Here is a 55,690-nt window from a genome sequence, read left to right as displayed (position 1 = left end):
CGCCAGTCCACCAAGGCGTTCGAGAACTACGATTACGCCCGGGCCCTGCAGATCACCGAGAGCTTCTTCTGGCAGTTCACGGACGATTACGTGGAGCTCATCAAGGACCGCGCCTACGGTGCCGCCGGCGACGCTGAGCAGGCCTCCGTGCTGGCAGCTCTCGCCACCAGCCTGGACACGCTGCTGCGCCTGTTCGCCCCGTTCCTGCCCTTCGCCACCGAAGAGGTCTGGGGCTGGTGGCGCAACGAATCCGTACACCGTGCACAGTGGCCCACCGCAGTGGACGTGGACGGCGACACCACCCTGCTTGCCACCGTTGGCACGGCCCTGAGCGGTGTCCGCAAGGCCAAGTCCGAGGCCAAGGTCAAGCAGCGCACCGAGGTCCTCTCCGCCACCATCACGGCGTCGGAATTCCTGACCACGCAGCTGAAGGCCGGACTTGGCGACCTGAAGGCAGCCTCGAACGCCCGCGAACTGACCCTGGTGGCAGGCGACGGCGAACTGACCGTCAGCGATGTCGTGCTGGCCGCTCCGGAGGAACAGCCCAAGGCCTGACCTGTTTTTGGGCAAAGGGGAAGCCCCATCAGCGTTTTGCCGTTGGTGGGGCTTCGACTTTTCGGCCATCCTGGTGACGTCTTTGATGGTCTGGCAGGATCCTTGGATCTTCAGGTCTTCCTACCTCGTCACTGGTAGCTTGTATCTGACTTTGCCGATGGCTGCGTCGGATACATATCACTGAATCTTTGGTTCCTGCGTCCCGCTTCTTTCGAAGTGGGTAAGATCCATTGTTGTCCCGACGGTTGGGATGCGCAAGAGCCCCGGAAGAACTACATCAGAGTAGTTCGTCCGGGGCTCTTTGCTGTCTGCGTCAGTTGAATTCGGGACGTTCGCTGCGACTGCGCTTAATCTCGAAGAAGTGCGGGTACGAGGCCAGTGTGACGGTGGCATCCCACAGCAGGCCCGCCTGCTCGCCGCGCGGGATGCGGGTCAGCACGGGGCCAAAGAAAGCGGCTCCGTTGAAGGCAACAACCGGCGTGCCGACGTCGTGCCCCACCAGCGAGATGCCCTCCTCATGGCTGGCCCGCAGCTGGGTGTCAAAGGCGTCCGTGGTGGCAACGTCTGACAGACTGGCCGGGAGTCCGCACTCAGCCAGTGCCTTGCTGATGACAACGCCGAAGTCCTTCTCCCCGCCCTGATGAATCAGTATGCCCATGGCGTCGTAGAGCGGCTTCACCACGTGGTCGCCGTGCTGCTCCTGGGCCGCGATGACGACCCGGACCGGACCCCACGCCTTGTCCATGGCCTCGCGGTACGCGGGTTCCAGGTCCCGGCCCTCGTTCAGGACAGACAGGCTCATCACATGCCAGACCGTTTTGATGTCGCGGACAGCCTCGACCTCGCCGATCCAGCGTGACGTGATCCAGGCGAACGGGCACAGCGGATCAAACCAGAAATCGGCCTGGTTGATGGTTGTTTCAGTCATGCATGAGTCCTCTGTTCCTGGGCGTGCGGGAGGGAAGGCGGAAGTGTCGGGCGGGGTGGTGGACGTGTCAGGCGGACTTGCGTCGCTTGGTCACGTGCGGAATGAGGGTGGGCTCGGCCTTGCTGAGGACAACGTCAGCGGTGATGACCACGCTGGCCACGTCTTCGCGGCTGGGGAGGTCGAACATGACCGGGAGCAGCACTTCTTCCATGATGGCGCGCAGGCCGCGGGCACCGGTGCCACGCTCAAGGGCCTGGTCGGCGATGGCGTTGAGGGCGTCGTCATCAAAAACGAGTTCCACGCCGTCGATCTGGAACATCTTCTGGTACTGCTTGACCAGCGCGTTCTTCGGCGTGGAGAGGATCTGGATGAGGGCGTCGCGGTCCAGGCTGGAGACTGTGGTGATCACGGGCAGGCGGCCGATAAATTCCGGGATGAGACCGAATTTCAGGAGGTCCTCGGGCATCACTTCGCCGTAGGAGTCCACCTTATTGCTGGCGTCGTTGAGGGGGGCGCCGAAGCCGATGCCCTTGCGTCCGGAACGCGAACCAATGATCTCTTCCAGCCCGGCAAAGGCGCCCGCCACGATAAACAGCACGTTGGTGGTGTCGATCTGGATGAATTCCTGGTGGGGGTGCTTGCGTCCGCCCTGGGGCGGAACGGAGGCCACGGTTCCTTCGAGGATCTTCAGGAGGGCCTGCTGCACGCCCTCGCCGGAGACGTCCCGTGTGATGGAGGGGTTCTCGCTTTTGCGCGAAATCTTGTCGATTTCGTCAATGTAGATGATGCCCTGTTCGGCCTTTTTGACGTCGTAATCGGCCGACTGGATGAGCTTGAGGAGGATGTTCTCCACGTCCTCACCCACATAGCCGGCTTCGGTGAGTGCCGTGGCGTCGGCAACAGCAAACGGAACATTCAACCGCCGCGCCAGGGTCTGGGCAAGGTAGGTTTTGCCGCAGCCTGTGGGGCCGATCAGGAGGATGTTGGACTTGGCAATTTCGACGTCGTCGTGGTGGCCGCCCTCAGCGAGGCTGCCGCTCTTGGGGGCGTGGCCGGCCTGGATCCGCTTGTAGTGGTTGTAGACGGCGACGGCGAGGGAACGCTTGGCAGGTTCCTGGCCGATGACGTATTCCTGCAGGAAGTCGAAGATCTCGCGGGGCTTTGGCAGCTCGAAGCTTCCCAGATCGGCGACTTCCGCGAGCTCTTCTTCAATGATCTCGTTGCAGAGCTCAATGCATTCGTCGCAGATGTAGACACCGGGCCCGGCAATGAGCTTGCGCACCTGCTTCTGGCTCTTTCCGCAGAAAGAACACTTCAGCAGATCCGTGCTCTCGCCAATCCGAGCCATATGTGAACCCCTTTAGTATCTTGCTGCCAGGCAGCTGTGCACCGTTGCTGGAATCGTGGCGGGCCTGGGAGGACCGGCCGTGACATCTTCCACTCTAGGTCACAATTGCGTCCAAGGGTGGAAAGCGAAGGCCGGTGCGGCCCAAATTACTGGACCGCACCGGCCGTCGAAGAGGCTGGCTACCTGGTGATTGCCTGCGGCTTCATCTTGCGGGAATCAAGCACCTGGTCAATGAGGCCATAATCCAGGGCCTCGGCGGCGGTCAGGATCTTGTCACGCTCAATGTCGTTGTTGACCTGCTCCGGGGTGCGGCCCGAGTGGTGCGCCAGCGTGTCCTCAAGCCAAGCGCGCATGCGCATAACTTCCGCGGCCTGGATCTCCAGGTCCGAGGCCTGTCCACCTTGGCCGCCGGAGAGGGCCGGCTGGTGGATCAGGACACGGGCGTTGGGCAGGGCCAGGCGCTTGCCCGGGGTGCCGGCTGCGAGGATCACGGCGGCGGCGCTGGCGGCCTGGCCGAGGCAGACGGTCTGGATCTCCGGCCGGATGTACGTCATGGTGTCGTAGATCGCGGTCATGGCCGTGAAGGAACCGCCCGGGGAGTTGATGTAGAGAGTGATGTCGCGGTCCGGGTCGGTGGACTCGAGCACCAGCAGCTGGGCCATGACGTCATCAGCGGAGGCGTCATCGATCTGGACGCCGAGGAAGATGATGCGGTCCTCGAACAGCTTCGTGTAGGGGTCCTGGCGCTTGAAGCCGTAAGGCGTGCGCTCTTCGAACTGGGGAAGGACGTAGCGGCTGGTCGGAAGATTACCGGCAGTCGATCCGAAGTTGTAAGTCATTTTGTTGCTCCTGATCTAAGTGTTCTAAGTGCCGGGTTACTTCTCGGAGGCTGACTCGCCGGAGGTAGCGTTGGCGGTTCCGCCGCCGCCTGAGACGGAACCGGCGTGGGCCGCGATCTTGTCGAAGAAGCCGTATTCGAGGGCTTCAGGCGCGGTGAACCACTTGTCACGGTCGTTGTCCTTGAGGATGGTATCCACGGACTGGCCGGTCTGGTCCGCGGTCAGTTCGGCCATGACCTTCTTCATGTGCAGGATCAGTTCGGCCTGGATCTTAATGTCCGAGGCCGTGCCGCCGATGCCGCCGGAGGGCTGGTGCATCAGGACCCGGGCGTTGGGGGTGGCGTAGCGCTTGCCCTTGGTGCCTGAGGAGAGCAGGAACTGGCCCATGGAGGCTGCCAGGCCGGTGGCGACGGTGACGACGTCGTTCGGGATGAACTGCATGGTGTCATAGATGGCCATGCCCGCGGTCACGGAGCCGCCGGGAGAGTTGATGTAGAGGTAGATGTCCTTTTCCGGGTTCTCGGCGGACAGGAGCAGCAGCTGCGAGCAGATGGCGTTGGCGTTGTCGTCACGCACCTCGGAGCCCAGCCAGATGATGCGCTCCTTCAGGAGGCGGTTGTAGATGTAGTTGTCCTGGCTGGCCGGATCTACAGTCGCCATCCGGGGGGCCTCTGCGTGCTGTGACATGTGTACTTACCTCTCGCTGGTGACGGTGACATCACTGAACTTCACTACTTGGACACTAACCGGTTTGGTGGCCGATTTGTTCGCGGGAATCGCGCTGTTCGCTGACGGCGCACGATCCCTGCGAGAGCCCGTTAACCAAGGCAGCCCCCGGACCAATAGGTCCGGGGGCTGCCTTCAGTCGCACTGCCAGGGGCGTGCTAGAACTTCACGGCTGCCGGGTCGTCACTCGGGGTGGCCTCGGTCTCGGCGTTGGTGTCTTCAGCAGCCTCAGCGGCGGGAGCCTCTTCTTCGCCGCCGGGGCGGACGAAGTCGCTGAGGTCAACGGTCTTGCCCTCGGTGTCGGTCACGGTGGCCTGGCCCAGGACAACGGCCAGTGCCTTCCGGCGGCGGACCTCAGAAACCATCATGGGAACCTGGCCGCTCTGATCGATGATCTGGGCGAACTGGTTCGGGTCCATGCCGTACTGGCTGGCGGCGCTGACGATGTAGTCGATCAGCTCAGCCTGGCTGACGTTGACTTCTTCCTTTTCGGCAATGGCGTCAAGGATGACTTCGTTCTGGAAGGCGCGGGCGGTGTTGGCCTTGACCTCTTCGCGGTGCTCCTCGGTGTCGTGTTCGCCTTCACCGTGGCCGTTGCCCTCCTTGAAGTGCGCGTCGACCTGCTCGTCGACCACAGAGTCCGGAACCGGAACCGCAATGAGCTCAACGAGCTTGTCCAGGACCTTGTCCCGGGCCTCTACGCCCTGCTCAACAACCTTGGAGTCGGCGGCCTGCTTGGCCAGGTCCTCGCGGAGTTCGGCAAGGGTGTCGAACTCGGAGGCCAACTCGGCGAAGTCGTCGTCGGCCTCGGGAAGCTCGCGCTCCTTGACGGCCTTGACAACAACCTTCACCTGGGCGGACTCACCGGCGTGGTCACCGCCCACCAGGGTGGTTTCGAAGATGGCGTCCTCGTCAACGCTGAGGCCGGTCACGGCCTCGTCCAGGCCCTCGAGCATGGTTTCGGTGCCCACCTGGTAGGACAGGCCGGACGCGGAATCAACGTCGGCGCCGTCAATGGTGGCGGTGATGTCGATGGTCAGGAAGTCGCCATCGGCGGCCGGGCGGTCCACGGACTTCAGCGTGCCGAAGCGGCCGCGCAGTTCATCCAGGGCCTTGTCAACGTCTTCGTCGGAGGACTCCGCTGCGGCTACCTCGACCTTGATGCCGGCGTAGTCCGGGAGTTCGATCTCCGGACGGATATCAACCTCGGCGTGGAACTTCAGTTCCCCGTCCGTGGAAGTGGGGTCCGGAACTTCGGTGATTTCAACCTCGGGACGGCTCAGGGGGCGGATGCCGGATTCCTGGACTGCAGCCTGGTACCAGCCGTTGAGGCCTTCATTGATGGCCGTCTCCAGGACGTAGCCGCGGCCAACGCGCTGATCAATCAGCTTGGACGGGACCTTGCCCTTACGGAAGCCAGGGACCTGGATCTGCGAAGCAACAGTCTTGTATGCCTCGTCGATGCTGGGCTTCAATTCCTCAAAAGGGACCTCAACATTGAGCTTGACCCGCGTGGGGGTGAGGTTCTCGACAGCGCTCTTCACGGTCTAAGTACTCCTGGGTTTGTGGGATGGGTTTCTGCAAACGCATTTTTCTGCCCGGGCCGCTTGCACGGCCCGAGCCGCAGAGTCGGGGTGACAGGATTTGAACCTGCGACTTCCTGCTCCCAAAGCAGGTGCTCTAGCCAAGCTGAGCTACACCCCGTAAGTGCACAGGCAAGTCTACGGTCATCCGGGCGTTCTTTGCACATTTGACACGTGGGGCATGAATTAGGTTTAGTTGTATCCGGCTTCAACAGCCAGCCCGAAGAAACGCAGAGCAGCCCGACGCAACAGCTGAGCTGTATTTTTCCGGGGACGTAGCTTAATGGTAAAGCCTCAGTCTTCCAAACTGATTACGCGGGTTCGATTCCCGTCGTCCCCTCCATATAAGCAGGGCCCCTCAGCTGAGGGGCCCTGCTTTTTTGTTTGGCCGGCTGGGGTTGGCTACTGCTGGCAGCCGGGGCACCAGTAGAGCTTGCGGCCCACCATTTCGGCGATGGCCACCGGCACGGCGCAGACCCGGCAGGGCTGCCCTTCGCGCTTGTACACAAAGTGGGCGTCGCCGCCCGTGGGCAGGAGCGCCCCCGGTTCCCGGTTATCCGGCTCCCAATACACCGGCGGTGTGGTGATGATCCGCCCGTCGCGGACGCCGTCGGCCATTACTGCGGCTGTGTCGTCCCACAACAGACCGGCGGCGCTGCTGGAGAGTCCAGTACCCGGCAGCCACGGATCCAGCCGCTGCCGGAACAGCACTTCGGCCCGGTAGACATTCCCGACGCCGGCAATCACCTTCTGGTCCATCAGCAGCGCTGCGATGGACGTCTTGCGGGACAAAAGGCCCGTCACAAAGCGGGTCCTGTCCGCGGGATGGTTGTGCAGCGGATCCGGCCCCAGCCGGGCCAGGACGGCCCGGGCTTCTGCCTCGGTGATAGCCGCGCAAGTGGTGGCACCGCGGAGGTCCGCCCAGCCATGCTTGCTGACCAGCCGGACACGCACGGCGCCGCGGGGCTCGGGAGGTCCCGCGTACTCAACCATCCCGGCGTCGTCGGTAATTTCGGGGTCCTCGAAAACCTCGCGCTCCCCGATCTTCCGCGGGGCACCGATGCTGGAGGCCCCGCTGAAGGTCGCGTCGCCGCCGAAGTCCCAGGCCCCGTAAAGCCCCAGGTGGACGTGCAGCACCACAGCGTGGTCAAAATGCAGGAAGAGATGCTTGCCGTGGGCGCGCGAATCCGTCAGGACCTGGCCGTCCAGCAGGGCTGCGCCGGCAACGAACCGGCCCTGCGGGCTGCTCACGGATAGCGATTCCCCGGTAAAGACGTCCCCGAACTGTTGCGCCAGGCGGCGGACTGAATGCCCTTCGGGCACTACTCGATGACCTCGCCGGTGGTTTCGTAAGCCGCGATCTTGCCGATGCGGCGGACGTGCCTTTCGTCATTGCTGAAGGGCTCAGCCAGGAACGCCTCGATCAGTTCGGTTGCTTCCTCGACAGTGTGCTGGCGGCCGCCAACGGCCACCACGTTGGCGTCGTTGTGTTCGCGTGCCAAAGTTGCGGTGGAGTGGTTCCAGGCGAGGGCTGCGCGGACCCCCTTGACCTTGTTGGCGGCGATCTGCTCACCGTTGCCCGAGCCGCCCAGGACGATGCCCAGGGCGTGGATTCCTGCCTGCTGGTCAGCGACGACGGCGAGCGCTGCGTTAATGCAGAAGGACGGGTAGTCGTCCAGGGCGTCGTATTCCTTGGGGCCGTGGTCCACCACGTCGTAGCCCTTGGCCGTGAGGTGGCTGACCAGGTGGGCGCTGAGTTCCATGCCTGCGTGGTCGGTGGCGATGTGTACCCGCGGGAAGGCAGGGGAAGAAGTCACAGCAATATCCGTTCGTTTCGGCGCCGGGGCCAGCAGTGCTGGTTCAGGCCAGGGTCAGATCATCAGGGACAAGGTTACTAGGACTCAGACTCCGGCGCGCGTTCGCCGGAAGTGCCCCCGTGCGCCCTGGCAGCCACCCGGGTCAGGACTTCCGCCAGCCGGGCCGCGGATGCCGGGCTGCCGCCGCTGACCGTAAGGTTGCGCCCATCTGTTTGATGAACGACGACGGCGGGGCCGCTGCTGACCAGCATCGCGGCGGTGCCGCTGTGGTTGCGGTAGCCCCACCCGCCGTAGTCGGCGGCGCGGACGTCCGCGGCACTTGCGGTGGAGATCGCGGCCGCCGGCACATCCATGACCGGCAGCACTCCGGCCACCAGGACACGCAGGCCGCGGCGATCGGCCTTGACACGGGCGCAGAGGAAAGCAGCGGCCACCACAGCGAGGGCAGCCACCAGGGCCCCGAGCCAGGGAAGCGCCACAGCGATCAGCGCGGCCGGGAACAGGCTTGCCACCGCGATCATCACAAAGACCGAGCTGCGGGCGTGCACCCACATCCGGAACGTGTCCCCCGCAAGCTCCGGGTCAAGCTCGCGGGCGAGGGCCAGCTCCAGGGCCCGGTCATCGTCAAGCGACCACTGCCGGTCGGCTTTGAACACGAAGCCCATGATGACACCCAGCGACAACGCCGCCCCGCTGCCCAATGCGAGAACCGTGAGATCCACCCGGGACTCCCGGGCGTCCGCGAGGCCGGCCTGCCCCACCAGCCCGGCCGCCAGGACGCTGGTGATGAACAGGCTCAGGAACAGTCCCGTCCCCATCATGATCCGGCGCATCACAGCGGGCCGGGACAGCGGTGCCGCCTGGAACATGACCAGCCAGCCTGAGGCGATGATAAGCAGCGCGCCGCCGCCCGCATAGGCGCCGAACGGGGCAAAGGAGGCGCCGCCGTCGGCCGTCCAGCTGATGGCTACGGGGTCAGGAAGATCGGGACGCAGCAAGAAGGCGCAGAACACAAAAGCCGCCGCCAGGACCACGGGAAAGCCGACGGCGAAGCGCAGTGCCTTGGTGTCCACCGAATCCCGGAACTTTCCCATGCATTAACGCTACTCCCGCCGGAGGCCGTGACAGAATGACTTCACTGTGCCGGTGCAGGCCACCGCCCGCCGGCAACCGCAACCCCTTCTGGAGGCCCCACTTGCCAGGTATGAACCTGACTCGCGCCGAAGCCCGCGAGCGTGCCGCACTCATCAACGTTGACTCCTACGATGTCATCCTCGACCTGACCAGGGGCGGGAAGGTCTTCGGGACCACCACCACGGTGAAGTTCACGGCAGTGCCGGGTTCCACCACTTTCATCGACGCCGTAACGCATGCCGTGCACAGCGTCACGCTCAACGGGCACGCCCTGGACCCTGCGGCAGTGTCCGACGGTATCCGGATCCAGTTGCCGGACCTGGCGGCGGCCAACGAGCTCACGGTGGTGGCCGACGCGCCGTACATGAACACCGGCGAAGGCCTGCACCGTTTTGTGGATCCGGTGGACCACGAGGTATACCTGTACACCCAGTTCGAGGTTCCCGATTCGCGCCGGATGTTCGCGGTGTTTGAGCAGCCCGACCTCAAGGGCACCTTCAGATTCACGGTCACGGCGCCCTCGCACTGGGATGTTATCTCCAACTCCCCCACCCCTGCCCCGGTGGAAGCCACACCAGGGGACGACGGCGGCGCCCGCTCCGTCTGGACATTCGCCCCCACACCGCGGCTGTCCTCCTACGTCACCGCCCTGATCGCCGGCCCGTACCAGTCAGTCCGCAGCGAAGTGGCCAGTTCCGACGGCCGGGTGATCCCGCTGGGAGTTTTTGCCCGGAAATCCCTGATGCAATATCTCGACGCGGACAACATCTTCGAGCTGACCCGTCAGGGCTTCGAATTCTTCGAGGCGCAGTTCGGCTTCCCGTACCCGTTCGAGAAGTACGACCAGCTCTTTGTGCCTGAGTTCAACGCGGGCGCCATGGAGAATGCCGGCGCGGTGACCATCCTGGAAGGCTACGTTTTCCGGAGCAAGGTGACCGGGGCCCAGATCGAGCGCCGGGCCATCACCGTGCTGCACGAACTCGCCCACATGTGGTTCGGCGACCTGGTGACCATGCGCTGGTGGAACGACCTCTGGCTCAACGAATCCTTCGCCGAATACATGTCCCACCTCGCGGCCGTGGAAAACACGTCCTTCACGAGCGCGTGGACCACTTTCGCCTCGGTGGAGAAGTCCTGGGCCTACCGCCAGGACCAGCTGCCCACGACGCACCCGATCTTCGCCGACATCAGCGACCTGCAGGACGTGGAGGTCAACTTCGACGGCATCACCTACGCCAAGGGCGCCTCGGTCCTGCGCCAGCTGGTGGCCTGGGTGGGGCCGGAGCAGTTTATGGCCGGGGTCCGGGAGTATTTCGCGAAGCACGCCTGGCAGAACACCGAGCTGAGCGACCTCATGGTGGAGCTGGAGAAGGCCAGCGGCCGCGACCTGGACCAGTGGGGCCGCCTCTGGCTGGAGACCGCCGGCGTCAATACGCTCAAGCCGGAGCTCTCCGTGGACGGCTCCGGGACGCTGACGTCCTTCACCATCGTGCAGTCAGCCGTCGAGGAGTGGCCCACCATCCGTCCGCACCGGCTCGCCGTCGGGTTCTACAACCTGAACAGCTCGGGCAAGCTGGAGCGCGTGCACCGCGAGGAGCTCGACGTCGACGGCGAGCGCACCGAGGTCCCGGAACTGGCGGGCCTGGCGCAGCCTGACCTGATCCTGGTCAACGACGACGACCTCGCCTACGCCAAGGTCCGGCTGGACGAGAAGTCCCTCGCCACGGCAACGGCGCACCTGAAGGACTTCAGCGAGAGCCTGCCGCGCACCCTGGTGTGGAACTCCGCCTGGGACGCTGCCCGCGACGGCGAGTCCCCGGCGCGCCGGTATGTGGAGCTGATCCTGGCCAACGTGGCCGCGGAATCGGATTCTTCGGTGATCCTGGTCCAGCTGCGCCAGCTGGCCACCACGCTGAACTTCTATGTGGCCGAGGAGCACCGCGAGGCCACCACGGTCGCCGCCGTGGACACGCTGTGGGACCTTGCCAGCGCAGCGCTTGGCGGGTCCGACGCCCAGCTGCAGTTTGTGAAGTCGTTTGCCCTGCTGGCCGGCAGCACAGGCCAGCAGGACACCGTCGCCGGGCTCCTGGACGGCACCGCCACCCTGGAGGGGCTGGCCGTCGACCAGGACCTGCGCTGGGAGCTGCTGGCGTCCGTGGTGGCCGGTGGCCGGCGGGGCCAGGCACAGATCGACGCCGAACTGGAGCGCGACAACACTGCCAGCGGACAGAACGCCGCGGCGCTGGCCACGGCCGCCATCCCCACCGCCGAAGCCAAGGCCGCAGCGTGGGACTCGATCGTGGTCACGGGAGAACTCTCCAATGCGCTCCAGGGTTCAGCCGTCACAGGCTTCATGCGGGTGCTGGACCGTTCGCTGCTCGAGCCGTATGCGGAAAAGTACTTCGAGGCTGTTCCCGGGATCGTGGCAAACCGCACACACGCACTCGCCCAGCAGATCGTCGTCGGGCTTTATCCGGCATTGCTGACCACGCAGGCAACGGTGGACCGGACGGATGCTTTCCTCGCCGGGCTTCCGGCCGACAGCAGCGCCCTGCGCCGCATGATGCTGGAAAACCGGGACGGCGTGGCCCGGGCGTTGCGGGCACGCGCGGCCGACGTGCTGCCGGGCGAAGCCTAGGCCGGCGCCGTGGGCCTGGGCGAGCACCACTATTCCCTGACGGTGCAGTGGACCGGCAACCTGGGTAACGGCACGTCGTCGTACCGGGGCTACTCACGGGACCACGACATCCGGATCCCCGGGCTGCCGGTCCTGCCCGGTTCCGCCGATCCGACGTTCCATGGGGACCGTGACCGCTACAACCCGGAGCAGCTGCTCCTGGCGGCGTTGGCGCAGTGCCACATGCTGTCGTTCCTGCATGTGGCGGTGAAGCACGGGGTGGTGGTGACCGACTATCAGGACGACGCCACCGGTGTGATGCGGCTGAACCGCGACGGCAGCGGACAGTTCGAGTCCGTCACGCTGAACCCGAGGGTGACCGTGGCGGACGCGGCCCATGTGGATCTGGCTGAACAGCTTCACCGCGAAGCCAACGCGGTCTGTTTCATCGCCCGCAGCGTCAACTTCCCCGTGGATCATTCGCCCGTGACCCTGGTGGCCTGAGACCCAACTGGGTCGCACTAACTGTCGTTATGGGAAGTCATAACGACAGTTAGTGCGACCTACATGGGTGGGGTGCTACCCAGTTCGCGTCCGGCCGGACTCAGCGGCTTCGAACAAGCTCCTCTGCCAGCCGTGCTTCGGTGGCGGGCGTGAGCCCTGCCTTGCGGGGGCGGTCCAGGCCGCGGCGTCGTTCGTCCTCCAGTGTGTCCGCCAGTGTTTCCTGCCAGGGTCTTATGGCCAGCCCGGCGGCCCTGGCGGCGTGGTTGCCGCGGCTGCAGAACCCCTCGTGGCCGGGCGGCAGCCACAGCGGGAGGGAATCCGGTCCGGCCCAGTAGTCGATCCCGTGCTCCACCAGCCAATCCTCCGGGGCCTTGAGGACTTCGCCCCGGTATTCGGCCACTGTTTTGGCCGCCTCGATGTAGTTGCCAAAGGGCACCTGGTCCCCCACGGCGTTCAGCGGCCCCGTCACCCCACGCCGGGCAGCATCGAGGACCCAGGCCGCCAGGTCCCGCACATCAATGACCTGCGTGGCGTGGGCGTCGATATCCGGGACCACGGCCGGGCCGTCGTCCCTGGCGAACCTCGCAGGCCAGTAGCCGTACCGGTCCGTCCCGTCACCGGGGCCGCTAATCAGGCCGGCGCGGCAGAGGTGCGCCCTGTCCCCCGCGGCCTCCAGGGTGGCCTGTTCAATCGCTGACTTGGATTCACCATATGTATCCGGAGTGGATTCCGTGCCTGCTGGCAGCGGTGCCAGCAGGTCAGCGTCCTCAGCCGCTCCCGGCGTCGAATGGTCTGCGTAGACGGAGCAGCTGGACACAAACGTCCAGTGGGCGGTCCGGTGGGCCAGTGCGGTCAGCGCCTCCTTGGCAGGGACAGGATCGCGAGCCACGTCAATCACCGCGTCCCAGTCCCTTGCCACCTGTGCATAGCTGTTCACGCCGAGTGAACGGTCCGCTCTTACCCACTGGACGCCGGCTGGCGGTTCCGTCGCGGATCCGCGGGCCAGGCACGCGACTGTGTGACCTGCGGAAACGGACTGCCTGGCGATTTCAGACGAGAGAAAGGCGGTTCCGCCCAGAATGAGGATGCGCATGGGGCCACGCTACGGCGCTAGGGTTGAAGGAGAACAGAGCCTTATGCCGCGGGCGAACCTGTGCATGGGCCGACGTCATCCCCCCGGCCGCCGCCGGTGACCCCCCAAGGAGTTTTACCTCTATGTTCAGCACGATGTCGCTTACACCCCCGCCCCTCACCTCGCAGCCAAGCGGCGTCAGCATTACGGGCATTGTGATCAGCCTTGGCGTCGGAATCGCGATATGGCTGGTGGCCACCTTCGTAATTTCCCGGATCAGCAAGCGAGTGGCGTCGGGTACCAATTTCTTCAAGAAACCGCACTTCAAGTGGGTTGCCCCCGCCCTGCGGGCCCTGGATCACGAGCGCCGCGTGCAGCGGGCGGAAACCATCGGTTCCCTGCTCAACAGCATCGTCGGAGTTCTGGTGGCCGTGATCACCACCATGTACGTGCTGCAGAACCTGGACATCAACATCGCCCCGCTGCTGACCAGCGTGGGAATCCTGGGTATCGCCATCGGTTTTGGCGCGCAGCAGCTGATCCGTGACTTCCTCGCCGGGATCTTCATCACCATCGAAGACCAGTACGGGATCGGCGACGTCATCGAAACCAGCGAAGTAGTGGGTGTGGTCGAGTCAATGGGGCTGCGCATCACCCGGGTCCGCTCGGAGGACGGCGCCATCTGGTACCTCCGCAATGGCGAGATCCTTCGCGTCGGCAACCGTTCGCAGGGCAACTACGTGCCAGTGCCGGACTTGCCGGCCGCCGGGCCGGACACTGCCCTGAGTGCGCCCGCCACCGAGGCGAAAAAGACCGAGCAAAAGGCCGGAGAATAGAGACATGACCATACCCGCCGAGCCGCAGCAGCCACGCCAGCTTATGCAGAACGATCCCTTCAGCCAGCCCGGCTACACGGACAACTTCTACAACGCCGTGGGCGGCCACGAGACGTTCGTCAAGCTGATCGATGTCTTTTACGACGGCGTAGCCACGGACCCGCTGTTGCGCCCGATGTACCCGGAGGAGGACCTCGAACCGGCCAAACGGCGGTTCCTGATGTTCCTGGAGCAGTACTGGGGCGGCCCCACCACGTACGGCGAGGAACGCGGCCACCCGCGCCTGCGGATGCGCCACATACCGTTCCGGGTCACGCCGGAGGCCAAGGACCGCTGGCTGTTCCACATGCGGACCGCTGTCGATGCCCTGGAACTGCCACCCTTGTACGAGGGAACGCTCTGGGACTACATGGAACGCGCCGCCCTGTCCATGGTGAACAGCCCGTCGGAGGCCTGACGCGGCCTTCGGGCTTAGCGTATGGGCGCGTACGACGGCGGCTGGCCGGGTTTTAGAGGCCGCTGCCGGTGCGTGCCAGGACGTGGCCGCGTGGACCACTGAGGCGGAACCAACGGCCCGCCCGGTACAGCTTCTGGTCCGCGTCTGCGAGGAATCCCAGGGTGAGGGCCGCGAAGGCGGCTCCTGCCGGAAGGCCGGAGTCATCAAGGGCCCGGCCCCACACAGCGGCGCGTGCGTTGTTGACGATCAGCGCCCCCGGCTGGGCGGGCATGATGCCCGCCACTTCGGTGATGCCGGCTTCGGCCGCGCGCCGGAGTTCAGCATCCGACAACGCACCCACCAGTTCCCAGCCGGTGCGCGGTGCGCCGACGCCTGTCCACGATTCGGTGACGGTGGACGGCGGAACCGGCAGCTCGACGTCGTCCTCCCCTGCCCTGGCAAGCCGGTCAAGAACGGCTGAGAGCGGTACCGTCACGTCAATCGCGGAAGGTTCCGCCAGCGCCATGGTGCGCAGGCCCAGGATGGTGGGGGTGGATTCGCCCAACAGGCGGGGCCGCAGAATGCACACGTAGGCCGCGAGAACGGAACCTGCGGCCTGAAGCCGGATGGCGCCGTCGTCGACCGTCTTGGCACGGGTGGTGAATGTTCGCAGATCGGCGAGATCACGCGGGTCGGCGAACCGGAAGGACTTCGTAAGTAGGTCAGACACATTAAGAACACTACCGGCTGAAGCTTGGTTGAGCAGCGGCCGGGCGGCGTCTAGAGTCGATCCATGACTGAAGCCGAAACCGGACTGCTGGCGCCACCCAGCGGCGACCCCACCGAAACGCTCATCCAGCTCCTGGACCTTGGTGAGCTTGAGGGCGCCCGGACGGATGAGGACATCTTCCTTGGCCCATCGCAGCAGCAGCCCCGGCAGCGTGTGTTCGGCGGCCAGGTGCTGGCCCAGTCGCTGGTCGCTTCCATGAGGACGGTGGACCCGGAACGGTTTGTCCATTCCATGCATGGCTATTTCCTCCGGCCCGGCGACGCCAACAAGCCCATCACGTTCGGTGTCCAGCGCCTGCGTGACGGCCGGTCCTTTTCGGCGAGGCGTGTCCATGCCTACCAGGAAGGGGTGCCCATCCTTTCGATGATCGCGTCCTTCCAGGACCTGGACGAAGGCCTCGACCACGAATCCAAGATGCCCGCCGGCATTCCCGATCCTGAGTCGCTGCCGAGCACGGCCGACCTGCTGGGCAAGTTCGACCACCCCATCGCCCAGCATTGGGCTTACGAGCGGCCCTTTGATATCCGGCACGTCGACCCGCCGCTCTACGTTTCGGCCAAAGGCAAGAAGGAGGCCCGGAACGCCGTCTGGATGAAGACGTTCGGGCCCATGCCCGATGATTCAAACCTGCACCGGGCCGCCCTGGCCTACGCCAGCGACTACACGCTGCTGGAATCCATCCTGCGCCGCCACGGGCTGAGCTGGATCACGCCCGGCATGAGTGTCGCCAGCCTCGACCACGCCATGTGGTGGCACCGTCCCGCCCGGGTGGACGAATGGCTGCTCTACGTCCAGGAATCCCCCAGCGCCCAGGGAGCCCGCGGCCTCGCAACGGGCAAAATTTTCAACCGGGCCGGGCAGCACGTTGCCTCGGTGGCGCAGGAGGGCATGGTCCGGGTTCCCACCGACCTGAAAAACAAAGTAGTTGGCGCGTTCCAGTCCAAGGTCCTGGAGCACCAGATCCGCAAGGCCGGGCGGAACTGAGGCTGAGCGGGCTGACTGAGCCCGCTGGCAGAGCGGGCTGACTGGCTCCCGGCAGGCAGCAGAAAGGCCGACACCCTGACGGGGTGCCGGCCTTCTTTGCGATCAGTCGCGGGTGAGGCGGCGGTGCGTCACGCGGTGCGGCTTGGCCGCATCGGGTCCGAGCCGCTCTACCTTGTTCTCCTCGTAGGATTCGAAGTTGCCCTCGAACCAGTACCACTTGGCGGGGTTTTCCTCGTCGCCTTCGTAGGCCAGGATGTGTGTGGCCACCCGGTCCAGGAACCAGCGGTCGTGCGATACCACCACGGCGCAGCCGGGGAACTCCAGCAGCGCGTTTTCAAGGCTGCTGAGCGTTTCGACGTCGAGGTCGTTAGTGGGTTCGTCAAGGAGCAGCAGGTTACCGCCCTGTTTGAGCGTCAGTGCAAGGTTGAGGCGGTTGCGCTCACCACCGGAGAGCACCCCGGCCTTCTTCTGCTGGTCCGGACCCTTGAAGCCGAAAGCGGCAACGTAGGCGCGGGACGGCATTTCGACCTGGCCCACCTGGATGTAATCGAGGCCGTCCGAAACAACTTCCCACAGGGTCTTGTTCGGGTCGATGCCGCCGCGGCTCTGGTCCGCGTAGGAGATCTTGACAGAATCGCCGATCTTCAGCTCACCGCCGTCGAGCGGCTCCAGGCCAATGATGGTTTTGAACAGCGTGGACTTGCCCACGCCGTTGGGGCCGATGACGCCGACGATGCCGTTGCGGGGAAGCGTGAAGGACAGTCCGTCGATCAGGGTGCGGTCGTCGAAGCCCTTCTGCAGGTTCCTGGCTTCCAGGACCAGCCCGCCCAGGCGCGGGCCCGGCGGGATCTGGATCTCTTCGAAGTCAAGCTTGCGGGTGCGGTCAGCCTCGGCAGCCATCTCCTCGTAGCGGGCCAGACGGGCCTTGGACTTGGTCTGGCGGCCTTTGGCGTTGGAGCGTACCCACTCGAGTTCCTCGGTGAGGCGCTTGGCCTGCTTGGCGTCCTTTTTGCCCTGGACTTCCAGGCGGGCACGCTTCTTCTCCAGGTACGTGGAGTAGTTGCCTTCGTAGGGGTACAGGTGGCCGCGGTCAACCTCGGCGATCCATTCCGCGACGTGGTCAAGGAAGTACCGGTCGTGGGTGACGGCAAGGACTGCGCCGGCGTAGCTGGAGAGGTGCTGTTCCAGCCACAGCACGCTCTCGGCGTCGAGGTGGTTGGTGGGCTCGTCCAGGAGCAGGAGGTCGGGCTTCTGCAGCAGGAGCTTGCAGAGGGCCACGCGGCGGCGCTCACCGCCGGAGAGCAGCGTCACGTCGGCGTCCGCGGGCGGGCAGCGGAGGGCGTCCATGGCCTGCTCAAGCTGGGAGTCGAGATCCCAGGCCTCAGCAGCGTCAATGGCTTCCTGCAGCTGACCCATTTCTTCAAGCAGGACGTCGAAGTCAGCGTCGGGGCTGGCCATTTCCTCGGAGATCTCGTTGAAGCGCTGGATCTTGCCGTAGATCTCGCCAACGCCTTCCTGGACGTTGCCCAGGACAGTCTTTTCCTCGTTCAGTGGCGGTTCCTGCAACAGGATCCCCACGGTGTAACCGGGGCTGAGCCGGGCCTCACCGTTGGAGGGAATGTCCAGTCCGGCCATGATCTTCAGGATGGTGGACTTACCGGCACCGTTCGGGCCTACAACACCGATTTTGGCGCCCGGGAAGAACGACATGCTTACGTTGTCAAGAATGAGTTTTTCGCCAACTGCCTTGCGGGCATTGGTCATTGTGTAGATAAATTCCGCCATGGTTCCAAATCTAGTGGGTTGGCGGGCTTAACTCACATTCGAGGCGTCAGGCAGCCGCTCCCACGAAACACTTGCCGCTGGCCAAGACAGGCAGAATGATAACGGTGACCTTGCCGTCACGGACCTGTCCCACCACGCAGTCCGTGCCCTGCAACACAGCGACCTCAATGGCATCAGCTTCCAGCCCGGTAGGCGTCCGGCTCGCCGACACTTCGAGCGCCGGCGGGGAAATCCCGGCGCCGGTCAGGGCATCTGTCACCTGGGCTGTGGCTGGCTTTGGTGTCCCCGCCGCCAGCTTCCCCAGCGCATCCGTCACAGTCTGTTTCATCGCCACGGTGTCCGGATCCTCCGCCGGGGACGTGGCGGCCGGCTGGGTGGAGCCCGTGGTTGCCAGCCCCGAGGGGGGTGCCATTTCGCCGGGCGTGGCAGCGCCCGTGCCTGCCGCCGTTGGGGAGCTGCCAGTGCAGGCTGCAAGCGCAAGAACCATCAGGAGGCTTCCGGCGAGCGCCGCAGGCGCCCGACCCGCACGTGCCCCAAACCGCCGGGAACGGGTGGCCCGGCTGGTGATTGGGGTTGCCTGCCGGTTGTCCGTCGCGCGATTCATGCCGCCATTCTGCCACGCGGCCACGCCTGGGACGGAACGGTCCCGGCGCGGGCGGACTGCCGGCCCCGGGCCCGCCCGCGTCCCGTGCGGTATCCAACGCCAGCACTTTCAGACGGTGGCTCCGGCGAGCTCGCCTGTTTCAGCATCCACCGGAATGCGGTTGCCGTCTGCATCCTCGTGGAAGACTCCCAACGCTGCAGCGTCGTCGTCCGTGTGCTCCCCTTCTTCCGGGTCTCCGCCGTCCTCGTCAGGATCAGCGGGGCCGACGCCGCTGCCCTCCGCTGACGCCTCCTGCCCTGCCGCGCCGTTGTCTGAGACGAGGTGCAGTCCGGTGTCGCTGGTACGGATGTAGTTGGCCGAACCGCGCTTGAGGTCGTGACCCACGGAATCCGCATCGATTTCGGCCGAATGGTAGACCCGGCCGTCTTTCTCCCAGCTGCGCAGCTTGAGCCGGCCAACGACGATGACGCACTGGCCCTTCTTGATGCTGCAGGCCATGTTTCCGGCAAGCTGACGGTAGCCCTGGACGTTGAACCAGTTGGTGTGGCTATCCACCCAGGTGCTGGTGGCCCGGTCAAAACGCCGCGCCGTTGAACCGAGGCGGAACGAGGCGGTGCCAACGCCGCCCGGAGTCGTGGAGGTCTTGATATCCGTGGCAACGAAGCCCCGGAATGTTTGGTAGTCAGTCATCGTCTTGTCCTGTCTCGAAAGGTAGCGCCTTAGCGGCAGAACCAGCTTCGCGCGGACGGCACCGGACCGCGAGGGACAACTTCGCGTATGTGCACAACCCTGCCTGCAACCGCCCTGTTGAGGAGGAGTACCGGCAGTGCGCGACGCTGACGCTGCTGCGCGTCGGGGCAATGTAGACTTTTGATGCGCCGGATCTATCGTCGTGGCGCCACGTGCCCCAGTAGCTCAGGGGATAGAGCAGCGGCCTTCTAATCCGCCGGTCGGGGGTTCGATTCCCTCCTGGGGCACAAGTTGTTGAACCAGCACCTCCGCTACGGATGGGCCGGTCAGCGAAGAACACCCCCGGTCTTCGGACCGGGGGTGTTCTTCGTTGTGTGAGTGTTACGAACCTGCGGTGTGAATCAGGCGTAGGGCAGGACGAGTTCCGCGTAGCGGGCCTTGACGGTCTCCATGACAGCATCTCCGTCGGCGTCCCAGATCTCCTGGTTGAAGATTTCAACTTCGATGTCCCCGGTGTACCCGGCGTCCCTGACCCAGGTGCCGATGGTGGCGAAGTCGATGACGCCGTCGCCCATAAATCCGCGGGACAGCAGTGGATCGGCCGCTATGGGCATGTTGAAGTCACACACCTGGTAGGAGGCGATGCGCCCGTCCCTGCCAGCACGTACAATCTGGGCCTTCAGGTCCGGGTCCCACCAGACGTGGAAGGTGTCGACGGCGACGCCCACCGCCTGAGCATTAAACGGGGCTGCAAGATCCAGGGCCTGGCCCAGGGTCGAAATGACGGCGCGGTCCGCTGCGTACATGGGGTGCAGGGGTTCGAGCACCAGCCGGATGCCGTTCTCGGTGGCGAACGGGACAAGATCGGCGAGGCGGTCGGCAACGCGCTGGCGGGCTGCCACCACGTCCTTCTCCCCCGGCGCCAGGCCGCCGACCACCATGAAGAGTTCCCTGGTGTCCAGCGCAGCGGCTTCGAGGACGGCCGCGCGGTTGTCCGCCAGGGCGGCGGCCTGGCCCTCAGCGTCGGGCGCTGTCAGGAAGCCGCCGCGGCACAGGGAGGACACCCGGAGGCCCGCGTCCTTGATCAGCTTCGCGGCCTTGTCCAGCCCCGCTTCTTCAACCCGGTCGCGCCACGGGGCGATCGCGGGGATTCCGGCGCGTACACAGCCACCAACAACTTCGGCAAGCGTCAGCTTCTTGGTGGTGGCGCTGTTCAGGGAAAGCCGTGAAAAAGGGGACGGTTCTGAATTGGATGTCATACTCCCACTCCGTTGATGCGCAGGTAGTCGGACATCCGGAACGCGGCGAGCGCCGGGTCCTTCAGCAGCCCTGCCTGGTCGGCAAGTTCGAAGGTCTTGGCCAGGTGGCAGACGGAGCGGCCGGAGTGCAGGCCGCCCACCATCTGGAAGCCGGGCTGCCTGCCGTTGAGCCATGACATGAAGGCGATCCCGGTCTTGTAGTAGAACGTGGGGGCGCTGAAGATGTGCTTGCCGAGCTCGCGGGTGGAGTCCAGGATGGCGCGCGCTTCCTCAGCCTTGCCGGCGTCGTACTTCTGCAGCGCAACCGATGCGGCAGGGTAGATCGCAGCGAAGATGCCCAGCAGCGCGTCCGAGTGGTGGCTGCCGTCGCCGTCGATCAGTTCCGGGTAGTTGAAGTCGTCGCCGGTGTAGAGGCAGACCCCTTCCGGCAGGGCAGCGCGCAGGGCAACCTCGTGCGAAGCATCCAGCAGCGATACCTTCACGCCGTCCACCTTGTCCGCGTGCTGGCGGACAAGGGACAGAAAGGTCTCGGTCGCGGCAGCGACGTCGTCCGAACCCCAGTAGCCGGCCAGCGCGGGATCGAACATGGTTCCGAGCCAGTGCAGGATGACGGGCTGGTCCACTTCCTGCAGCAACGTGGAGTAGACGTGCAGGTAGTCGTCCGGACCGTTGGCCACGCGGGCCAGCGCCCGGGAAGCCATCAGGATGATCTTGGGTCCGGCTTCACTGACGACGGCGATCTGCTCGCGGTAGGCGTCCAGGACAGCGGCGAGTCCTGCGTTGCCGGTGGGCAGTGCGGCGAGGTCCAGCTGGTCGGTGCCGGCGCCGCACGAGACGAGATCGCGCACAGTCTTCCCGGCGGTAGCGGGGCCACCGGCAGCGACCACCGAAGCGGCCTCCACACCGGTGCGCTTGATGAGCTGCTGGGTTGCGGCCCAGTCCAGGCCCATGCCGCGCTGGGCGGTGTCCATCGCATCGGCGACACCGAGGCCGTAGGACCAGAGTTCGTGCCGGTACGCCAGGGTGGCGTCCCAGTCGAGGCTGGCCGGGGCACCTGGCGTGTTGTCCGCCAGGACCTCGGGAATGACGTGCGCGGCGGCGTAGGCACGCCGCGACGTGAGCGGGACGGTGGGGCGGGCCCACGACACGCCGCCCTGGAGGCGGTACTCGCGGGTGCCGCCGCCGTGGGTGGGAAGAATCAGGGAAGTCATCAGAGCGTGATCTCCGGGATGTCGATGGTGCGGCGTTCGTCGTTGGACTGCAGGCCAAGCTCGGCGAGCTGGACGCCGCGGGCGGCGGACAACAGGCCGAAGCGGTGCTCGCGGCCGGCCACCACGTCGCGCAGGAACTCTTCCCACTGCAGCTTGAAGCCGTTATCCAGCTCGGCGTTGGCAGGGACTTCCTGCCACTGGCTGCGGAAGGATTCCGTGACGGGCAGGTCCGGGTTCCAGACGGGCTTGGGGGTGTGGGCACGCTGCTGGGCTACGCACTTGTTGAGTCCGGCAACGGCCGAACCGTGCGTGCCGTCGATCTGGAATTCCACAAGCTCGTCGCGGTAGACGCGGACAGCCCAAGAGGAGTTGATCTGGCCGATGACCGGCTCGCCCGCCGGCGTTTCGAGTTCGAAGATGCCGTAGGAGGCGTCGTCCGCCGTGGCTTTGTACTCCTTGCCTGCCTCGTCCCAGCGGGCCGGGATGTGGGTGGCGGTCTTGGCGTTGACGCTCTTGACCTTGCCGATAATGCCTTCGAGGACGTAGTTCCAATGGCAGAACATGTCCGTGGTCATGCCGCCGCCGTCTTCTTTGCGGTAGTTCCAGGACGGTCGCTGTGCTGCCTGGACGTCGCCTTCGAAGACCCAGTAGCCGAATTCGCCGCGGATGGACAGGATGCGGCCGAAGAAGCCTTCGTCCACGAGGCGGCGGAGCTTGACCAGGCCGGGCAGGTACAGCTTGTCGTGCACAACACCGGCGGTGACGCCGGCTTCTTTGCCGATGCGGGCCAACTCGATGGCCTCTTCGAGGGACTCGGCCGTGGGCTTCTCGGTGAAGATGTGCTTGCCGGCCAGCATTGCCTTCTTGAGCGTGGCAGCGCGGAGGCTGGTCATGGAGGCGTCGAAGATGATGTCCACGGTGGGGTCATTGATCACGGAATCAAGGTCCGTGGTCCACTCGGCCACCTTGTGCAGTTCGGCCAGTTCGCGGATCTTGGCTTCATTGCGGCCCACCAGGATGGGCTCCACCTGGACCTTGGTGCCGTCCTCCAGCGTGAAGCCCCCAGCGTCGCGGATGGGAAGGATGGAACGCAGCAGGTGCTGGCGGTAACCCATCCGGCCGGTGATGCCATTCATGGCGATACGGATCGTCTTTGTTTCGAAGCCCATGTGTCCTCCACGGTGAGTGAGCAGTGTTACTCAAGGGATATTGGGAAAGCGCATTCCCACTGCGTCCATCATGCACCGCTCGCGTTCGGGTTGGCAAGCGCTTTCCCAAAGTATCCTCAAACTGCCATACTGAAAGCGGCGCTAACGGCGCTGAAAGTCTGTACGAACGGGAGAAGTTGTGGCTGCAAGTACCCTCACCGAGGTGGCCCGGCTGGCGGGCGTTTCGCCGGCCACCGCCTCCCGCGTGCTGAACGGCTCCGCCCGGATACCCGGCAAGGATATTGCGGACCGGGTGCGCCAGGCCGCCGAATCCCTCGGCTACATTCCCAACGCCCAGGCGCAGGGGCTGGCCAAGTCCAGCTCCGGGCTGATCGGGCTGATCGTGCATGACATTGCCGATCCGTACTTCGCAGCCATTGCCCGCGGCGTCCAGGATGCCGCGAGGGAACAGCACAAGATGGTGCTGCTGGCCACCACCGAGGGCGCTCCAGACAGTGAGAAGGAGGCCGTGGCTGCCTTCGCCGCACGCCGCGCCGATTCCATCGTGATCGCAGGATCACGGACCTCCCGCACCGAGGACCTGGAAGGCAACACCGAACTCGCTGCGGAACTGGACCGATACTGCCGCAACGGCGGCCACGTGGGCGTGATCGGCCACGGGATTGTGGGGGCCGCGACAGCGGACGGCTACCACGTGGTGAGTGTGCCCAATGAGGAGCTGGCCGCGCAGCTCGCAACCGAGCTGGCCGCGTCGCGGGAAGAAGACTTCGTCATCGTCGGCGGCCCGGAAGGGCTGTTCACCTCCGACGACCGGATCCGTGGGTTCCAGCGCGGCCTCGCCAGCGCCGGCCTGCCTGCCGCGGACGTCATCCGCACGGACTTCACCCGTGCGGGCGGCTTCGAGGCCGGCCTCGCCCTGGCTGCACGGATCACAGCGTCCCAACCCGGGACCGCGACAAAACGGCTCTGCATCTTTGCCGTCAACGATGTTATGGCCATCGGGGCCGCTGCCGCGCTGCGCTCCCAGGGACTGCGGATCCCGCGCGACGCCGCCGTTGCCGGTTTCGACGATATTGAGACTCTGCGCGATTTCCGGCCGGCCCTCTCCACGGTGCACCTTCCCCTGGAGGAGATCGGACGGCAGGCCGCCAGCAGCGCGGCCGGCCCGTCCGCCGACGATGCCGGATCGCCCCCGATAACCGGCCAGGTCATACTCCGGCGCAGCACCGAAGTGGCACACCCGACCAGCGCCGAGTCGGTGGCCTGACCAGCATGACGGACGGGCCCGCCCCCGGCCTGACGACGGCCGCGGCGCAGTGGAACGGCGTCGAGCGCTTGTTCAGCCGCCCCGGCGAGCCGTCCCCGCTGCTGGTGCCGCTTCTTTGCCCTCACCGGTCCGGAGTACTCCGCGCTGGGGCCGGCCGCCCGCAAGGCACAGTTGAAGGAAAGGTTCGACGGCGGCTCCCCCGCCCCCGGCGTCCTCGCCTTCGTCGACGGTCAGCCCGTGGGCTGGTGTGCCGTGGAGCCACGGACCTGTTATCCCCGAGTGCTTCGCTCCCGCATGCTGCGGCTGGCTGAGGAACCAGGGCCGCCCGATTCCGAAACAGCATCACCGGATGCGTCCGGCGGGGTGTGGTCAGTGACCTGCTTCGTGGTCGCCGCCGGCCACCGCCGGAGCGGTGTGGCAGCCGCGCTGCTGCGCGCCGCCGTCGAGCATGCCCGGCTCAATGGTGCCGACGTTGTGGAAGGCTACCCGGTGGACCGCGAGCAGCGGCCCAACGCGGGACCCGCAGACCTTTACCACGGCACGCTGAACCTCTTCCTGCGCGCCGGGTTCACCGTGGACAGCAGCGCCGTCCCAGGGCGGGCCATGGTGCGCCTGAGCCTCACCGGACCTAAGGGAGCGTAAGGATCAGCGGGCCATCGGCAGTGATGGCCACTGTGTGTTCGCTGTGGGCAGCCCGGCGTCCGTTGGCGGAACGCAGCGTCCAACCGTCGTCGTCCTGATAGTAGTCGTCCTTGCGGCCAAGGATCAGCATAGGCTCGATGGCGATGACCAGCCCCTCGGTGAGCTTGATCCCCCGTCCCGGCCTGCCGTCGTTGGGCACCGGCGGTTCGGCGTGCATGGTGCGGCCGATCCCGTGGCCGCCGTGGTCAGCCAGCAGACCGTAGCCCGCCCGCCGCGCGGCGCCGCCGATCGCGTAGGCAAGATCGCCCATTTTGTTGCCGATCCGGGCTGCCTCGATCCCACGGGCCAAGGCGGCATCCGTGGCATCAATGAGGGCCTGGTCCACAGGATCGGGTGTTCCCACAATGAAACTGACGGCCGCATCGCCGCACCAGCCCTCCAGAAATGCCCCGCAATCCACGCTTAGCAGGTCACCGTCCTGGAGTCTGTAGCCGTCGGGGATTCCGTGGACCACGGCGTCGTTCACACTTGTGCAGATCACGCCGGGAAAGGGAACTGCGGCCCAGCGCGGGTGGTAGTCCAGGAAGGCCGGTGTGGCTCCCGCCGTGGCAATCGTCTCCGCGGCCAGCGCATCGAGGTCACGCAGGGTGACACCCACTCCGGCGGCCTGACGCACCGCCGCCAGGGTATTGGCCACCACCCGCCCGGCTTCGCGCATGAGGGCAATCTGCTCGGGAGTCTTGATCATGGACATGCAGGGAACCTCCAACGTCGGGTAGCACGGTTCACGGGAACGTGCAGTTTGTCTGGTCCCACTCTAGAGCCGTCCCGCTGAGGATGGACCGGCCGACATCCACGCCGCCGGCACCTCGCTAAAGTTGCACCATGGACCGAATGTCGCCGAATGACGAATCGCTGGACACGGAGGCACCGGTCACGGATGCTCCGGGTACGGAGACTCCGAACCGCGAGTTGCTGGATGCCGTGCGCGCGGCGCTGCGGGAGCGGACTGACCCGGTGCGGGCCACTGGCGCGCAGGCGTATATGAAGTCCACCCTGCCGCCACTGGGCGTCAGAGTCCCGGAAGTCAGGCGGCTGGCGCTGGCCGCTGCTTCCGTCCACCCCGTTACGTCGGCGGGCCAGTTGCGGGCCACGGTGCTGGAACTCTGGCGCGGCTCCACAGTACGCGAGGAACGCTATGCGGCCATTGACCTGACAAGCCTCCGGTTGGTGGCCCGTGACCAGCTGATGCTCCCGGTCTATGAGGAGATCATCCGCACCGGCGCGTGGTGGGATTTCGTGGATGGGGTGTCGCATCGTATCGGCGGGCTTCTTCAGGCCCACCGGCCCATGATGACCGAACTCCTGCTGGCCTGGAGCACGGACCAGGACTTCTGGATCCGGCGGTCGGCCATCACCTCGCAGTTGAAGGCCAAGGCCAGCACGGATCAGGACCTGCTGCGGGCTGTCATTGAGCCGAACCTGGCGGACCCGGAGTTTTTCATCCGGAAGGCCATTGGCTGGGCGCTTCGTGAATACGCCAAAACGGACCCGGAGTGGGTACACGATTTCGTGGTGGAAAAGGGTACGCGGTTGAGTCCGCGGTCCCGGAAGGAAGCCTTGCGGCATCTGGAACAGGGCACGACGGCGGGAATCACCGGCGCCGGATAACCGCGCCTGCGGAGACTAGATAACGGGGCGTTCGGTCACCGGTTCGGCCGACTTCCGGAAAAGCCCTTTGGTGTCTGGATCCATGAAGATCAGGTACATGGCAAAAAGCAGGCCGGTAATCGCCGCCGCGAAGCGGGCCAGGACCAGGGCAAGTCCCAGGTCCTCGGTCTGGAGGTAGGGAAATACCTCCAGCTGGTCAGAAATGGCGTAGATCATGAAGAACGATACGATGAAATACAGGGCCTTGACCTGCCAGTCATTGCGGATGCCTGTCACCGCGAACAGCGGGATGAGCCACACCACATACCAGGCCTGGATCATCGGCGCCAGCACCACAATGGCCGCAAAGCCCAAGGTGAGGCGGCGGATCAGCCGCTCATGCTCACCCCTGAATATCTGGAAGGCGACGATGCCTACGGCAAGTATTTTGCCGGCGTCGAACACCCAGTCGGCGAGCGTCCACCCGTCGAGGCCGAAGGCGTTCGAAACGGAAGCGACCATCAGCCCCACCAAGCCCACCGGCGCGTACCAAATGAAGAGGCTGCCAGGGGCGGACAGCCCATTGATCCAGCCGAAGCCGAACCCGTTGACGAGGCTCAGGCCGTACAGAATGGCCAGGCTCAGCCCTCCGGTCAGTCCCCAGAACAGGAATTTCCGCGGCCAGCCGGCGTTCTTGCCTGCCCAGATCAGGCCGATGAACGGCAGGAAAACGATGGTGATGGGCTTGACGGCGATGGAAAGGGTGACGAGGACTATGCCCAGCACCACGCGCCTGGTGGCCGCGTAATACAGCCCGGCAAGGGCCAACCCGATCATGAGGGCGTCGTTGTGGACGCTGGCGATGAAGTTGGTGAGGAACAGGGGGTTGGCCGCGGTGAGCCACAAGGCGCGGTGCGGATTGACGCCGTGAAGCTCGGCCAGCTTGGGCACGTAGATGACACAGAGGACCACACCAAACAGCGCCACGAGCCTGAAAAGCATCACGCTGGCCTCGGGCTGGACGTTGGTGGACCAGACCACAAACTGCTCGATCCACAGAAACAGCTGGCCGTACGGCACGGGAGCTTCAGTCCACTGCTTGTCGGCGCCAAGCTGGAAATAGTTGGACAACGCCGAGATGCCGTTCTCGTAGGGGTTGAACCCCTCCACCATCAGCCTGCCCTGACCAATGTAGGCATACACGTCGCGGCTGAAGAGCGGGACGGTGAACATCAACGGCAGGCCCCATGCTGCGATGGCCTGCAGCGTTGCCTTTCGCGCCGCCGGCCCCCATACGCGGACCCGCTGGCCGAGCCTCAGCCAGGAGCGGACCAGGAGCATGCCGCCTACCGCAACCAGCACGATGGCCAGGGCAACGCCGATGGCCTCCGTCCGCATCCAGATAAAGATCGGTACGCGGCGGAGTTCGGAAACGGGGGCCAGCCAGCCGACGCCGAGGGATCCGAACACCATAAGCACCGAGCCGACAAGACCGGCAAGGATGGGGGACCTGGCGTTATCCACTTCTGCCGCACCGGGCTCCGGGATCACGCTGGCCGCCATCTCCCCCGTTGCAGGCACAGGCGCCGTCATCTTAGGATCGTCCAATCTCTTTACACTTCGCGCAGACACCGCACAGCGGCAAAATCCTCGCCCCATGTACCCGAAATCCTAGCATCGGACGGTTGCGCCGGAGCTAAACGGTAGGCTGGTCCGGTGCCTATATCTAACGAACGCATCGTCTGGATCGACTGCGAAATGACCGGCCTGGACATCAAGAACGACGCCCTGATCGAGGTGGCGGCGCTGGTGACGGACTCAGAGCTCAACATTCTCGGCGACGGTGTGGACGTGGTGATCAAGCCTGAGGATGCGGCCCTCGCCCAGATGAACGACTTCGTGAGGGACATGCACACCCGGTCCGGGCTGCTCAAGGAACTGCCGCACGGCAAGACCATGGCCGAGGCCGAAGCCGCCGTGATGGAATACATCGAAAAGTGGGTGCCGGACCCGCGCAAGGCACCGCTGGGCGGCAATTCCGTGGGGACCGACCGCGTCTTCCTCTCCCGCGACATGCCGGCCGTTGTGGAGCACCTGCATTACCGCGTGATCGACGTGAGCACCATTAAGGAACTCTCCCGCCGCTGGTTCGCCCGGGCTTACTTCCAGTCCCCCGCCAAGAAGGGCGGCCACCGCGCCCTGGGTGACATCCAGGATTCCATCGACGAGCTCCGCTACTACCGCGAGGCGGTTTTCGTTCCGGCTCCGGGGCCTGACAGCGCCACGGCCCGTGAAGTCGCCCAGCGCATCACTGCCTCGCCGGGCACAGCAGGTATTCCGAAAGAGTAATCTGCGCCACGTTTGGCGGAAATTTTCGCTAAAAGCCCAAAAATGGCGCAAGCACCCTCAAACAGCAGGTAAGCTATTTGAGTTGCCTTTCCAGAGCACCGGACTACCGGGAAATCTGTGGGGCGCATGGTGGGCTTAGCTCAGTTGGCAGAGCGCCTGGTTGTGGTCCAGGAGGTCGCGGGTTCAACCCCCGTAGCTCACCCTCATAGGGCGGCAGTGAAAGCCGTCCATTTGGAGGCCGTACCGGATATCCGGTACGGCCTCCATTTTTTTGCATAACCGCCGGCGCCACGCCGCACGCACGAAGGGCCGCCTGACATGACAGTTCTGCCAATCACCGTCTGGGGTGAACCGGTGCTGCACCGCCGCGCCGCCGAGGTGGAGGTTTTCGACGACGAACTGCGCACCCTGATCGCGGACATGTTTGAAACCAACGAGGCCGCCAACGGCGTGGGCCTGGCGGCGCCGCAGGTCGGTGTGGGCAAAAGAATCTTTGTGTACAAGTACGCCAATGACGACGGCGCTCCGCCCATCGGGGTCCTGGTAAACCCGGTACTGACCCTGTCCAAGATCTCTGGCGCGCTGCCGGACCCCGAGGAAGAGGAAGAGGGCTGCCTCTCCTTCCCCGGCGGCGCATACCCGCTCAAGCGTGCGGAGTGGGCGCGGGTGGAAGGATTTGACGGCCATGGGCAGCCTGTGGAGTTCGAAGCGACCGGATGGTTCGCACGGGTCATCCAGCACGAATACGACCACCTCGACGGAAAGCTCTACGTCAACCGGCTGATTGACCGCTATGCACGGAAGGCCATGAAACTGGCCAAGAAGAGCGGCTGGGGTGTGCCCGGCCTGACCTGGATGCCCGGTGTGGATCCGGACCCGTTCGGCCACTGAGCCGACGCATTACCTCGCAGTAATGGTTGGCTGGTCCGGGCAGGAGTCCAGGACGCGCTTCATCGCATCCTTCTCCGGCTGCGTGACCCACAGTCCATAGGATGCCTTCACCGAGATCTGGCGGGCCACGTAATGGCAGCGGATGTTTTTGTTCTTCGGCAGCCAGGTGGCGGCGTCGCTTGCGCTCTTCTGCTGATTTGCAGGACCGTCCGCGGCGATGAGGTTTAACGGATCGTTGGCCAGGCTCTGGCGCTGCTGCGGGGTCAGCCCCTGTGCGCCTTTCTGCCACGCGTCACTGAGCGCCACGACGTGATCGATCTGGATTTCCTTGCTGCTTTCCGGGCCACGCCGGAACAACATGGCTTTGCCCGTGTACGGCTCATGGATGGACCCTGACACTACCTTGCATTTGGAACCCTCCGTGAAGCCCACAGCGGTGAGGTCCCTGCGGAGGATGTCATTGCGGGTGTCGCAGCCGTTCCGGTCCACGTCCAGCCAGGCCTGCCCGAAGGCCTCCCGCTGGTAATTGTCTTTGGGAGCCCGTCCCTTGACGGAAAGCCGCTCGAGGGCGGTCAGGGCACTCCCCTGCGGTACAGCGTGCACCGGGATCACGGGCTTCATCCAGGTCCCGTCGAAAACAGGCGCCTCGCGGGGCCCGGCGATTGCCGGTTCTGCCACAGCGAACTGGCCCGCGGTGAAAAACCACCCCGCGGAGCCCACTGCCGACACGGCCAGCACCGCCAGTAGAGCCCAGGCCTGCCTCGAGCGGCGGCGGGCACGGCGGTAGGCACGCCAGCTGACGGTCATGGGCAACCGGCTCTTCCTGAAATGTAATGCACCAGAAGAGCCTAGGCCACCCCACTGACACCCATGCGGTTATCCACAATGGGGAGGACGAGTGGCCCGGGACATCCGCCTACTGCTATGGCCGGCTACTGCTCCCGGACTACACGGCGCAGGTCTTCTTCGGCAACCTGAAGGAGCCCTGCGAGCTGGCGCACGCGGTCGTCGCCGACGTCGCCGGAAGCCCGGGACGCGCGGGCCTGCTCCAGGAGCCTGATGGCCTCTTTGTGGTTGGCCCTGGCGACGTCGAGGGCGTGTTCAAGGGTGGTCTCGTGGAGAGTTTCGTTATCCATGCCACCAGTGTGGTCCCGATTCCCGGCTGATTCCAGCGAACCAGCCGGGAATGTCCGGCAGCCAGCCCGCAAACGGCCTAGACGGCGATTGCGGCCAAGGCCGCAGCGGCCTCCTTGGCGGGGAACGCCTGCGGGTTGACGCCGGCCATCTCTTCCATAACCCGGACTACCTGGCAGCTGTAGCCGAACTCGTTGTCGTACCAGACGTAAAGAATCAGGTTCTTGTCGTTGGAGATCGTGGCGAGGCCGTCAACGATGCCGGCACGGCGCGAGCCGACGAAGTCCGTGGAAACAACCTCAGGCGAATCGATGTAGTCAATCTGCTTGCGGAGGTCCGAATGCAGGGACATCTGACGCAGATAATCATTCACCTCATCCTTGGTGGTGCCGTTTTCCAGGCTGAGGTTCAGGATCGCCAGCGAGACGTCCGGCGTGGGGACCCGGATGGAACTGCCCGTGAGCTTGCCCAGCAGTTCGGGCAGGGCCTTCGCCACAGCGGTGGCCGCACCGGTTTCCGTGATGACCATGTTCAGCGCGGCGGAGCGGCCCCGGCGGTCGCCCTTGTGGAAGTTATCGATCAGGTTCTGGTCGTTGGTGAAGGAGTGGACCGTCTCCACGTGGCCGTGGATCACACCGAACTTGTCGTTGATGGCCTTCAGGACCGGGGTAATGGCATTGGTGGTGCAGGACGCCGCGGACACGATCTGGTCCGTGTCCTCGATGGTGCCGTGGTTAATGCCGTGCACGATGTTCTTCAGCGCGCCCTTACCCGGGGCAGTCAGGAGAACGCGGGCAACGCCCTTGCTCTGCAGGTGCTGGGACAGGCCCTCAGCGTCGCGCCAGCGGCCCGTGTTGTCCACCACCAGGGCGTTGTGGATGCCGTACGCGGTGTAGTCGATCGTGGCGGGGTTGTCCGAGTAGATGACCTGGACCTGCACACCGTTCGCGGTGATGGTGTTGGCGTCCTCGTCCACGCGGATGGTTCCCTCGAAGGAGCCGTGGACCGAGTCGCGGCGCAGAAGGCTGGCGCGCTTGGTGAGGTCCTTGTCCGAGCCGCGGCGCACCACGATGGCACGCAGGCGCAGGCCGTGGCCGCCGCCGGCCTTTTCGATGAGAAGGCGCGCCAGCAGGCGGCCGATCCGGCCAAAGCCGTAGAGCACAACGTCGGTGCTGGTGCGGTCATCGCCACCACGCCTGCCTACTACCTCGGCAAGCTCGGCGCGGAGGAACTCTTCCAGGGTGGCGCCGTCGCCTTCTGCCTTGAACTTCTCCGCGAGGCGGGCGACGTCGATGGCCGCCGCACCTAGCTCCAGCTGAGCCAGGATGTTCAGCAGCGGTGCGGTCTCTTCGAGCAGGAGCTCGGTGTTGCTCATGCGGCGGGCGAAACGGTGCGCCTTGAGGATGTTCATAGTGGACTTGTTGATCAGGCTGCGGCCGTGAATGCTGGTCACCACGTTGTTTTCGCGGTACAGCCGGCCAATCACCGGAATCATGGCCTCGGCGAGAGCCTCCCGGCCCATCCACGTATCAAGACAAGAATCTGACGTCTGGCTCACAGAACTACCTTCCTCGGTTCAGCCGCATACGTCGTCGTACGCGGTTGGCGGCCACCTGATGTTGTCCAGGGGCTCTGGCACCGGCAGGATGCGGTCCATCCCGGGTGCCGTGGAGAAGCGTAAAGAAAAGCCACCGGCTGCGAACGCAGACCCGGCGGCAGAACTTCTACGTTCGCTCTCTATTCTAGGCTGGAGCGACACCGCGGACCGCCGCAACCGGCGTGAAATCACTCACATGCGGGGCGCGTCGGTGCCCGGCGGGTGGTGTTGGATGGGTTGACCGATACGCCGGGTTCTGTGCTCCCGTGCCGTTACCAGCGCGGGAGTAGCGGCCATCCATCTACGGACGCCGTTGCCGACGCCCTCCAGCGGCCTACCCGGACACTCGGGCGGGCAGCCCTCAAACGTGTCCTGTCTGGCCTTGCTCCGGGTGGGGTTTACCTAGCCTTCCCGGTCACCCGGGAAGCTGGTGGTCTCTTACACCACCGTTTCACCCTTACCTGCTGAGCTTCCGTTGCCGGAAGACGCAGGCGGTCTGTTCTCTGTGGCACTGGCCTGCGGGTTACCCCGAGTGGGCGTTACCCACCACCCTGCCCTGCGGAGCCCGGACGTTCCTCGAGCCACTTGCGTGACGCGCGGCCGCCTGGTCAACCCATCCGCAGCCAGTCTACCGCCGGAAGGAGGCCCCTCAGTCGCCGGTAGGATCGTACGGTGCTGATTCTGCTTCCCCCCTCCGAAGGCAAGACCCCCGCAGTCCGCGGGTCCGCCGTCGACTGGCCGTCACTGAGTTTTCCTGAACTCAACACCTACCGGGCCAAGGTCCTGGAAGCGCTGGGGACGGTGAGTGCACATGAGGATGCCCTCGCGCTGCTCGGCGTCGGCGCATCACTGCAGGACGACGTCGAACGCAACACCCGGCTCCACGCCGAACCGGCGGCCCCTGCGCACCAGATTTATTCGGGCGTTCTGTACGACGCCCTCGGCTACAAAACGCTGACCCCGGCGCAGCGCCGGAAGGCCGATGGTTCGGTGCTCGTGATCTCGGCCCTGTGGGGTGCCATCCGCTTCGCCGATCGTGTGCCCGCCTACCGGCTGTCGATGGGAACGGCACTGCCCGACGTCGGCCGCCTCGCCTCGTTCTGGAAGCCGCAGCTTTCGGAAGCCCTCGCGGAGTCGGTGTCCGGGCATCTGCTCGTGGACTGCCGCTCCAGCACGTATGCCGTGGCATGGGCACCACCGCCGGCTCAGACGGTGGCCATCAACGTGTTCACCGAGGTCAACGGGGTGCGCAAGGTGGTCAGCCACTTCGCGAAACACACGCGCGGCGAGCTGGCACGGCACCTGCTTGCCCGCCGCGGCAACGCCCCGCAGACCCCGGTACAGCTGCTGAAGGCCGCGCGCGAGAAATGGGACGCGGAGTTGGTTGACGGTTCAGCGCGGAAACCGCACGCCCTGAACATCATCCTTCCCAACTAAGTAGCACTAACTGTCGTTTTGAACGTTCAAAACGACAGTTAGTGCTACTTACATGGGCTGCTAGGCAGTTGGGGCGGGGGTGTTCCACTCGGCGGAGCGCACGAGGATGGCGCCGGAGTCCGGGCAGAACACAATGTCGTCTTCGGCGGCGGCCTTGATTTCTGCGAGGTCTCCGGGGCTCAGCTTCATGCCGGAGGCTTCAGAGGTTCCGTGGAACAACCGGGCGGCGCCCACTCCCCGCTTAGCGAGCGTCTTTTCGTAAATAGCCAGCATCCCGGCGTCGAGTCCTGCAGCGAATTCGGCACGCTTGCCGCGGACAACGGTCGCTTCAGCGGCCACCTCGGCCAGGGCCTCATCGAGTTCGGCGCGGATGCCTCCGAACGAGCCCTGGACGTTGTCCACGATGAGCTGCTGGGCAGCCTGGCGCTCGCGCAGCGAATCCAGGCGTTCCAGGACTTCCAACTCCACGTCTTCAAGGTCGGACCGGCGCTTGTTGAGGGAGGCAATGTCCTTCTGCAGGGCCACGAGGTCCTTTGACAGCCCTGTTCCGCTGTTGAGCCGGGCTTCGTCGCGTTCGATGCGGGAGGCGACCTGTTCGACGTCGGCCTCGGCGCGCTTCAGCTCGGCCTCGGCGTCATGGACGGCCATCTTGGCGGAGCCGAGTTCACCGTTGGCGACGGAAAGGGCTGACTGCAGGTCCTCGATCCGAGGATCAGTTTCCAGGGCGCGACGGCGGTTGGAGAGGGACTTGAGCTTTGCGTCCAGCCCCTGCAGTTCGAGCAACTTCAACTGTTCCGCCGGTGCTGCCTTGGCCACTATTTACCTCCGCTAAATCCAATCCGGCCGAAGCCGGGCACCGTATCGGCGCTCTATAGACTCTAGCGCCTAGCGTGCTCCCCAGGCTCGACAGGTCCCCACCGGCTCCGGAGTTCGCACGCCAGGCTTAGCCCGGCGTCAGAATGAAGTCCCACGGATCGCTGTTGGTGGTACTTACCTGGATCTCGACGTCGTGGCCCTGATCGGCGAGCACATTGCCCAGTGCCGACGCAGCGGCGGGCAGCCAGAGCCATTCGCTGGCGAAGTGCGAAACGTCAATCAGGTACGGCCGGCCGTTCACTGCCGCTTCCCGGGCTTCGGACGCCGGATGGTGCCGGAGGTCGGCGGTGACATAGACGTCGGCGTTGTTGGCCCGCACTTCGTTAAACAGGGAATCCCCGGCCCCGCCGCAAACCGCAATACGCCGCACCAGCCCATCCTTATCCCCGGACACGCGGACTCCCCCGGCCACCGACGGCAGGATGCCGAACACCCTGGCTGCGAAATCGCCCAGGCTCATCACGTCCGCCAGATCACCCACGCGTCCGATGCCTTCCTCGGGCAGGCCGTTTGCGGCAACGGTCAGCGGGACAACGCCCTCCAGTCCCAGCGCATCAGCCAGGACGTCGGAAACGCCCCCGACGGCGGAATCACCGTTGGTGTGAACGGTCAGGAGAGCGGTGCCGGACTCGATGAGACGGTGGATGGCCTGCCCTTTGGCAGTGGTGGCGGCCACCGACGTGACGCCTTTGAGGAGCAAGGGGTGGTGGGTGATCAGGAGCTCGGCACCCCATTCCACGGCTTCCTCGATCACCGTGAGCGTGGGATCAACGGCGAACATCACCCTGGTAACGGGCGCTGAGGGGTGGCCGGCCACGAGCCCAACTTCGTCCCAGTTTTCGGCCAGGGACTCGGGCCAGAGTTCCTCGACCGCCAGCAGCACCTGGCCCAGCGTGGGAGCAGCTGGACCATCCGCTGCAGCGTCCTCCCCGGTAAGGGTGCCGTCGTCGTGCTTGTCCGCATCTGTAACGCCGGTGTTCACAGGTTCCATAGTCTCATTTTTACCCCATGGAGCCATCTGGCCCGCATGTGTCACAGTCTCGTAAGGTGGTCAGGGAATCATCCGGGGCACTCAACCATTGAAGAGGTCATGAAAACTTTTGTTCTTGGTGGAGGCTGCTTCTGGTGCCTTGACGCCGTTTACCAGATAACCAAAGGCGTCAGCTCGGTGGTTTCCGGCTATACGGGCGGCCACGACCCGTACCCCGACTACTACTCCGTCTGCGGCGGGACCACCGGCCATGCCGAAGTTGTGGCCGTCACCTTTGACGAGGCCGTCATTCCGGCCGAGGTCATCCTGGACATGTTCTTTGCCCTGCACGATCCCACCACGCTCAACCGCCAAGGGTACGACGTCGGCACCCAGTACCGCTCGTCCATGTTCTATGAGACCACCGAGGAGAAGATTCTCTTCGAGGAAGCCATCGAACGGAACCAGGCGCTGTGGTCGCACCCGATTGTGACCGAGGTCAGCCGGCTGCCGCGGTTCCATGCCGCGGAGGAGGTCCATCAGGACTACTACGCCAAGTATCCCGAGCAGGGCTACTGCCAGGTGATCATCAATCCCAAGCTCGCCAAGGCCAGGAAATATTACTCTGCATGGCTTAATGCTTAGCAGCGCCGCTCAGCCATCGTTAGGCTGACCTCAGCATTCACTCTTGAGAGATAGGCATATCTACATGGCACGGATCTATGACGATGTAACGCAGTTGGTCGGCGGCACTCCGCTGGTCCGCCTGAACCGGCTCACCGAGGGCCTGGGCGCCACTGTGGCCGTCAAGCTGGAGTTCTACAACCCGGCAAACAGCGTCAAGGATCGCATCGGCGTGGCCATCGTTGACGCCGCCGAGAAGTCCGGCGCCCTCAAGCCCGGCGGCACCATCGTTGAAGGCACTTCCGGCAACACCGGCATCGCCCTGGCCATGGTGGGCGCTGCCCGCGGCTACAAGGTCATCCTGACCATGCCGGAGACCATGTCCACCGAACGCCGCGTTATGCTGCGCGCGTTCGGTGCCGAAATTGTGCTGACCCCGGGTTCCGAGGGCATGCGCGGCGCCGTGGAAAAGGCCCAGGAAATCGTGGCCAACACGGAGAACTCCATCTGGGCCCAGCAGTTCGCCAACGAGGCCAACCCTGAGATCCACCGCACCACCACCGCCGAGGAAATCTGGTCCGACACCGACGGCAAGGTGGACATCTTCGTCGCCGGCATCGGCACCGGCGGAACCGTCACCGGCGTCGGCCAGGTCCTGAAGGAACGCAATCCTGACGTCCAGATTGTGGCCATCGAACCGAAGGACTCCGCCATCCTGAACGGCGGCGCTCCCGGGCCGCACAAGATCCAGGGCATCGGCGCCAACTTCATCCCGGAAATCCTGGACACCAACGTCTACGACGAAGTCCTGGACGCCACCCTGGAGGATTCCGTCCGCGTCGCCCGTGAACTTGGCGTCAAGGAAGGCATCCTCGGCGGCATCTCCTCCGGCGCCATCGTCTGGGGTGCCCTGGAACTTGCCAAGCGTCCGGAGAATGCCGGCAAGCTGATCGTGGCGGTTGTCTGCGACTTCGGTGAGCGTTACATCTCCACCGTGCTCTATGACGACATCCGCGGCTGATCAGTCCGTTGTCGCCCCGTTTCCTGTAGAAAGAACTTTGTGGGCTTTTTCGCAAGACTGAAGGAAGACCTCGACGCCGCCCGGTCACACGACCCGGCGGCTCGAGGTTCTTTTGAGAACTTTTTCGCCTATTCGGGGCTGCACGCCATCTGGATCCACCGGCTGACGCACCGTATGTGGCAAAGCCCGGGGCTGCGGTTCCCGGCGCGGCTGGTGTCGCAGCTGGGCCGCTTCCTGACCGGAATCGAGATCCATCCCGGCGCCACGATCGGCCGGCGCTTCTTCATCGACCACGGTATGGGTGTGGTCATCGGCGAGACCGCCGAAATCGGCGAAGACGTGATGATCTATCACGGCGTCACGTTGGGCGGCCGCTCCCTGGCCAAGGTCAAGCGCCACCCCACCATTGAGGACCGGGTCACCATCGGTGCCGGGGCCAAGATCCTGGGACCCATCACCATCGGCCGGGACAGCGCCGTGGGCGCCAACGCCGTGGTGGTCAAGGACGCGCCGCCGGAATCGATTGTCACCGGAGTGCCCGCCAAGTGGCGCCACCGCGATGCCCAGCGCGAAACCAAACCCGCAGTGGATCCGGCCGAGTACGACATCGAATACCGGATCTGATCCGTTACTGCAGCCTCTACCCGGCAACACGCTTCAGGACTGCCATGACCACCGCGTCATAGATCCGGTCCGGCAGGACGCGCCGCAGGCCCAGAATGGCTGCCGCTCCCCTGCCCACCGGATACCGGGTCCGGGGACGCGCAGCCGTGGCCGCGTGCAGTACAGCCGCAGCAATCACCGCTGGCTGCGTTGACGTCTCCGGCCTGTCCGTGGACGCCAGGACATCCGCCATGTGCTTTGCCTGGGCGGCGTACGGCCCCTCGCCGCTGCTGGCCAACAGCCCGTCAGCGGAAATCCGGCCCCATTCGCTGAGCGTACTTGCCGGTTCAATAACGGCGACGTCGATGCCGTGCGGCTTGAGTTCCAGCCGCAGCGCATCGCTCATGCCCTCAACGGCGAACTTCGTGGCGTGGTACCAGGCACCGAGGGGTTCGTAGAATTTTCCGCCGATGGACGAGATGTTGATGATCCTGCCCCGGCCCGCACTCCGCATGGCCGGCAGGACCAGCTGGGTCATCCTGGCAAGGCCAAAGACGTTCACTTCGAATTGGCGCCGGCCTTCGGCCAGGTCCACCTGTTCCAGCGCCCCGTAGGACCCGTAGCCGGCGTTGTTGACCAGAACGTCTATCCGCCCTCGTTCTTCCAGGACACGGCCGACGGCGGCACGCATCGAGTCGTCGTCCGTCACGTCCAGTGCCAGGACCTGGACGCCCAGCGCTTTCAGCGGCTCCATCCTGTCCACGCGGCGGGCGCCAGCGTAGACGATGAAGCCATGGCTGCTGAGCTTCTTCGCCGCCTCGAAGCCGATACCCGTGGAAGCTCCCGTAACAAATGCGACTGGCTTGGGCATTCTGACTCCTTGGTATGGACGGACACCGCGGCTGCTGCCGGAAACGCCAACGGCCGGCAGCTCCCAGAATATCCGGGAAGTGCCGGCCGCAGGGTTTGCAGCTTGATGCAATCAGAGCATGGGGATTAGTGCGTGTCCACTGCTTCGATTTCAGACTTGTCCTCGCCCCACAAGGTGTGGAACGTGCCCTCAGCGTCGACGCGGCCGTAGGTGTGCGCGCCGAAGAGGTCACGCTGGCCCTGGATCACTGCGGCCGGCAGTCGCTTGCGGCGCAGGCCGTCGTAGTAGGCCAGTGAAGAGGAGAAGACCGGCACGGGGATGCCGAGCTGGACGGCGGTGGAGACCACGCGGCGCCATGCCGGCAGGACCTCGGCGATGGCCTTGGTGAACGCCGGGGCGAACAGCAGGTTGGCCGGCTTATCTTCGGCGGCGTAGGCGTTGGTGATTTCCTTGAGCAGCTCTGCACGGATGATGCAGCCGCCGCGCCACAGCGAAGCGATCTCGTCCAGCTTGAGGTCCCAGCCGTATTCCTTGGCTGCTGAGGTCAGCATGTCCAGGCCCTGGGCGTAGGAAACCAGCTTGGACGCGTACAGCGCCTGGCGGACGTCCTCAACGAAGGTATCTGGAACGTCGACGGCAATTTCCTCACCGGCGAGTAGTTCCTGGGCGATCTTGCGCTGCTCGGACTGCGATGACAAGGCGCGGGCGAAGACCGACTCGGCGATGCCCGACGTCGGGGAACCAAGCTCCAGCGCGGAGATGACCGTCCAGCGTCCGGTGCCCTTCTGGCCTGCGGCATCCACCACAACATCTACGAACGGCTTGCCGGTGCGGGTGTCAACGTGGCCCAGGACCTCGGCGGAGATTTCGATCAGGAAGGAGGCGAGTTCGCCCTTGTTCCACTCTTCGAAGATCTTGGCCTGGTCAGCGGGTTCGATGCCGGCGCCGGAGCGGAGGAGGTCGAAGGCTTCGCCGATGACCTGCATGTCGGCGTATTCGATGCCGTTGTGGACCATCTTGACGAAGTGGCCGGCGCCGTCGGTACCGATCCAGGCACAGCAGGGCTTGCCGTCGACGTGCGCGGAGATCTTTTCGAGCAGCGGGCCGAGGGCGTCGTAGGACTCCTTGGAACCACCGGGCATGATGGACGGGCCGTTCAGGGCACCTTCCTCACCGCCGGAGACGCCGATGCCGACGAAGTGCAGGTCCTTCTTCGCAAGCGCGGCTTCGCGGCGGCGGGTGTCCTCGTAGTGGGAGTTTCCGGCGTCGATGATGATGTCGCCGGCTTCCAGCAAGGGTTCAAGCTGCTCGATGACCGAGTCAACCGGCTTGCCGGCCTTGACCATGATCAGGACGCGGCGGGGCTTCTCCAGCGAGTCAACAAGTTCCTGCAGCGTTTCGGTCCGGACAAAGTCGCCGTCCGTGCCGTGCTTTTCGAGCAGCGCGTCGGTCTTTTCAACAGACCTGTTGTGCAGGGCAACGGTGAAGCCGTTGCGGGCCAGGTTGCGGGCCAGGTTGGCGCCCATCACCGCAAGGCCGGTGACACCGATGTGTGCAGACATCAAAACTCCAATTTCGTTGTGCAATGGATGTGCAGATGGCTCCGCGTTCGCTGCGAAGCACGCTGTCACGAACCGATGGATCCTAATAAAGCATATATATTCAATCGGCTTGAGGGAAGCGGTGCCCACTTTGTGGAACGGGCCCAGTCAATCCCAGTTTAGGCTTGAGTCCATGTCGACCAGCCTGCACCACCGTGCCATCGAGAACCTAGGCACCCGGATCATCACGGGCGAGCTGCCCACCGGACACATTATGCTGGCCGAGCACCTTGAGGAAGAACTGCAGGTTTCGCGTTCCGTGGTCCGCGAGGCCGTGCGGGTCCTTCAGTCCCTGGGCCTCGTGGAAACCACCAAGCGGGTGGGGATCCGCGTGCTGCCGCCGAGCCGCTGGAACCCCTTCGATTCCCAGGTCATCCGCTGGCGGCTATCCAGCGACGCCCGCGGCGCCCAGCTGCGTTCACTGATCGAACTGCGGTCCGCCGTCGAGCCCGCAGCTGCCGAGCTGGCCGCGAACAATGCCCCGGCACAGCTCCGGCGTGAGCTGGTGGACATTGCCCATGCCCTGCGCGACGCCGGCCACTCCGGGGACGCGCAGAAGTTCCTGGAGCTGGACATCGCCTTTCACTCGGTCCTGCTTTCCGGATCGGGGAACGAAATGTTCGCCAACCTGATGGGGCAGGTGGCGGAGACCCTGACGGGGCGCACGGTCCACGGACTAATGCCGGACCACCCCCATGAGGGGGCGCTGCAGTGGCACGTCGATCTCGCCGAAGCGGTTGCCGCCGGGGACGCCGCCACGGCCCGGGCCGCTTCTGAACAGATCATGCGCCGCACCACATCCCGGCTGTCCGGAACGTGGACGGACCAGCCCCGGGTGTTCCTTCCCGTCCGCCGGAGCTGACAACGCCCAGAACCAGCCAGAACCAGGGCGTCCTTTATCGTGCTATTCCGGTTGGAAGTTGAGGAGTACTTTTCCTGATGTGGCGGAGTTCCTGGCTGTTTCGAAGGCTTCCAGGCCTTGGCTGAGGGGGTATTCGTGGGTGATGACGGGGCCGATGTTCAGGGTGCCGTCGGCGAGGGCTGTGATGACGTCGTCGATTTCGTTGTTGAAGCGGAAGGATCCGCGCAGGTCCAGTTCCCGGGTGATGGCCAGGGAGATCAGGACCGGCTGGGGTCCGGTGGGCAGCAGCCCGACCATGACCACGGTACCGCCGCGCCCCGCGCCCTGAATGGCTGAGGCCAGGCCGTGGTGGCTGCCCGAGGACTCGATGACCACGTCGGCCTGCACCGCGGCGATCGCGTCCGTATCCCCGGCCTGCAGGGTGTGATCCGCGCCGACGGCGGCGGCGATCTCCAGCGGTTTGGCATGGACGTCGACGGCGGTGATCCGAACCGCGCCGGCACGTCTGAGGACCGCGACGGCCAGGGCGCCGATCGGGCCGCAGCCGATCACCAGCACACTCTTGCCGGCCACGTCCCCGGCACGTCCGACGGCGTGCCAGGCCACCGACGCGGGTTCGATCAGCGCCGCGGTCCGCAGATCAAGACCGGCCGGGAGCGCCCGCAACATCCGGGACGGCAGGTTCACGTACCGGGCGAACGCCCCGTCGGTGTGCGGGAACCGTGCCGCGCTGCCCAGATACGTACAGCCCGGGGACAGGTTGGGCCGGTCCGCCGGCCACCGCACCTCCCCCGCACCCGGACCCGGGGTGGCCGGATGGACCGCAACCGGGGTGCCCGCGGCCGGGCCGGTCCCGTCCGCCGCGGCCCGGACCACGGTCCCGGAAATCTCATGCCCCAGCACCAGCGGCGCCCTCAGGACGGACTCCCCCGCCGCCCCGTGCAGCCAGTAATGCAGATCCGACCCGCAGATCCCGCCATAGGCAACCTCCACCACGGCCTCGTCCGCGGCCGGTGCACCCAGCGGGACCTCCTCGATCCGCAGATCCCCCGCCGCATGCGCCACCACCGCCAAACCCGACACCGGCACCCCGGAACCAAGCAGGGCTGTTGCTTCGGTCCCCTGAGCCACTGCTGAAGCGCCCATCAGACCACCACCGTCATTCCGCCGTCGATAAAGATCGTCTGCCCGTTCACAAAATCCGACCCGTCCGAAGCCAGCCACACCGCCGGGCCCGCCAGGTCCTGGACCGTGCCCCACCGGTGCGCCGGGGTCCGGCCCAGAATCCAGGCATTGAACTGCTCATCATCCACCAGGTTCTGCGTCATCTCCGTGTGGATGTAGCCCGGGGCGATCCCGTTGATCTGCAGCCCGGAGCCCGCCCACTCCGCCGTCATCGCCCGGGTCAGGTTCCGCAGCCCGCCCTTCGCCGCCACATACGGGGCGATCGTGGGCCGGGCCAGGTCCGTCTGCACCGAACAGATATTGATGATCTTGCCCCTGCCCCGCGGGATCATGTGCCGTGCCGCCTCACGCCCCACCAGGAACGCGCCCGTCAGATCCGTCCTGATCACCCGCTCCCAATCCGCCACATCGAGCTCCAGCATCGGCACCCGGTGCTGGATCCCGGCATTGTTCACCAGGATCTGCAACGGACCCACCTGCTCCTCCACCCACGAAACACCCCGGGCAGCCTCGGCATCACTCGTGACATCAAACGCGACACCATGCACCCGCCCCGGCGCGAAGTCCGCGGCCATCGCCGCCTCCGCCGCCTTCAACCGCTCCGCATTAATCCCGTTCAACACCACCGTCGCCCCGGCATCAGCCAACGCCCGCGCCAACGCGTTGCCAATCCCCCGGCTCGAACCCGTCACCAGGGCAACCCGCCCCGTCAAATCAAAAAGTCCACTCATGGTGCGGCTGTCCCTTTCGTTGCGGCATCCACAGGTTCCGCGATATCGGTGTTGTCGCTCAGATTCGAAATGGCCTGGCGGACCACGGCAAGGTCCCGATCGCCAAGGCCCTGGCGCTTGAGTTCGGCGTAAAGCTCGACGGCGGCAGCCGCCATCGGCACGGCAGCGCCGGCCGCCCGGGCTGATTCGAGCACAAAAGACAGGTCCTTATGCATGAACTTCGCCGGGCCTGTCGGTGTGTAGTCCTTCCGGGCCAGACGCGGTCCCACGTTCTCCAGCACACGGCTGCCCGCAAGGCCGCCGGCCAGGACGCCGAAAAGCGCCGCTGGATCCATCCCGGAGCGCTCGGCGAGCTCGGCCGCTTCGGCGAGCGCCGCCGTCGTGGTTCCAACAATGAGCTGGTTGCAGGCCTTGGCGAGAGACCCCGCGCCCAGTGGGCCCATGTGCCTGACGGTTGTCCCCATCGCGTTGAAGAAGGGCTCGAGCCGCCGGAAGTCGTCCGCGGTACCGCCAGCCATGATGGCCAGGGTGCCGTCGGCGGCGCCCTTGGTCCCGCCGCTGACCGGGGCGTCCACCACAGTGGCGCGGCCGTGGCTTGCCGCGTGGACCCGTCGCCCGAAGTCCTGGACCTTCGCCGGTGAAACTGAGCTTGCGACCACTACGGCAGTGCCGGCGTGCGGCGGATTCGCATCCCAGCTCGCCAGCAACCCCGCCGAGGCCTCCTCGATGAAGGACAGGTCCGGGAGCATAAAGGCGATGATTGGCAGGTCCCGCAGGGATGTAACGTCGGGCGCGGAGTGGCCACCCTGCGCCACGAATTCCTGGAGGGGAGCTTCGGATCTGTTCCAGGCGGTGACCGCCCAGCCGGCGCGGACCAGATTCGCTGCCATGGGCAGCCCCATCAGCCCCAGGCCTACAAAGCCCGCTGTTCTGTCTTCCATATCTAGGCCTCGACTCACATCGTTGTGTGGTTAATGAAGGGAAATCTGTCCAATATCCTAGCCGCTATTCAGTATGATGAACACTATGACGACTCTAACCACCGTCGCGATCGCCGTCCCGCTCGAAGCAGAGCTGGTGGACCGCATCCGCGCCGTAGACCCCTCCGTAACTGTCCTCTATGAGCCGGACCTGCTTCCGCCCGAGCGTTTTCCGGCCGACCACTCCGGGGATCCGGACTTCAAACGGACTCGCGCGCAGGAGGAGCAGTACTGGGCCATGCTCAACAAGGCGCAGGTTCTGTACGGCCTGCCCAATGAGAGCCCCTCGGGCCTTGCCCGCATCGCGAGCGAGAATCCACGGCTCCAGTGGGTCCACGCGATGGCCGCCGGCGCCGGCGGTGCCGTCAAGGCCTCCGGGCTGGACCAGAAAACACTCCTCAAGTTCAAGGTGACCACCTCCGCCGGCGTCCATGCCCTGCCGCTGGCAGAATTCGCTGCGCTGGGAATCCTCAATGGCTTCAAGCGCAGCGCCGAGTTGGCCCAGGACCAGGCCGCCAAGGTGTGGCCCGAGCTTCGGACCCCCACCCGTCTGGTCAGCGGTTCCACGCTGGTTGTGACCGGCCTGGGCGAAATCGGCCTGGAGACCGCCCGGATCGCCCGCGCCCTGGGCATGACGGTCAGCGGCACCAAGCGGAATGTTGAGCCGATCGAAGGAATCGAGCAGGTTGCCGGCAACGACGGACTGGCCGGGCTGCTCGCCTCGGCGGACGCCGTCGTCAATACGCTGCCCGGCACGCCGTACACGGAGAAGCTCTTCAACCGTGAGGTGTTTGCCGCAATGAAGCCGGGAACGGTTTTTGTGAACGTGGGCCGCGGCACTGTGGTGGACGAGGACGCCCTGCTGGAGGCCTTGGACAACCGCCAGGTCTCCTACGCCTGCCTTGATGTCTTTGCCGTGGAACCGCTCCCCCAGGACAGCCCGCTGTGGAAACACCCCAGGGTCATGGTGTCGCCGCATACCTCGGCGCTCAGTGCCGCGGAGAACCGCCTGATCGCGGAGCGCTTCTGCAGCAACCTGCGCACGTTCCTCGACGGCGGCGACCTCCCCCACCTGGTGGACCCGGTCCACTTCTACTAAGGCGCAGGCCCCGGCCCGCACTACAGAGCCCCTGCCGTGGATCCTGGAAACAGGAATCCGCAGCAGGGGCTCTTTTGTGTCAGGCGGTTGTGTCCGCGTACTGTCAGCGGCGAATTAGTTACGTACTTACGCTGAGCAGCGGCGCCCAATTAGCGAGCGGCACGGAAATAGGCCGCCTCCCCATCAAGGGGAGGCCGCCTATTGCATGGGTGGAGTGCCTAGCGTGCGTCCTCCACCAGGATCAGGTCCCGGCCGTTGGTTTCCGGGGTGAAGAAGGTGGTGCCGAAGGAGATCAGCGCCAGGACCAGGGAGTAGATGGCGGGAACCAGCCAGGAATGGCCTGTCGCAGCCAGGAGGGCCACACCGATCATGGGTGCGAATCCGCCGGCCAGGACGGCGGAGAGTTCACGGCTCAGCGCCACGCCGGTGAAGCGGTGCTGGGAGCCGAAGAGTTCCGGCAGCATGGCGCACTGCGGACCGAGCATGGACTGCACGCCAAGTGAAATGCCCACCACCATGACCACCCAGACGAGGGTGACGTTGCCGAGCGTGACCAGGTAGAAGGCCGGCAGGGCGATGACGGCCTGAAAGAGGGCGCCGTAGCGGTATACAGGAACGCGTCCGAAGCGGTCGGAAAGGGCGCCGAAGGTGACCACCATGACCGCTGCGAATCCAGCGGCAATGAGGAGGCCGGTGGGGCCAATGAACTTGTCGCCGGCGAAGATTCCGGCGGGCATGCTGATGAAGGATACCAGGAGGGCGGAGTAAATGGAGGAGTTTCCGTTTTCTCCCATCCGCAGGCCGATGCCGATGAGCACGTTCTTCTTCGAGTGCTTCCAGATCTGCACGACGGGGTTCTTGACCACGGCCTTGTGCTTTTCCAGTTCCTGGAAGACCGGCGTTTCCTTGAGCCGGAGTCGGATGAAGACCGCGATGACAATCAGGATGACGCTCGCCAGGAACGGAACGCGCCACAGCCAGCCCTGCAGTACTTCCTTGTCCGCCAGTGCCATCAGGGCGAAGGTGCCTGCGCCGAGCAGGGTGCCCAGCTGGATGCCGACGAACGGCAGTGCGGCGAAGAATCCACGACGGCGGCGCGGGGCCACTTCTGAGATCAGGGTGGTGGCGCCTGCCTGCTCGGCACCGGCGCCCAGGCCCTGAAGGATCCGAAGGGCCACCAGGAGCACTGCGCCGACCATTCCCGCCTGTTCAAAGGTGGGCAGGAGCCCAATGGCGAAGCTGGCCATGCCCATCAGGCCGATGGTCAGGATCAGGACCATCTTCCGGCCGAACCGGTCACCGATGTAGCCGAAGACGATGCCGCCGAACGGCCGGGCTGCGAAGCCCACACCATAGGTGGCGAATGACGCGATCACGGCGCCGCTTTCCCCCAGCGGTGAGAAGAAGAGCGGCCCAAAGATCAAGGCCGAGGCGAGGCCGTAGATGTAGAAGTCGTAGTACTCCAGTGCGGAGCCTACCGAGCTGGCAAGGGTTGCCCTTCGCAGCTGCTCCGGATCGACGGCGGCGCCGTCCATGTCAGTCTGCGGTGATTTAGTACGAGTTGTCACAACAACTCCCTCAAAAACACTCCAGGCCCCCGTTGGCCTGGTGGGATAGCGAGGACACTCCGTGGTGTCGATCACTATATTGAACAGAGTACAGCAAGTTGAACACGCAGCAAGTGGTTGACGGATGTTTTGTTCACAACCGGGGTGATGAACGTTAAATAGGGCCGCCAGAGCGGGGGCACTCAGCCCATGGGGTTGCCCAGGGACCGCGCCAGCTCGTTCAGTTCCCTGACCATCTGGGAACCCTGCTCCGCGGAGTATGTGGCCTTCGGGGCCGTGACTGACAACCCAAGGCTCGGGCCGTGGGCGCCGCGCGTAGGCACGGCCACAGCCAGGCAGACCACTCCAGTAGTGGATTCCTCATCTTCGAACGCATAGCCCTGTTCACGGATGGTTGAGAGCTGTGCCTTCAATTCGGCCCCGGTGCGGAGGGACTTCGGGGTCAGCACCGGAAGTTGGGCGTCATCGGAAAACATTGCGTCGACGTCGTGGTCATGAAGGCGGGCAATCAGGGCCTTGCCCACGGCACACAGGGACACCGGCATCTTGTCGCCGATGTTGGACGTCAGGCGGACCGCCGGATGGCCCTCGTAGCGGGCCAAATAGATCACGTTGGTTCCGTCCAGCATGGCTATTCGTACCGTCTCCCCGGAAAGGGTCGGCGCCTGCTCGCAGAACCGGTAGAACTCCTGTACTTCGTCGAGCCGGCTGAGATAGGCGGCTCCGAGTTCCACGAGCTTGCGGCCCAGCGTGAATTCGGCGCCCTGGCGGCTGATCAGCCGGGCTTCTTCCAATGCCAGCAACAGGTTGGAGGTGGACGACTTGGGGATACCCAGCTCGCGGGCCAGATCGCTCAGTGTCAGCCGCCCCGTCGCAGAGGCTGACAAGGCGTCCATGACGGCGGCGGCACGCGTGACCGCCGGCGCCGGCGATGTGCTCCCCAAACCCTCGGAGGAGCGGGAAGTGCGGGAATCGGCCATGATTCTCCTTCGATCGGCACGCCGGGGCGCGTCGCGTAGATGCGTTCATTCTGCTGAACAGTAACCATCATAATGGCTTAGCGGCGATTCAGGGCCCGGGCCAAGGCACCGTCCACCGCGCCCCGCACCCCGGTTCGCGTGGCATTTGTTTGTTTCAGGAAGTTCACGGTATATTCATTTCAGACCCTCCACCGCGGCATCCCCCAATAGTCGCGGTGGAGGGTTTTCCAATGCCTGAATGTTGTCGTGGCCTTGGCCGCCGGGTTCAGGCGACGTCCACCACGGATTCCCTCAGCCTCCAGCCGCCACCAAGTCCGTCGCGCTCCAGCACCATGGTGGTCAACGCGGACTGCGGATTGCGGCCCAGCCGCACCTGGACCTGCAAGACCTCAACGTCCACGCGGCCCAGACCTTTGGGCATACGCCGCTGCGCCTCCCACCAGCTCACACGCTCAAACCATCTCACTGCGTCGGCACCGACGGCCCATTCCCTGCCGTTGCTGACCACCGCCGTCGGGCTGCCGTCCCTGGCCGTCTTCACCACCACATATTCCATAGCGGGAACACTAGGGACAGCCACCGACAATTTGGCGCCCTAGCGGTATTGAGCCAGGAGGGCACGGATTGTTGAACCCTTGGCTTCTGCGTAGTCCTGCATGAAAGTCCATTCCTGATCCGCCAGCCTACGTTTGAGCTGCTCGTATTCGATCCGGGCGTCCTGGCTACTTCGCAGGTAGTCCCGAAACCGGCGGTGTTCGAACCACGCCGGCTCGCGCTTCGAAGCAAGCTCGGGAACAGATGTCGAGCCGACGTGCTCCACTGTGATGCTTGTGGAGCCCAGTGCCGAACGGATGTTGTCGCGGAGGTCGCAAAAGATCTCCCGCTACCCTGCGTCGTATGCCACGAGCTCCACGGGTCTATTGAGGGAATCCCTGCCGCGGAGATACTCGACCCCATTCACATTCATGGGCCGACCCTACGCCCTGAACCGCACAGGGCAACAAAAACCCCGCCGTTCCCGGCCACTCGGGCCAGGAACAACGGGGTTTGGTGGTGGGTCCTACCGGGATCGAACCGATGACATCCACGGTGTAAACGTGGCGCTCTACCAGCTGAGCTAAAGACCCAAACTGCCGGTTTTTCGCACCTCAGCGCGTCAGCCAACGAACATAAACTCTACCTGACGGGCGGGACGAAAAGCCAATCGACACGGTCGGCCCCCAACGGTCAAAGATCGGGGAGTTCGGCGGCGAGCCAGGTCAGTGCCTCGCTGACGCCTGCGTCGAGCTTGATGGTGGCGTACTGGTCGCCCCGGGTACCGCCCCTGTTGATGATCACCACAGGCTTGCCGTCCTTCGCCGCGTGACGGACGAACCGCAGTCCGCTCATCACGGTCAGCGATGAACCGGCAGCAAGCAATGCCTCTGCACTGTCCACCATCGCGTAGGCGGCTTCTGCGCGTTCTTTGGGCACGTTCTCGCCGAAGTAGACAAAGTCAGGCTTGAGCATTCCGCCGCAGGCGGGGCAGGCAGCGACCACAAAACTGCTGATCAGAGCAATGTCCTCAACAGTGGCGTCGGCGTCGGGCGCCATTTCCACCAGGCCGGAAGTTGTGGCGCGCGCCAGGAAGCCGGGATTGAGTTCTTCGAGCACCTCCGACAGCAGGCGGCGGGTGTACGTGCGCTTGCAATCGAGGCAGACCACCCGGTCATAACGGCCGTGGAGGTCAATGACATTCCGGCTGCCGGCGTCTTCATGCAGCCGGTCGACGTTCTGGGTGATCAACCCAGTGAGCAGGCCCCGCCGCTCAAGTTCTGCGGCCGCATTGTGCCCAGGGTTTGGATCTGCGTGCCGCAAGTGGGACCAGCCGATATGGTTCCGCGCCCAATAGCGCTGGCGGTTGGCGCCGTCGCGCACAAACTCCTGGTAAGTTATGGGCGAACGTGGCACGGCGTCCGGCCCGCGGTAATCCGGTATGCCCGAATCGGTGCTCAGCCCTGCGCCGGTAAGTAACGCCAGCCGCTTGCCGGACAATAGCTCCCGGACGCGTTCAAGCCCCTGAAGGTCCGCACTGGACAGCGCGGCAGGGTCAGCGGCCGGTAGGCTGGCGAAGCCTGTCAGGCCGATGCCGTGCCGCTGCTGGTCCATGCGGCCTCAGGCCTGTTCCAGACCTGCCAGAGCATCCTGGTACTCGGCGAGCTCGCGGGCCTGCCCGCGCGGATTCACCACGACGTAGCGGATTGTTCCTGCTGCATCGATGATGAACGTCCCGCGCCCAGCCATGCCACTCTCCGGGTCGAAGACTCCATAGGCGGAAGCGACAGCGCCGTGCGGCCAGAAGTCAGCCAGAAGGTCAAAGCCGTAGCTTTCCTTCTCGGCATAAGCCCGCAGGCTGAACTTGCTGTCCACGGACACGGCCAGGACGGTGGCCCTGGCATCCTCGAACGCGGCCAGGTTGTCCCGGATTTCGCAGAGCTCGCCTGTACAGACACCCGAAAAAGCAAACGGATAAAACACGAGCACAACGTTCTGCCCGCGGAAACTGGATAACCGGACAGGTTCTCCGAACTGGTTTACCAGCTCAAAGTCCGGGGCAAGCTCCCCCACCGCCGGAACAGTCTGCCCGGCTACGGCAAGAGCTGCCGTCACTTGTTCTTCCTGCTGACCAGGCGGGTGGCACTCCAGTCCTTTGACACACCTGCCGAGGTGGTGAGGTGCAGGCCCGCAGTGGGCGCCGCTTCCTGAATTTCCGCCGGCGACACGTACCCGGTGCGCCCTGACTTTGGCGTCAACACCCAAACAACCCCGGTTTCACTCAGGGTGGTCAGGGAATCCATGAGGCTGTCGACCAGATCCCCGTCGCCGTCCCGCCACCAAAAAATGACGGCGTCAACAACGTCGTGGTCGTCCTCGTCCAGGAGCTCGGACCCTGTCAGGTCCTCAATATCATCACGTAAGTCGAAATCGACGTCGTCGTCGTAACCGAACTCCTGAATCAGATCCCCGTTTTTGAAACCCAATTTTTCCGCCACATTTACCGAAGTGGCGGCGTCGGCCTCGCTCACGTGTTCCTCCAATGCCTAATACATGCAATTCGCATAGTGATTTCCATTACTCCCAGCCAACACCCTTTGTGCCTGCGCTTCAAGCTGCCGCCACCGCGATCCGCCATATTCTGCGTCACATCCGGCGCCGTCAGCCTGCGTTGCAGCGGCTTTCGTCACACAACCAGTATGACGGCGAAATACAACAGGGACGCCATGGACGCGGCTACGCATCGTGCTGGAGTCACAGCTAGAGTGACTGGTGACAACTATGCCTGCGGGGCGACCGCCTGGAACAATGGCAGACATAGGCGTGATAGGACCCTGCCCGGCGCACATGACCGGGCTGTTGTAACCGATACGTCGCACACGTCGCATTCATGCCGGACAGTCACCCTGCCCGGCATGTGGGCGCCGATGCATGCGCGCAAAGAGAGGTTGGACGTGGCTGCAGGAGAAGATACCTCCCATATCCTCAGCGGGTTGACAAACCAGCTGCCTGATCGTGATCCGGAAGAGACCGCCGAATGGGCTGAGTCCCTGGATGCACTGATCAGGGAACAGGGCACGGAACGTGCCCAATACATCATGCGGAGCCTGCTGCAGCGCGCCGGCGCGCAGAGTGTCGGTGTGCCGATGGTGACCACCACGGACTACGTGAACACCATCCCGGTGGACCAGGAAGCTCCGTTCCCCGGCAACGAAGAGTTCGAGCGCCGGTACCGGGCGTACATGCGCTGGAACGCCGCCATCATGGTGCACCGGGCACAGCGGCCGAACATCGGGGTGGGCGGGCACATCTCCACGTACGCCGGGGCCGCCACACTGTACGAGGTCGGTTTCAACCACTTCTTCCGCGGCAAGGACCACCCCGGCGGCGGTGACCAGGTCTTCTTCCAGGGCCACGCCTCCCCCGGCATGTACGCCCGCGCGTTTATGGAAGGCCGGCTCGCCGAGGAGGATCTGGACGGATTCCGGCAGGAAAAGTCCAAGGAAGGCCACGCGCTCTCCTCCTACCCGCACCCGCGCCTGATGCCGGAGTTCTGGGAGTTCCCCACGGTCTCGATGGGCATCGGTCCGATGAACGCGATCTACCAGGCCCAGTCCAACCGGTATCTGCACAACCGCGGCCTCAAGGACACCTCGGACCAGCAGGTCTGGGCGTTCCTGGGCGACGGCGAAATGGACGAGCCCGAGTCCCGCGGCCTGCTCCAGCTCGCCGCGAACGAGAACCTGGACAACCTGAACTTTGTGATCAACTGCAACCTCCAGCGCCTGGACGGTCCCGTCCGCGGCAACGGCAAGATCATGCAGGAACTCGAAGCGTTCTTCCGTGGCGCGGGCTGGAACGTCATCAAGGTCGTCTGGGGCCGGGAGTGGGATGACCTGCTCACCAAGGACGCCGACGGCTCGCTCGTGAAGATCATGAACGAGACCCCGGACGGTGACTACCAGACCTACAAGGCAGAATCCGGCGGGTTCGTCCGCGAGCACTTCTTCGGCAAGACCCCGCAGACCAAGGACATGGTCGCGGACCTGAGCGATGACGAGATCTGGAACCTCAAGCGCGGCGGCCACGACTACCGCAAGGTCTACGCCGCGTATAAGGCTGCCGCCGAATTCAAGGGCAAGCCCACCGTGATCCTGGCCAAAACGGTCAAGGGCTACGGACTCGGACCCCACTTCGAGGGCCGCAACGCGACCCACCAGATGAAAAAGCTCACCCTCGATGACCTGAAGAAGTTCCGCGACCACCTGCGGATTCCGGTCACCGACGAGCAGCTGGAGAAGGACCCGTACCAGCCTCCGTACTTCCACCCGGGCACCGATGCGCCGGAGATCCAGTACATGATGGAACGCCGTGCCCAGCTGGGCGGTTCTGTTCCGGAGCGCCGCTCCAAGCACCAGGAGATCGCCCTCCCGGAGGCAAAAACGTACGAAGTCGCCAAGCGCGGTTCCGGGAAGCAGCAGGCCGCCACCACCATGGCGTTTGTCCGGCTCCTCAAGGACCTTATGCGGGACAAGAACTTCGGCAAGCACATCGCGCCGATCATCCCCGATGAGGCCCGCACGTTCGGCATGGACGCGTTCTTCCCCACGGCCAAGATCTACAACCCCAAAGGCCAGAACTACCTCTCCGTGGACCGGGACCTGGTCCTGGCCTACAAGGAATCGGCCCAAGGCCAGCTGATCCACCCCGGCATCAACGAAGCAGGCGCCGTGGCAGCGTTCACCGCCGCCGGAACCGCGTACGCCACCCACGGCGTACCGCTGATCCCGGTGTACGTGTTCTACTCCATGTTCGGATTCCAGCGCACCGGCGACGCCTTCTGGGCCGCCGGGGACCAGATGGCCCGCGGGTTCATCATCGGCGCCACCGCCGGCCGCACCACGCTGACCGGCGAAGGCCTCCAGCACGCCGACGGCCACTCCCCGCTGCTGGCCTCCACGAACCCGGCAGTGGTCACCTACGACCCCGCGTACGGGTACGAGATGGGCCACATCATCCGGGACGGCATCGAGCGTATGTACGGGCCCGATTCGGCTGACCGGAACCTGATGTACTACATCACGGTCTACAACGAGCCCATCACGCAGCCCGCAGAACCCGAAGAGCTCGACGTGGAAGGTGTTCTCAAGGGCATCTACCTCCTGGCTCCGGCGAAGATCGACGGTCCCCGGACCCAGATCCTGGCTTCCGGCGTCTCGGTTCCCTGGGCCATCGAAGCCCAGCGGCTGCTCGCCGAGGACTGGGGCGTCTCCGCCGACGTCTGGTCCGTCACGTCCTGGAACGAACTGCGCCGCGACGGCATGGCCGCCGAGGAAGAGGCGTTCCTGAACCCGGGCAAGCCCGCCCGTGTTCCGTTTGTGACCCAGCAGCTTGCCGGTGCCACAGGACCCGTGGTTGCGGTCTCGGACTACATGAAGGCCGTCCCGGACCAAATCCGCCAGTTTGTGCCGAACGAGTTCGCCACGCTGGGTGCGGATGGCTTCGGCTTCTCCGACACCCGCGCAGCGGCCCGCCGCTTCTTCAAGAACGACATCCACTCCATCGTGGTCCGTTCCCTGCAACTACTGGCGCGCCGCGGCGAAGTCGATGCCCAGGCCCCGGCCCAGGCAATCGAGAAGTACAAGCTGCACAACGTCAACGCCGGTTCCACCGGCAACGCGGGCGGCGAGTCCTGATCATCTCCCGCTGACCTGCTTGTCAGCGTAAATGAACGACGACGGCGACCCTCACCGAAAAGGCGAGGGTCGCCGTCGTCGTCCCCCTGCCTTTCTGGACAGGAGGCAGCCTGTGACGCAGGTCCAACAACGTTGTAGCCTTTGCACAAATGGAGCTTGCCGGGCAGGCACCGTATGCTCGTAGGATGCCAGAGCCAACCACCCCGCCCGTGAAGCGCAAGCCGTCCTCGCGTAGCATGACACCGGAGAAATCCGAAACCCTGAAAAAGCTCCGGGCAAGCGTGGGCCAGCTCTCCACCACCACCCTTCGCCAGCTGGAAAAGTCGCTGCCGTGGTATTCGCGCCTTAGCTCCGACGAGCGCTCGGCCCTGGGCATGGTGGCGCAAAACGGCATCGCAGCGTTTGTCACCTGGTATGAGCGGCCCAGCTCACCGTCGTGGATCCTCACCGACGTTTTTGGGACGGCCCCCACCGAGCTGACGCGCTCCATCAGCCTCCAGAAGGCGCTCCAGCTCATCCGCATCGTGGTGGAAGTGGTGGAAGACCAGGTGCCGGTCATCGCCCCGGAAGCTGACCAGCCCTCCCTCCGCGAGGCGGTGCTGCGGTACTCACGGGAAGTGGCCTTCGCGGCGGCAGACGTGTATGCACGGGCGGCCGAGTCCCGCGGTTCCTGGGATACGCGGCTGGAAGCGCTGATCGTGGACGCCATCCTCCGTGGCGAAAACACGGACGCGCTGCGGTCCCGGATCGCCGCGCTGGGTTGGAAGGCACAGGAGAGGTTCACTGTGATGGTGGGCAATTCGCCTTCTGAACCCAGTGCCAGCTACGTCAGCGAACTGCGCCGCCTGGCAGGCCGCTACGCCGAGGATGCGTTGGTGGGCATCCAGGGCGACCGGCTGATCCTGATCCTTGGCGGCGTCCAGGACCGCGAGACCGCATACCTGAAACTCAGCGAAATGTTCGCCCCCGGCCCGGTGGTCTACGGTCCGGAGGCCGGCTCCCTGCTGGAGGCCAGCGGCTCAGCGCAGTCTGCCTTTGCCGGCCTGACCGCGGCAAGGGCGTGGCCCGCCGCCCCCCGGCCCGTGGCCGCCGATGACCTGTTGCCGGAACGCGTCATCTCCGGTGACGAAGCGGCGCGCCGTTCCCTGGTCAAGAACATCTACCGTCCGCTTGTCGCCGCCTCCAACGGGCTGGTGGAGACCTTGGGCACCTACCTGGAGCTGGGCCATTCCCTTGAGGCGACCGCCCGCGAATTGTTTGTCCACGCCAACACCGTCAGGTACCGGCTCAAGCGCGTCTGCGACGTCACGGGCTGGGATCCGCTGCTCCCCCGGGAGGCGTTTGTGCTGCAGGCGGCATTGGTTGTCGGGCGGCTGTCGGCGCCGCCAAAAGCCCCGGCGGAGCGTCATCCGGCGCGGAATCAGCCGTGAGTCGTTGTAGACTTCCTACAAACTGACCCCTTGAGCTTGGTGCAGTGAAACACCGCTGGATGACCCCGAAATTTGGAAAGCTGGATACGTGCTTGCAATAGTCTGCCCTGGACAGGGCTCACAGACCCCGGGTTTTCTGGCCCCTTGGCTGGAACTGCCTTCGGTAGCAGGCCATCTGGCCTCCCTCAGTGAGATCGCAGGCATC

General features: G+C 64.9%; 55 protein-coding genes, 5 tRNA genes and 1 other RNA gene (2 of these 61 only partly in view). 23 read left to right on the top strand and 38 right to left on the bottom strand.

What is annotated here, in order from left to right; all coding sequences use genetic code 11:
* Positions 1-555 carry the 3' portion of a valine--tRNA ligase gene (valS, locus tag NG697_RS02885; RefSeq protein ID WP_252599532.1) on the top strand. The gene continues 2,064 nt to the left of window position 1, outside the view, so 555 of the gene's 2,619 nt are visible here — the last part of the coding sequence; its start codon lies beyond the left edge, outside the window; it ends in the stop codon at positions 553-555.
* 313 nt (positions 556-868) lie between these two features.
* Here valS and NG697_RS02880 read toward each other — a convergent pair whose 3' ends face one another.
* The 6 genes from NG697_RS02880 to NG697_RS02855 all read right to left on the bottom strand — a co-directional run bounded on the left by NG697_RS02880 (position 869) and on the right by NG697_RS02855 (position 6,100).
* On the bottom strand, positions 869-1,483 hold the full coding sequence (locus NG697_RS02880; RefSeq protein WP_252609479.1) for a mycothiol-dependent nitroreductase Rv2466c family protein: 615 nt from the start codon (positions 1,481-1,483) through the stop codon (positions 869-871).
* A 67-nt stretch (positions 1,484-1,550) separates the two neighbouring features.
* A complete protein-coding gene (gene clpX, locus NG697_RS02875; RefSeq protein WP_056340575.1) occupies positions 1,551-2,831 on the bottom strand; it encodes an ATP-dependent Clp protease ATP-binding subunit ClpX in 1,281 nt (426 codons plus the stop codon).
* A 179-nt stretch (positions 2,832-3,010) separates the two neighbouring features.
* A complete protein-coding gene (locus tag NG697_RS02870; RefSeq protein ID WP_056340578.1) occupies positions 3,011-3,670 on the bottom strand; it encodes an ATP-dependent Clp protease proteolytic subunit in 660 nt (219 codons plus the stop codon).
* 36 nt (positions 3,671-3,706) lie between these two features.
* Positions 3,707-4,330 (bottom strand): ATP-dependent Clp protease proteolytic subunit, encoded by a 624-nt coding sequence (locus NG697_RS02865; protein WP_248764136.1) that lies wholly within the window; start codon positions 4,328-4,330, stop codon positions 3,707-3,709.
* Positions 4,331-4,554: 224 nt separating this feature from the next.
* Complete coding sequence (gene tig, locus NG697_RS02860; RefSeq protein WP_252613583.1) at positions 4,555-5,940, bottom strand: trigger factor; 1,386 nt, start codon at positions 5,938-5,940, stop codon at positions 4,555-4,557.
* Between the two features lie 85 nt (positions 5,941-6,025).
* Positions 6,026-6,100: transfer RNA gene (locus NG697_RS02855), tRNA-Pro, on the bottom strand.
* A gap of 148 nt (positions 6,101-6,248) precedes the next feature.
* Between NG697_RS02855 and NG697_RS02850 the strand changes: the two genes are divergently transcribed.
* Positions 6,249-6,322: transfer RNA gene (locus NG697_RS02850), tRNA-Gly, on the top strand.
* 59 nt (positions 6,323-6,381) lie between these two features.
* Here the strand turns inward: NG697_RS02850 and NG697_RS02845 are convergent.
* From NG697_RS02845 to NG697_RS02835, 3 genes are all read right to left on the bottom strand, one after another.
* The gene (locus tag NG697_RS02845) at positions 6,382-7,302 is read right to left on the bottom strand and encodes an Fpg/Nei family DNA glycosylase (RefSeq protein WP_252613581.1); all 921 of its coding nucleotides are present in this window, start codon (positions 7,300-7,302) and stop codon (positions 6,382-6,384) included.
* The gene (locus tag NG697_RS02840) at positions 7,302-7,796 is read right to left on the bottom strand and encodes a ribose-5-phosphate isomerase (RefSeq protein ID WP_248760260.1); all 495 of its coding nucleotides are present in this window, start codon (positions 7,794-7,796) and stop codon (positions 7,302-7,304) included. The genes NG697_RS02845 and NG697_RS02840 overlap by 1 nt, the downstream gene beginning before the upstream one ends.
* Positions 7,797-7,873: 77 nt before the next feature.
* Positions 7,874-8,890, bottom strand: a complete 1,017-nt coding sequence (locus tag NG697_RS02835) for a hypothetical protein (protein WP_252609476.1) — start codon at positions 8,888-8,890, stop codon at positions 7,874-7,876.
* Positions 8,891-9,000: 110 nt separating this feature from the next.
* Between NG697_RS02835 and pepN the strand changes: the two genes are divergently transcribed.
* Complete coding sequence (gene pepN / locus NG697_RS02830) at positions 9,001-11,568, top strand: aminopeptidase N (protein ID WP_252613579.1); 2,568 nt, start codon at positions 9,001-9,003, stop codon at positions 11,566-11,568.
* Between the two features lie 9 nt (positions 11,569-11,577).
* Positions 11,578-12,051 (top strand): OsmC family protein, encoded by a 474-nt coding sequence (locus NG697_RS02825; RefSeq protein ID WP_252599538.1) that lies wholly within the window; start codon positions 11,578-11,580, stop codon positions 12,049-12,051.
* A gap of 100 nt (positions 12,052-12,151) precedes the next feature.
* Here the strand turns inward: NG697_RS02825 and NG697_RS02820 are convergent, their stop codons facing one another.
* Positions 12,152-13,144 (bottom strand): NAD-dependent epimerase/dehydratase family protein, encoded by a 993-nt coding sequence (locus NG697_RS02820; protein WP_252613577.1) that lies wholly within the window; start codon positions 13,142-13,144, stop codon positions 12,152-12,154.
* 122 nt (positions 13,145-13,266) lie between these two features.
* On the opposite strand from NG697_RS02820, the gene NG697_RS02815 reads away from it, so the two are divergent.
* Together NG697_RS02815 and NG697_RS02810 are read left to right on the top strand one after the other, a co-directional pair.
* A complete protein-coding gene (locus tag NG697_RS02815) occupies positions 13,267-13,959 on the top strand; it encodes a mechanosensitive ion channel family protein (RefSeq protein ID WP_252599540.1) in 693 nt (230 codons plus the stop codon).
* A 4-nt stretch (positions 13,960-13,963) separates the two neighbouring features.
* A complete protein-coding gene (locus NG697_RS02810; RefSeq protein WP_305884324.1) occupies positions 13,964-14,416 on the top strand; it encodes a globin in 453 nt (150 codons plus the stop codon).
* A gap of 52 nt (positions 14,417-14,468) precedes the next feature.
* Here the strand turns inward: NG697_RS02810 and NG697_RS02805 are convergent, their stop codons facing one another.
* Positions 14,469-15,125 (bottom strand): DUF8185 domain-containing protein, encoded by a 657-nt coding sequence (locus NG697_RS02805; RefSeq protein ID WP_104060850.1) that lies wholly within the window; start codon positions 15,123-15,125, stop codon positions 14,469-14,471.
* 63 nt (positions 15,126-15,188) lie between these two features.
* Here NG697_RS02805 and NG697_RS02800 point away from each other — a divergent pair, with 63 nt between their 5' ends.
* On the top strand, positions 15,189-16,169 hold the full coding sequence (locus NG697_RS02800) for an acyl-CoA thioesterase (RefSeq protein ID WP_252599541.1): 981 nt from the start codon (positions 15,189-15,191) through the stop codon (positions 16,167-16,169).
* Between the two features lie 102 nt (positions 16,170-16,271).
* Here NG697_RS02800 and ettA read toward each other — a convergent pair whose 3' ends face one another.
* The 3 genes from ettA to NG697_RS02785 form a co-directional block, all read right to left on the bottom strand.
* A complete protein-coding gene (gene ettA, locus NG697_RS02795) occupies positions 16,272-17,954 on the bottom strand; it encodes an energy-dependent translational throttle protein EttA (protein ID WP_058932192.1) in 1,683 nt (560 codons plus the stop codon).
* 46 nt (positions 17,955-18,000) lie between these two features.
* Positions 18,001-18,558 carry a DUF6993 domain-containing protein gene (locus NG697_RS02790; RefSeq protein ID WP_252609472.1) on the bottom strand — a complete coding sequence of 186 codons (558 nt, stop codon included), beginning with the start codon at positions 18,556-18,558 and terminating at the stop codon, positions 18,001-18,003.
* A 108-nt stretch (positions 18,559-18,666) separates the two neighbouring features.
* Positions 18,667-19,248, bottom strand: a complete 582-nt coding sequence (locus NG697_RS02785) for a single-stranded DNA-binding protein (protein ID WP_252599543.1) — start codon at positions 19,246-19,248, stop codon at positions 18,667-18,669.
* A 214-nt stretch (positions 19,249-19,462) separates the two neighbouring features.
* On the opposite strand from NG697_RS02785, the gene NG697_RS02780 reads away from it, so the two are divergent.
* A tRNA-Arg gene (locus NG697_RS02780) sits at positions 19,463-19,535 on the top strand.
* 114 nt (positions 19,536-19,649) lie between these two features.
* Here NG697_RS02780 and NG697_RS02775 read toward each other — a convergent pair.
* From NG697_RS02775 to NG697_RS02765, 3 genes are read right to left on the bottom strand one after another with little or no spacing between them, the layout of a single operon-like run.
* Complete coding sequence (locus tag NG697_RS02775; protein ID WP_252613575.1) at positions 19,650-20,507, bottom strand: sugar phosphate isomerase/epimerase family protein; 858 nt, start codon at positions 20,505-20,507, stop codon at positions 19,650-19,652.
* Entirely contained in the window at positions 20,504-21,718 is a 1,215-nt protein-coding gene (locus NG697_RS02770) for a dihydrodipicolinate synthase family protein (protein WP_252609468.1), read from the bottom strand. Before NG697_RS02770 ends, NG697_RS02775 begins: the two co-directional genes overlap by 4 nt.
* The gene (locus tag NG697_RS02765) at positions 21,718-22,887 is read right to left on the bottom strand and encodes a Gfo/Idh/MocA family protein (protein ID WP_252613573.1); all 1,170 of its coding nucleotides are present in this window, start codon (positions 22,885-22,887) and stop codon (positions 21,718-21,720) included. Before NG697_RS02765 ends, NG697_RS02770 begins: the two co-directional genes overlap by 1 nt.
* A gap of 178 nt (positions 22,888-23,065) precedes the next feature.
* Here NG697_RS02765 and NG697_RS02760 point away from each other — a divergent pair, with 178 nt between their 5' ends.
* Together NG697_RS02760 and NG697_RS02755 are read left to right on the top strand one after the other, a co-directional pair.
* On the top strand, positions 23,066-24,154 hold the full coding sequence (locus NG697_RS02760) for a LacI family DNA-binding transcriptional regulator (protein ID WP_252613571.1): 1,089 nt from the start codon (positions 23,066-23,068) through the stop codon (positions 24,152-24,154).
* Positions 24,155-24,325: 171 nt separating this feature from the next.
* On the top strand, positions 24,326-24,796 hold the full coding sequence (locus NG697_RS02755) for a GNAT family N-acetyltransferase (RefSeq protein ID WP_252609462.1): 471 nt from the start codon (positions 24,326-24,328) through the stop codon (positions 24,794-24,796).
* Here NG697_RS02755 and map read toward each other — a convergent pair.
* A complete protein-coding gene (gene map / locus NG697_RS02750; protein WP_252599549.1) occupies positions 24,783-25,550 on the bottom strand; it encodes a type I methionyl aminopeptidase in 768 nt (255 codons plus the stop codon). The genes NG697_RS02755 and map overlap by 14 nt on opposite strands.
* 140 nt (positions 25,551-25,690) lie before the next feature.
* Between map and NG697_RS02745 the strand changes: the two genes are divergently transcribed.
* Entirely contained in the window at positions 25,691-26,467 is a 777-nt protein-coding gene (locus tag NG697_RS02745; protein WP_374209887.1) for a DNA alkylation repair protein, read from the top strand.
* Between the two features lie 15 nt (positions 26,468-26,482).
* Here the strand turns inward: NG697_RS02745 and mptB are convergent, their stop codons facing one another.
* A complete protein-coding gene (mptB, locus tag NG697_RS02740) occupies positions 26,483-28,039 on the bottom strand; it encodes a polyprenol phosphomannose-dependent alpha 1,6 mannosyltransferase MptB (RefSeq protein ID WP_252599551.1) in 1,557 nt (518 codons plus the stop codon).
* Between the two features lie 123 nt (positions 28,040-28,162).
* Between mptB and orn the strand changes: the two genes are divergently transcribed.
* The 3 genes from orn to def all read left to right on the top strand — a co-directional run bounded on the left by orn (position 28,163) and on the right by def (position 29,686).
* On the top strand, positions 28,163-28,795 hold the full coding sequence (orn, locus tag NG697_RS02735; RefSeq protein ID WP_082575783.1) for an oligoribonuclease: 633 nt from the start codon (positions 28,163-28,165) through the stop codon (positions 28,793-28,795).
* Positions 28,796-28,924: 129 nt separating this feature from the next.
* A tRNA-His gene (locus tag NG697_RS02730) sits at positions 28,925-28,997 on the top strand.
* Positions 28,998-29,113: 116 nt separating this feature from the next.
* Positions 29,114-29,686: a peptide deformylase gene (gene def, locus NG697_RS02725; RefSeq protein WP_252599552.1), complete on the top strand. Its 573-nt coding sequence runs from the start codon at positions 29,114-29,116 to the stop codon at positions 29,684-29,686.
* Between the two features lie 9 nt (positions 29,687-29,695).
* Here def and NG697_RS02720 read toward each other — a convergent pair whose 3' ends face one another.
* From NG697_RS02720 to rnpB, 4 genes are all read right to left on the bottom strand, one after another.
* Positions 29,696-30,493: an HNH endonuclease family protein gene (locus tag NG697_RS02720; RefSeq protein WP_252613568.1), complete on the bottom strand. Its 798-nt coding sequence runs from the start codon at positions 30,491-30,493 to the stop codon at positions 29,696-29,698.
* Between the two features lie 125 nt (positions 30,494-30,618).
* On the bottom strand, positions 30,619-30,822 hold the full coding sequence (locus tag NG697_RS02715) for a hypothetical protein (protein ID WP_252613566.1): 204 nt from the start codon (positions 30,820-30,822) through the stop codon (positions 30,619-30,621).
* 77 nt (positions 30,823-30,899) lie between these two features.
* Positions 30,900-32,378 carry a glyceraldehyde-3-phosphate dehydrogenase gene (locus tag NG697_RS02710; protein WP_308293026.1) on the bottom strand — a complete coding sequence of 493 codons (1,479 nt, stop codon included), beginning with the start codon at positions 32,376-32,378 and terminating at the stop codon, positions 30,900-30,902.
* 268 nt (positions 32,379-32,646) lie between these two features.
* Positions 32,647-33,033: RNase P RNA component class A (rnpB, locus tag NG697_RS02705), an RNA gene on the bottom strand.
* A gap of 56 nt (positions 33,034-33,089) precedes the next feature.
* Between rnpB and NG697_RS02700 the strand changes: the two genes are divergently transcribed.
* Positions 33,090-33,854, top strand: coding sequence for a YaaA family protein (locus NG697_RS02700; RefSeq protein ID WP_252601531.1), 765 nt, complete (start codon positions 33,090-33,092; stop codon positions 33,852-33,854).
* 60 nt (positions 33,855-33,914) lie between these two features.
* Here the strand turns inward: NG697_RS02700 and NG697_RS02695 are convergent, their stop codons facing one another.
* Together NG697_RS02695 and NG697_RS02690 are read right to left on the bottom strand one after the other, a co-directional pair.
* Complete coding sequence (locus NG697_RS02695; RefSeq protein ID WP_252609452.1) at positions 33,915-34,670, bottom strand: zinc ribbon domain-containing protein; 756 nt, start codon at positions 34,668-34,670, stop codon at positions 33,915-33,917.
* 127 nt (positions 34,671-34,797) lie between these two features.
* Positions 34,798-35,721 carry a Nif3-like dinuclear metal center hexameric protein gene (locus NG697_RS02690; protein ID WP_252601535.1) on the bottom strand — a complete coding sequence of 308 codons (924 nt, stop codon included), beginning with the start codon at positions 35,719-35,721 and terminating at the stop codon, positions 34,798-34,800.
* Between the two features lie 99 nt (positions 35,722-35,820).
* Between NG697_RS02690 and msrA the strand changes: the two genes are divergently transcribed.
* The 3 genes from msrA (at position 35,821) to epsC (ending at position 37,969) form a co-directional block, all read left to right on the top strand.
* Positions 35,821-36,345 (top strand): peptide-methionine (S)-S-oxide reductase MsrA, encoded by a 525-nt coding sequence (gene msrA / locus NG697_RS02685; protein WP_252601537.1) that lies wholly within the window; start codon positions 35,821-35,823, stop codon positions 36,343-36,345.
* Positions 36,346-36,409: 64 nt separating this feature from the next.
* Entirely contained in the window at positions 36,410-37,345 is a 936-nt protein-coding gene (cysK, locus tag NG697_RS02680; RefSeq protein WP_058932137.1) for a cysteine synthase A, read from the top strand.
* A 39-nt stretch (positions 37,346-37,384) separates the two neighbouring features.
* Positions 37,385-37,969 carry a serine O-acetyltransferase EpsC gene (gene epsC / locus NG697_RS02675; protein ID WP_252601539.1) on the top strand — a complete coding sequence of 195 codons (585 nt, stop codon included), beginning with the start codon at positions 37,385-37,387 and terminating at the stop codon, positions 37,967-37,969.
* A gap of 16 nt (positions 37,970-37,985) precedes the next feature.
* Here epsC and NG697_RS02670 read toward each other — a convergent pair whose 3' ends face one another.
* Entirely contained in the window at positions 37,986-38,819 is an 834-nt protein-coding gene (locus NG697_RS02670; protein ID WP_252601540.1) for an oxidoreductase, read from the bottom strand.
* A 125-nt stretch (positions 38,820-38,944) separates the two neighbouring features.
* Complete coding sequence (gene gnd / locus NG697_RS02665; RefSeq protein ID WP_104060870.1) at positions 38,945-40,381, bottom strand: NADP-dependent phosphogluconate dehydrogenase; 1,437 nt, start codon at positions 40,379-40,381, stop codon at positions 38,945-38,947.
* A gap of 172 nt (positions 40,382-40,553) precedes the next feature.
* Here gnd and NG697_RS02660 point away from each other — a divergent pair, with 172 nt between their 5' ends.
* The gene (locus tag NG697_RS02660; RefSeq protein WP_252601543.1) at positions 40,554-41,282 is read left to right on the top strand and encodes a FadR/GntR family transcriptional regulator; all 729 of its coding nucleotides are present in this window, start codon (positions 40,554-40,556) and stop codon (positions 41,280-41,282) included.
* Between the two features lie 42 nt (positions 41,283-41,324).
* Here the strand turns inward: NG697_RS02660 and NG697_RS02655 are convergent, their stop codons facing one another.
* The 3 genes from NG697_RS02655 to NG697_RS02645 are packed head-to-tail and all read right to left on the bottom strand — an operon-like array spanning position 41,325 to position 44,139.
* Positions 41,325-42,428, bottom strand: coding sequence for an L-idonate 5-dehydrogenase (locus NG697_RS02655; RefSeq protein ID WP_252613564.1), 1,104 nt, complete (start codon positions 42,426-42,428; stop codon positions 41,325-41,327).
* Positions 42,428-43,198 carry an SDR family oxidoreductase gene (locus NG697_RS02650; protein WP_252613562.1) on the bottom strand — a complete coding sequence of 257 codons (771 nt, stop codon included), beginning with the start codon at positions 43,196-43,198 and terminating at the stop codon, positions 42,428-42,430. The genes NG697_RS02655 and NG697_RS02650 overlap by 1 nt, the downstream gene beginning before the upstream one ends.
* Positions 43,195-44,139, bottom strand: a complete 945-nt coding sequence (locus NG697_RS02645; protein ID WP_252613560.1) for an NAD(P)-dependent oxidoreductase — start codon at positions 44,137-44,139, stop codon at positions 43,195-43,197. The genes NG697_RS02650 and NG697_RS02645 overlap by 4 nt, the downstream gene beginning before the upstream one ends.
* A gap of 73 nt (positions 44,140-44,212) precedes the next feature.
* On the opposite strand from NG697_RS02645, the gene NG697_RS02640 reads away from it, so the two are divergent.
* Entirely contained in the window at positions 44,213-45,277 is a 1,065-nt protein-coding gene (locus NG697_RS02640; protein WP_308293070.1) for a D-2-hydroxyacid dehydrogenase, read from the top strand.
* A gap of 218 nt (positions 45,278-45,495) precedes the next feature.
* On the opposite strand, the gene NG697_RS02635 is transcribed toward NG697_RS02640, so the two are convergent.
* From NG697_RS02635 to NG697_RS02605, 8 genes are all read right to left on the bottom strand, one after another.
* The gene (locus tag NG697_RS02635; protein WP_252610035.1) at positions 45,496-46,812 is read right to left on the bottom strand and encodes an MFS transporter; all 1,317 of its coding nucleotides are present in this window, start codon (positions 46,810-46,812) and stop codon (positions 45,496-45,498) included.
* A 215-nt stretch (positions 46,813-47,027) separates the two neighbouring features.
* A complete protein-coding gene (locus tag NG697_RS02630; RefSeq protein WP_252613556.1) occupies positions 47,028-47,825 on the bottom strand; it encodes an IclR family transcriptional regulator in 798 nt (265 codons plus the stop codon).
* Between the two features lie 265 nt (positions 47,826-48,090).
* A complete protein-coding gene (locus NG697_RS02625; protein WP_252601558.1) occupies positions 48,091-48,381 on the bottom strand; it encodes a hypothetical protein in 291 nt (96 codons plus the stop codon).
* A gap of 39 nt (positions 48,382-48,420) precedes the next feature.
* Positions 48,421-48,645, bottom strand: coding sequence for a GrpB family protein (locus NG697_RS21305; protein WP_509908545.1), 225 nt, complete (start codon positions 48,643-48,645; stop codon positions 48,421-48,423).
* A 231-nt stretch (positions 48,646-48,876) separates the two neighbouring features.
* Positions 48,877-48,952: transfer RNA gene (locus tag NG697_RS02620), tRNA-Val, on the bottom strand.
* Positions 48,953-49,052: 100 nt separating this feature from the next.
* Positions 49,053-49,973: an NAD-dependent protein deacetylase gene (locus tag NG697_RS02615; protein WP_252610011.1), complete on the bottom strand. Its 921-nt coding sequence runs from the start codon at positions 49,971-49,973 to the stop codon at positions 49,053-49,055.
* A 6-nt stretch (positions 49,974-49,979) separates the two neighbouring features.
* Positions 49,980-50,474: a peroxiredoxin gene (locus NG697_RS02610; protein ID WP_252601561.1), complete on the bottom strand. Its 495-nt coding sequence runs from the start codon at positions 50,472-50,474 to the stop codon at positions 49,980-49,982.
* Positions 50,471-50,890, bottom strand: a complete 420-nt coding sequence (locus NG697_RS02605) for a DUF3052 domain-containing protein (RefSeq protein ID WP_056341561.1) — start codon at positions 50,888-50,890, stop codon at positions 50,471-50,473. The genes NG697_RS02610 and NG697_RS02605 overlap by 4 nt, the downstream gene beginning before the upstream one ends.
* Positions 50,891-51,286: 396 nt before the next feature.
* Between NG697_RS02605 and aceE the strand changes: the two genes are divergently transcribed.
* The 3 genes from aceE to NG697_RS02590 all read left to right on the top strand — a co-directional run.
* Positions 51,287-54,055 (top strand): pyruvate dehydrogenase (acetyl-transferring), homodimeric type, encoded by a 2,769-nt coding sequence (gene aceE, locus NG697_RS02600; RefSeq protein ID WP_252613554.1) that lies wholly within the window; start codon positions 51,287-51,289, stop codon positions 54,053-54,055.
* A 185-nt stretch (positions 54,056-54,240) separates the two neighbouring features.
* Positions 54,241-55,485, top strand: a complete 1,245-nt coding sequence (locus tag NG697_RS02595; protein WP_056349053.1) for a PucR family transcriptional regulator — start codon at positions 54,241-54,243, stop codon at positions 55,483-55,485.
* Positions 55,486-55,573: 88 nt separating this feature from the next.
* Positions 55,574-55,690 carry the beginning of an ACP S-malonyltransferase gene (locus NG697_RS02590; RefSeq protein ID WP_181037144.1) on the top strand. The gene runs 813 nt beyond the window's last position, so 117 of the gene's 930 nt are visible here — the first part of the coding sequence; its start codon is at positions 55,574-55,576; its stop codon lies off the right edge, out of view.

The sequence above is a fragment of the Pseudarthrobacter raffinosi genome (assembly GCF_023913835.1).
In the GTDB taxonomy this organism is placed as follows: Bacteria; Actinomycetota; Actinomycetes; order Actinomycetales; family Micrococcaceae; genus Arthrobacter; species Arthrobacter raffinosi.
The sequence above is the reverse complement of the archived record's forward strand: the minus strand, read 5'-3'. Positions and strand labels throughout refer to the sequence as shown.

Excerpts from the sequence above, each read along its gene's own strand:
- NG697_RS02645 (WP_252613560.1), bottom strand. The coding sequence starts at position 44,139 with ATGGAAGACAGAACAGCGGGCTTTGTAGGCCTGGGGCTGATGGGGCTG.
- NG697_RS02775 (WP_252613575.1), bottom strand. The coding sequence starts at position 20,507 with ATGACATCCAATTCAGAACCGTCCCCTTTTTCACGGCTTTCCCTGAAC.
- NG697_RS02660 (WP_252601543.1), top strand. The coding sequence starts at position 40,554 with ATGTCGACCAGCCTGCACCACCGTGCCATCGAGAACCTAGGCACCCGG.
- map (WP_252599549.1), bottom strand. The coding sequence starts at position 25,550 with ATGTCCATGATCAAGACTCCCGAGCAGATTGCCCTCATGCGCGAAGCC.
- NG697_RS02630 (WP_252613556.1), bottom strand. The coding sequence starts at position 47,825 with ATGGCCGATTCCCGCACTTCCCGCTCCTCCGAGGGTTTGGGGAGCACA.
- NG697_RS02870 (WP_056340578.1), bottom strand. The coding sequence starts at position 3,670 with ATGACTTACAACTTCGGATCGACTGCCGGTAATCTTCCGACCAGCCGC.
- NG697_RS02615 (WP_252610011.1), bottom strand. The coding sequence starts at position 49,973 with ATGGACCAGCAGCGGCACGGCATCGGCCTGACAGGCTTCGCCAGCCTA.
- NG697_RS02720 (WP_252613568.1), bottom strand. The coding sequence starts at position 30,493 with ATGACCGTCAGCTGGCGTGCCTACCGCCGTGCCCGCCGCCGCTCGAGG.
- NG697_RS02810 (WP_305884324.1), top strand. The coding sequence starts at position 13,964 with ATGACCATACCCGCCGAGCCGCAGCAGCCACGCCAGCTTATGCAGAAC.
- NG697_RS02690 (WP_252601535.1), bottom strand. The coding sequence starts at position 35,721 with ATGGAACCTGTGAACACCGGCGTTACAGATGCGGACAAGCACGACGAC.
- NG697_RS02820 (WP_252613577.1), bottom strand. The coding sequence starts at position 13,144 with ATGCGCATCCTCATTCTGGGCGGAACCGCCTTTCTCTCGTCTGAAATC.
- NG697_RS02595 (WP_056349053.1), top strand. The coding sequence starts at position 54,241 with ATGCCAGAGCCAACCACCCCGCCCGTGAAGCGCAAGCCGTCCTCGCGT.
- NG697_RS02635 (WP_252610035.1), bottom strand. The coding sequence starts at position 46,812 with ATGGACGGCGCCGCCGTCGATCCGGAGCAGCTGCGAAGGGCAACCCTT.
- cysK (WP_058932137.1), top strand. The coding sequence starts at position 36,410 with ATGGCACGGATCTATGACGATGTAACGCAGTTGGTCGGCGGCACTCCG.
- NG697_RS02640 (WP_308293070.1), top strand. The coding sequence starts at position 44,213 with ATGATGAACACTATGACGACTCTAACCACCGTCGCGATCGCCGTCCCG.
- NG697_RS02745 (WP_374209887.1), top strand. The coding sequence starts at position 25,691 with ATGTCGCCGAATGACGAATCGCTGGACACGGAGGCACCGGTCACGGAT.
- NG697_RS02880 (WP_252609479.1), bottom strand. The coding sequence starts at position 1,483 with ATGACTGAAACAACCATCAACCAGGCCGATTTCTGGTTTGATCCGCTG.
- NG697_RS02835 (WP_252609476.1), bottom strand. The coding sequence starts at position 8,890 with ATGGGAAAGTTCCGGGATTCGGTGGACACCAAGGCACTGCGCTTCGCC.
- def (WP_252599552.1), top strand. The coding sequence starts at position 29,114 with ATGACAGTTCTGCCAATCACCGTCTGGGGTGAACCGGTGCTGCACCGC.
- NG697_RS02785 (WP_252599543.1), bottom strand. The coding sequence starts at position 19,248 with ATGACTGACTACCAAACATTCCGGGGCTTCGTTGCCACGGATATCAAG.
- ettA (WP_058932192.1), bottom strand. The coding sequence starts at position 17,954 with ATGGCGGAATTTATCTACACAATGACCAATGCCCGCAAGGCAGTTGGC.
- mptB (WP_252599551.1), bottom strand. The coding sequence starts at position 28,039 with ATGACGGCGCCTGTGCCTGCAACGGGGGAGATGGCGGCCAGCGTGATC.
- clpX (WP_056340575.1), bottom strand. The coding sequence starts at position 2,831 with ATGGCTCGGATTGGCGAGAGCACGGATCTGCTGAAGTGTTCTTTCTGC.
- NG697_RS02715 (WP_252613566.1), bottom strand. The coding sequence starts at position 30,822 with ATGGATAACGAAACTCTCCACGAGACCACCCTTGAACACGCCCTCGAC.
- aceE (WP_252613554.1), top strand. The coding sequence starts at position 51,287 with ATGCATGCGCGCAAAGAGAGGTTGGACGTGGCTGCAGGAGAAGATACC.
- NG697_RS02625 (WP_252601558.1), bottom strand. The coding sequence starts at position 48,381 with ATGGAATATGTGGTGGTGAAGACGGCCAGGGACGGCAGCCCGACGGCG.
- NG697_RS02650 (WP_252613562.1), bottom strand. The coding sequence starts at position 43,198 with ATGAGTGGACTTTTTGATTTGACGGGGCGGGTTGCCCTGGTGACGGGT.
- msrA (WP_252601537.1), top strand. The coding sequence starts at position 35,821 with ATGAAAACTTTTGTTCTTGGTGGAGGCTGCTTCTGGTGCCTTGACGCC.
- NG697_RS02770 (WP_252609468.1), bottom strand. The coding sequence starts at position 21,718 with ATGACTTCCCTGATTCTTCCCACCCACGGCGGCGGCACCCGCGAGTAC.
- NG697_RS02765 (WP_252613573.1), bottom strand. The coding sequence starts at position 22,887 with ATGGGCTTCGAAACAAAGACGATCCGTATCGCCATGAATGGCATCACC.
- NG697_RS02790 (WP_252609472.1), bottom strand. The coding sequence starts at position 18,558 with ATGAATCGCGCGACGGACAACCGGCAGGCAACCCCAATCACCAGCCGG.
- NG697_RS02655 (WP_252613564.1), bottom strand. The coding sequence starts at position 42,428 with ATGGGCGCTTCAGCAGTGGCTCAGGGGACCGAAGCAACAGCCCTGCTT.
- NG697_RS02670 (WP_252601540.1), bottom strand. The coding sequence starts at position 38,819 with ATGCCCAAGCCAGTCGCATTTGTTACGGGAGCTTCCACGGGTATCGGC.
- NG697_RS02815 (WP_252599540.1), top strand. The coding sequence starts at position 13,267 with ATGTTCAGCACGATGTCGCTTACACCCCCGCCCCTCACCTCGCAGCCA.
- pepN (WP_252613579.1), top strand. The coding sequence starts at position 9,001 with ATGAACCTGACTCGCGCCGAAGCCCGCGAGCGTGCCGCACTCATCAAC.
- gnd (WP_104060870.1), bottom strand. The coding sequence starts at position 40,381 with ATGTCTGCACACATCGGTGTCACCGGCCTTGCGGTGATGGGCGCCAAC.
- NG697_RS02865 (WP_248764136.1), bottom strand. The coding sequence starts at position 4,330 with ATGGCGACTGTAGATCCGGCCAGCCAGGACAACTACATCTACAACCGC.
- NG697_RS02800 (WP_252599541.1), top strand. The coding sequence starts at position 15,189 with ATGACTGAAGCCGAAACCGGACTGCTGGCGCCACCCAGCGGCGACCCC.